The organism is Mucilaginibacter terrigena (assembly GCF_004168255.1).
GTDB classification, from domain to species: Bacteria; Bacteroidota; Bacteroidia; order Sphingobacteriales; family Sphingobacteriaceae; genus Mucilaginibacter; species Mucilaginibacter terrigena.
The window spans coordinates 57672-107549 of record NZ_SEWG01000010.1 but is presented as its reverse complement, the minus strand read 5'-3'; the positions used below and the strand labels follow the sequence as shown (position 1 = coordinate 107549).

Annotated in this window: 51 protein-coding genes (1 of these 51 cut by a window edge); 26 read left to right on the top strand and 25 right to left on the bottom strand. The window is 42.5% G+C overall.

What is annotated here, in order from left to right; all coding sequences use genetic code 11:
* The first annotated feature begins 440 nt into the window (after positions 1 to 440).
* The 5 genes from EWM62_RS18705 (at position 441) to EWM62_RS18685 (ending at position 5828) form a co-directional block, all read left to right on the top strand.
* A complete protein-coding gene (locus tag EWM62_RS18705; RefSeq protein WP_162499878.1) occupies positions 441 to 1514 on the top strand; it encodes an AAA family ATPase in 1074 nt (357 codons plus the stop codon).
* Between the two features lie 225 nt (positions 1515 to 1739).
* Positions 1740 to 3095, top strand: coding sequence for an ATP-binding protein (locus EWM62_RS18700; RefSeq protein WP_129878203.1), 1356 nt, complete (start codon positions 1740 to 1742; stop codon positions 3093 to 3095).
* Between the two features lie 5 nt (positions 3096 to 3100).
* Entirely contained in the window at positions 3101 to 4108 is a 1008-nt protein-coding gene (locus EWM62_RS18695) for an O-methyltransferase (RefSeq protein WP_129878202.1), read from the top strand.
* 1 nt (position 4109) lies between these two features.
* Positions 4110 to 5318, top strand: a complete 1209-nt coding sequence (locus EWM62_RS18690) for a DNA cytosine methyltransferase (protein ID WP_129878201.1) — start codon at positions 4110 to 4112, stop codon at positions 5316 to 5318.
* Positions 5319 to 5591: 273 nt separating this feature from the next.
* Entirely contained in the window at positions 5592 to 5828 is a 237-nt protein-coding gene (locus tag EWM62_RS18685) for a hypothetical protein (RefSeq protein WP_129878200.1), read from the top strand.
* A gap of 59 nt (positions 5829 to 5887) precedes the next feature.
* Here EWM62_RS18685 and EWM62_RS18680 read toward each other — a convergent pair whose 3' ends face one another.
* The 4 genes from EWM62_RS18680 to EWM62_RS18665 are packed head-to-tail and all read right to left on the bottom strand — an operon-like array spanning position 5888 to position 12809.
* Positions 5888 to 7465, bottom strand: a complete 1578-nt coding sequence (locus EWM62_RS18680) for a hypothetical protein (RefSeq protein ID WP_129878199.1) — start codon at positions 7463 to 7465, stop codon at positions 5888 to 5890.
* Positions 7465 to 9312 (bottom strand): glycosyltransferase family 2 protein, encoded by a 1848-nt coding sequence (locus tag EWM62_RS18675; RefSeq protein ID WP_129878198.1) that lies wholly within the window; start codon positions 9310 to 9312, stop codon positions 7465 to 7467. Before EWM62_RS18675 ends, EWM62_RS18680 begins: the two co-directional genes overlap by 1 nt.
* Positions 9313 to 9355: 43 nt before the next feature.
* Complete coding sequence (locus EWM62_RS18670; RefSeq protein WP_129878197.1) at positions 9356 to 11449, bottom strand: cellulose biosynthesis cyclic di-GMP-binding regulatory protein BcsB; 2094 nt, start codon at positions 11447 to 11449, stop codon at positions 9356 to 9358.
* Positions 11450 to 11462: 13 nt separating this feature from the next.
* The gene (locus EWM62_RS18665) at positions 11463 to 12809 is read right to left on the bottom strand and encodes a sensor histidine kinase (protein ID WP_129878196.1); all 1347 of its coding nucleotides are present in this window, start codon (positions 12807 to 12809) and stop codon (positions 11463 to 11465) included.
* 130 nt (positions 12810 to 12939) lie between these two features.
* On the opposite strand from EWM62_RS18665, the gene EWM62_RS18660 reads away from it, so the two are divergent.
* Positions 12940 to 14010 (top strand): glycoside hydrolase family 5 protein, encoded by a 1071-nt coding sequence (locus EWM62_RS18660; RefSeq protein WP_162499877.1) that lies wholly within the window; start codon positions 12940 to 12942, stop codon positions 14008 to 14010.
* A gap of 44 nt (positions 14011 to 14054) precedes the next feature.
* Positions 14055 to 15035: an acyl-ACP desaturase gene (locus EWM62_RS18655; protein WP_129878194.1), complete on the top strand. Its 981-nt coding sequence runs from the start codon at positions 14055 to 14057 to the stop codon at positions 15033 to 15035.
* Positions 15036 to 15088: 53 nt separating this feature from the next.
* On the opposite strand, the gene EWM62_RS18650 is transcribed toward EWM62_RS18655, so the two are convergent.
* Together EWM62_RS18650 and EWM62_RS18645 are read right to left on the bottom strand one after the other, a co-directional pair.
* Positions 15089 to 15481, bottom strand: a complete 393-nt coding sequence (locus tag EWM62_RS18650; RefSeq protein ID WP_129878193.1) for a hypothetical protein — start codon at positions 15479 to 15481, stop codon at positions 15089 to 15091.
* Between the two features lie 32 nt (positions 15482 to 15513).
* Complete coding sequence (locus tag EWM62_RS18645) at positions 15514 to 15840, bottom strand: hypothetical protein (protein WP_129878192.1); 327 nt, start codon at positions 15838 to 15840, stop codon at positions 15514 to 15516.
* Positions 15841 to 15955: 115 nt separating this feature from the next.
* Here EWM62_RS18645 and EWM62_RS18640 point away from each other — a divergent pair, with 115 nt between their 5' ends.
* From EWM62_RS18640 to pyrH, 9 genes are all read left to right on the top strand, one after another.
* Complete coding sequence (locus tag EWM62_RS18640; protein WP_129878191.1) at positions 15956 to 16975, top strand: aldo/keto reductase; 1020 nt, start codon at positions 15956 to 15958, stop codon at positions 16973 to 16975.
* Positions 16976 to 17018: 43 nt separating this feature from the next.
* Positions 17019 to 17279 carry a hypothetical protein gene (locus tag EWM62_RS18635; protein WP_129878190.1) on the top strand — a complete coding sequence of 87 codons (261 nt, stop codon included), beginning with the start codon at positions 17019 to 17021 and terminating at the stop codon, positions 17277 to 17279.
* On the top strand, positions 17280 to 17573 hold the full coding sequence (locus EWM62_RS18630) for a type II toxin-antitoxin system RelE/ParE family toxin (RefSeq protein ID WP_129878189.1): 294 nt from the start codon (positions 17280 to 17282) through the stop codon (positions 17571 to 17573).
* Between the two features lie 506 nt (positions 17574 to 18079).
* Positions 18080 to 18517 (top strand): 50S ribosomal protein L13, encoded by a 438-nt coding sequence (rplM, locus tag EWM62_RS18625; protein ID WP_067062091.1) that lies wholly within the window; start codon positions 18080 to 18082, stop codon positions 18515 to 18517.
* A gap of 20 nt (positions 18518 to 18537) precedes the next feature.
* Complete coding sequence (rpsI, locus tag EWM62_RS18620) at positions 18538 to 18924, top strand: 30S ribosomal protein S9 (protein WP_129878188.1); 387 nt, start codon at positions 18538 to 18540, stop codon at positions 18922 to 18924.
* A gap of 19 nt (positions 18925 to 18943) precedes the next feature.
* Positions 18944 to 19807, top strand: a complete 864-nt coding sequence (gene rpsB / locus EWM62_RS18615) for a 30S ribosomal protein S2 (protein WP_129878187.1) — start codon at positions 18944 to 18946, stop codon at positions 19805 to 19807.
* An 86-nt stretch (positions 19808 to 19893) separates the two neighbouring features.
* Positions 19894 to 20745, top strand: a complete 852-nt coding sequence (tsf, locus tag EWM62_RS18610; RefSeq protein WP_129878186.1) for a translation elongation factor Ts — start codon at positions 19894 to 19896, stop codon at positions 20743 to 20745.
* A gap of 182 nt (positions 20746 to 20927) precedes the next feature.
* The gene (nagA, locus tag EWM62_RS18605; RefSeq protein ID WP_129878185.1) at positions 20928 to 22049 is read left to right on the top strand and encodes an N-acetylglucosamine-6-phosphate deacetylase; all 1122 of its coding nucleotides are present in this window, start codon (positions 20928 to 20930) and stop codon (positions 22047 to 22049) included.
* A gap of 50 nt (positions 22050 to 22099) precedes the next feature.
* Entirely contained in the window at positions 22100 to 22804 is a 705-nt protein-coding gene (gene pyrH / locus EWM62_RS18600; RefSeq protein WP_129878184.1) for a UMP kinase, read from the top strand.
* Between the two features lie 68 nt (positions 22805 to 22872).
* Here the strand turns inward: pyrH and EWM62_RS18595 are convergent, their stop codons facing one another.
* The 5 genes from EWM62_RS18595 to EWM62_RS18575 form a co-directional block, all read right to left on the bottom strand.
* Positions 22873 to 24627 carry an ABC transporter ATP-binding protein gene (locus EWM62_RS18595; protein WP_129878183.1) on the bottom strand — a complete coding sequence of 585 codons (1755 nt, stop codon included), beginning with the start codon at positions 24625 to 24627 and terminating at the stop codon, positions 22873 to 22875.
* A gap of 111 nt (positions 24628 to 24738) precedes the next feature.
* Positions 24739 to 25116 carry a hypothetical protein gene (locus tag EWM62_RS18590; RefSeq protein ID WP_129878182.1) on the bottom strand — a complete coding sequence of 126 codons (378 nt, stop codon included), beginning with the start codon at positions 25114 to 25116 and terminating at the stop codon, positions 24739 to 24741.
* Between the two features lie 106 nt (positions 25117 to 25222).
* Positions 25223 to 25786, bottom strand: a complete 564-nt coding sequence (gene frr, locus EWM62_RS18585; RefSeq protein WP_129878181.1) for a ribosome recycling factor — start codon at positions 25784 to 25786, stop codon at positions 25223 to 25225.
* 287 nt (positions 25787 to 26073) lie between these two features.
* Positions 26074 to 26463 (bottom strand): RNA recognition motif domain-containing protein, encoded by a 390-nt coding sequence (locus EWM62_RS19720; protein ID WP_129878180.1) that lies wholly within the window; start codon positions 26461 to 26463, stop codon positions 26074 to 26076.
* 147 nt (positions 26464 to 26610) lie between these two features.
* Complete coding sequence (locus EWM62_RS18575; RefSeq protein ID WP_129878179.1) at positions 26611 to 27063, bottom strand: 3-oxoacyl-ACP synthase; 453 nt, start codon at positions 27061 to 27063, stop codon at positions 26611 to 26613.
* A gap of 298 nt (positions 27064 to 27361) precedes the next feature.
* Here EWM62_RS18575 and EWM62_RS18570 point away from each other — a divergent pair, with 298 nt between their 5' ends.
* Positions 27362 to 27547 carry a hypothetical protein gene (locus EWM62_RS18570; protein WP_129878178.1) on the top strand — a complete coding sequence of 62 codons (186 nt, stop codon included), beginning with the start codon at positions 27362 to 27364 and terminating at the stop codon, positions 27545 to 27547.
* Here EWM62_RS18570 and EWM62_RS18565 read toward each other — a convergent pair.
* Positions 27544 to 28662, bottom strand: coding sequence for a CapA family protein (locus EWM62_RS18565; protein ID WP_162499876.1), 1119 nt, complete (start codon positions 28660 to 28662; stop codon positions 27544 to 27546). The genes EWM62_RS18570 and EWM62_RS18565 overlap by 4 nt on opposite strands.
* 65 nt (positions 28663 to 28727) lie before the next feature.
* Positions 28728 to 29303: a C40 family peptidase gene (locus tag EWM62_RS18560; protein ID WP_129878176.1), complete on the bottom strand. Its 576-nt coding sequence runs from the start codon at positions 29301 to 29303 to the stop codon at positions 28728 to 28730.
* 581 nt (positions 29304 to 29884) lie between these two features.
* Between EWM62_RS18560 and pdhA the strand changes: the two genes are divergently transcribed.
* The gene (gene pdhA, locus EWM62_RS18555; protein WP_129878175.1) at positions 29885 to 30880 is read left to right on the top strand and encodes a pyruvate dehydrogenase (acetyl-transferring) E1 component subunit alpha; all 996 of its coding nucleotides are present in this window, start codon (positions 29885 to 29887) and stop codon (positions 30878 to 30880) included.
* A 41-nt stretch (positions 30881 to 30921) separates the two neighbouring features.
* Complete coding sequence (locus tag EWM62_RS18550; RefSeq protein WP_129878174.1) at positions 30922 to 32649, top strand: pyruvate dehydrogenase complex dihydrolipoamide acetyltransferase; 1728 nt, start codon at positions 30922 to 30924, stop codon at positions 32647 to 32649.
* A 149-nt stretch (positions 32650 to 32798) separates the two neighbouring features.
* On the opposite strand, the gene EWM62_RS18545 is transcribed toward EWM62_RS18550, so the two are convergent.
* Positions 32799 to 33440 carry a hypothetical protein gene (locus EWM62_RS18545; RefSeq protein WP_129878173.1) on the bottom strand — a complete coding sequence of 214 codons (642 nt, stop codon included), beginning with the start codon at positions 33438 to 33440 and terminating at the stop codon, positions 32799 to 32801.
* A 30-nt stretch (positions 33441 to 33470) separates the two neighbouring features.
* Between EWM62_RS18545 and EWM62_RS18540 the strand changes: the two genes are divergently transcribed.
* A complete protein-coding gene (locus tag EWM62_RS18540; protein ID WP_129878172.1) occupies positions 33471 to 34256 on the top strand; it encodes a M90 family metallopeptidase in 786 nt (261 codons plus the stop codon).
* A 5-nt stretch (positions 34257 to 34261) separates the two neighbouring features.
* Complete coding sequence (locus EWM62_RS18535; protein ID WP_129878171.1) at positions 34262 to 34954, top strand: uracil-DNA glycosylase family protein; 693 nt, start codon at positions 34262 to 34264, stop codon at positions 34952 to 34954.
* A 135-nt stretch (positions 34955 to 35089) separates the two neighbouring features.
* Here the strand turns inward: EWM62_RS18535 and EWM62_RS18530 are convergent, their stop codons facing one another.
* Positions 35090 to 37054 carry a vWA domain-containing protein gene (locus EWM62_RS18530; protein ID WP_129878170.1) on the bottom strand — a complete coding sequence of 655 codons (1965 nt, stop codon included), beginning with the start codon at positions 37052 to 37054 and terminating at the stop codon, positions 35090 to 35092.
* An 83-nt stretch (positions 37055 to 37137) separates the two neighbouring features.
* Here EWM62_RS18530 and EWM62_RS18525 point away from each other — a divergent pair, with 83 nt between their 5' ends.
* Positions 37138 to 37710, top strand: a complete 573-nt coding sequence (locus EWM62_RS18525; RefSeq protein ID WP_129878208.1) for an RNA polymerase sigma factor — start codon at positions 37138 to 37140, stop codon at positions 37708 to 37710.
* Entirely contained in the window at positions 37688 to 39010 is a 1323-nt protein-coding gene (locus tag EWM62_RS18520; protein WP_129878169.1) for an energy transducer TonB family protein, read from the top strand. The genes EWM62_RS18525 and EWM62_RS18520 overlap by 23 nt, the downstream gene beginning before the upstream one ends.
* A 53-nt stretch (positions 39011 to 39063) precedes the next feature.
* Here the strand turns inward: EWM62_RS18520 and EWM62_RS18515 are convergent, their stop codons facing one another.
* The 9 genes from EWM62_RS18515 to EWM62_RS18475 all read right to left on the bottom strand — a co-directional run bounded on the left by EWM62_RS18515 (position 39064) and on the right by EWM62_RS18475 (position 46082).
* Positions 39064 to 39786 carry a DUF4197 domain-containing protein gene (locus EWM62_RS18515; RefSeq protein ID WP_129878168.1) on the bottom strand — a complete coding sequence of 241 codons (723 nt, stop codon included), beginning with the start codon at positions 39784 to 39786 and terminating at the stop codon, positions 39064 to 39066.
* Positions 39787 to 39824: 38 nt separating this feature from the next.
* The gene (locus EWM62_RS18510; RefSeq protein ID WP_129878167.1) at positions 39825 to 40832 is read right to left on the bottom strand and encodes an inorganic phosphate transporter; all 1008 of its coding nucleotides are present in this window, start codon (positions 40830 to 40832) and stop codon (positions 39825 to 39827) included.
* A 21-nt stretch (positions 40833 to 40853) separates the two neighbouring features.
* Positions 40854 to 41504: a DUF47 domain-containing protein gene (locus tag EWM62_RS18505; RefSeq protein ID WP_129878166.1), complete on the bottom strand. Its 651-nt coding sequence runs from the start codon at positions 41502 to 41504 to the stop codon at positions 40854 to 40856.
* A gap of 48 nt (positions 41505 to 41552) precedes the next feature.
* Positions 41553 to 42617 (bottom strand): sensor histidine kinase, encoded by a 1065-nt coding sequence (locus EWM62_RS18500; protein ID WP_129878165.1) that lies wholly within the window; start codon positions 42615 to 42617, stop codon positions 41553 to 41555.
* Between the two features lie 96 nt (positions 42618 to 42713).
* Entirely contained in the window at positions 42714 to 43247 is a 534-nt protein-coding gene (locus EWM62_RS18495) for a YceI family protein (protein WP_129878164.1), read from the bottom strand.
* Between the two features lie 81 nt (positions 43248 to 43328).
* Positions 43329 to 43979 carry an HD domain-containing protein gene (locus EWM62_RS18490; protein WP_129878163.1) on the bottom strand — a complete coding sequence of 217 codons (651 nt, stop codon included), beginning with the start codon at positions 43977 to 43979 and terminating at the stop codon, positions 43329 to 43331.
* Between the two features lie 61 nt (positions 43980 to 44040).
* Positions 44041 to 44271, bottom strand: coding sequence for a helix-turn-helix domain-containing protein (locus EWM62_RS18485; protein ID WP_238989391.1), 231 nt, complete (start codon positions 44269 to 44271; stop codon positions 44041 to 44043).
* Between the two features lie 147 nt (positions 44272 to 44418).
* Entirely contained in the window at positions 44419 to 44910 is a 492-nt protein-coding gene (locus tag EWM62_RS18480) for a hypothetical protein (protein ID WP_129878161.1), read from the bottom strand.
* On the bottom strand, positions 44907 to 46082 hold the full coding sequence (locus EWM62_RS18475) for a THUMP domain-containing class I SAM-dependent RNA methyltransferase (RefSeq protein WP_129878160.1): 1176 nt from the start codon (positions 46080 to 46082) through the stop codon (positions 44907 to 44909). The genes EWM62_RS18480 and EWM62_RS18475 overlap by 4 nt, the downstream gene beginning before the upstream one ends.
* A gap of 84 nt (positions 46083 to 46166) precedes the next feature.
* Here EWM62_RS18475 and EWM62_RS18470 point away from each other — a divergent pair, with 84 nt between their 5' ends.
* The gene (locus EWM62_RS18470) at positions 46167 to 46529 is read left to right on the top strand and encodes a DUF3127 domain-containing protein (protein ID WP_129878159.1); all 363 of its coding nucleotides are present in this window, start codon (positions 46167 to 46169) and stop codon (positions 46527 to 46529) included.
* A gap of 128 nt (positions 46530 to 46657) precedes the next feature.
* Here the strand turns inward: EWM62_RS18470 and EWM62_RS18465 are convergent, their stop codons facing one another.
* On the bottom strand, positions 46658 to 47548 hold the full coding sequence (locus EWM62_RS18465; protein WP_129878158.1) for a T9SS type A sorting domain-containing protein: 891 nt from the start codon (positions 47546 to 47548) through the stop codon (positions 46658 to 46660).
* A 135-nt stretch (positions 47549 to 47683) separates the two neighbouring features.
* Between EWM62_RS18465 and EWM62_RS18460 the strand changes: the two genes are divergently transcribed.
* Both EWM62_RS18460 and EWM62_RS18455 read left to right on the top strand, forming a co-directional pair.
* Positions 47684 to 49510, top strand: coding sequence for a sensor histidine kinase (locus tag EWM62_RS18460; RefSeq protein ID WP_129878157.1), 1827 nt, complete (start codon positions 47684 to 47686; stop codon positions 49508 to 49510).
* 98 nt (positions 49511 to 49608) lie between these two features.
* Positions 49609 to 49878, top strand: partial view of a response regulator transcription factor gene (locus tag EWM62_RS18455; RefSeq protein ID WP_129878156.1) — the 5' end (the start) only. The gene runs 423 nt beyond the window's last position; 270 of the gene's 693 nt are visible here — the first part of the coding sequence; the start codon lies at positions 49609 to 49611; the stop codon falls past the right edge of the window.

Below are 49878 nucleotides of genomic sequence, written 5' to 3'. Positions count from 1 at the left end.
TGGCCAACGGATGGGAGAGTAGGTCGGTGCCCAATCTTAATCCGTTAGTTAACGGAGTAAACAAGAACCCTTCAACCAAAAGCCCGGGGGTTTCTTTGTTTATAATACTTTCTGTCCGTCATGCCGCTCCCCGCTCCCCGCCACTACCTCCCCTCCAACATAACAGGTCCTTCGCTCACTCCGGACAACAAACGATGCCAAATGTTCACGTTCACGTTTGCACAACCAGCATGCTTTTTTGTAAACGGCTCAAAATCAACACTTCTAATATAAAATTGGTGACACGGTTCTGTCACCATGAACATGATATTTAGTGCTTATATTTGGGGGTAAGGTACGTTCTGTACCTTTTAAGCGTTGTGCCGCGGGCTTTCGGGATGGTAGATACATACGTCTCCCGGTATCGCTTACGGCTTTTTACCACTCTCAATCATCCTGTAATGACCGACCACCCAACTGCCGAACGCCCGGCGATCATCGAACAACTGCGTGCCGAAATCAAGGGCATACCTTACCGCCCGGCCAAAAAAAGGAAACCCCAACCCGTGCCGCCCGACCCTGAAGAAAGCCGTTACCTGTTTCATGTGGCCACCGGTAACCGCTGGATGGAACTTGGCGAACGCGAGCCCGTGCCCAAAATGCTTTTTGGCGAGCTTTGGCACCAGGGCGAACTTTGCATACTATTTGCCGATACCAACGTTGGCAAAAGCATACTGGCCGTGCAAATTGGTAACAGCATTGCCGAAGGCAAGCGCATTGCGCACTTTGCCATGCATGCCAAACCCGCTACCGTGCTTTATATTGATTTTGAGCTTGGCGTAACGCAGTTTTATACGCGTTACACCCATGCGCGCAGCAGTTACAACTTTACCGATAAGTTTATACGCGCCCAGTTTACGCCCAACACCGGCCTGCCCGGCGGCGACAGCAATAACGACGACCACCTGATTGCCGCCATCGAGTACAGGATACAGCAATTAAAAGCCACGGTATTAATTATTGACAACATTAGCTGCCTGCGCGGCGGTACCGAAAACGCCCAGGTGGCGCTTAGCCTCATGAAAAACCTTAAGGCGCTTAAAAACGAGTATAAGCTGTCTGTCCTGGTGCTGGCCCATACACCCAAACGGCGCAATTTAGGCCTGCCGCTCTCGGCCGATAACCTGCATGGCAGCAAGCTGCTGATAAACTTTGCCGACAGCGCCTTTGCCCTGGGCACAAGCGCTACCGACCCGCAACTGCGTTACCTGAAACAAATAAAGCAGCGCAACACCGCGCAGATCTATGGCGAAGATAATGTATGCCTTTGCCGCATTACAAAGCCCGAAAACTTTTTAAAAATGCAGTTTGAAGGCCAAAGCCACGAATACCTGCACCTGCGCACCCGCCAAACCAACCAGCTGGTATTAGCCCCCAAAATAGCCCAACTGGCTGCCGCCGGTTACACCCAACGCCAAATAAGCACCGAATTGGGTATCGCTGTTGGGTTGGTGAATAGGTTGATTAAGAAGTGAGATAGTGGTGCGGTGATAACACCGACCACAGGCTGAACGCCAAATAAGCAGCGAATTAGGTATCGCTGTAGGTTTAGTGAATAAGTTGATGCGGAAGTGAGCGCTGGCCCTATATATAATGAATAAGAAAGTTATAATTATTCAGCATCGATCTTACATCATTATATAGTTTATACAACTTGTTAAATTTTTACTACATTGGTAGTAACAACCTTATAATAGCAAATGTCACAATTAGAATTAGACCTGACAAAGGTTAAAGCAGACCCTTCAAAGGATTTTTTTATCTCAATGTTGGTGAAGGATATTACTTTGCGAGATGCGATTGGTGATTTGGTGGATAACGCAGTAGACGCGATAAAGTTAAAATCACCAAACCCAGAAAACCTAAGTAATTCCAAAATTACAATTACATTAAATAATCAAAGTTTTTCAATAAAGGATAATGGCTTTGGAATGGAAGCAGAAGTTGCGAGAAAATACGCGTTTAACTTTGGTAAATCATCGGCACGCGTACTTTCAAAGAAATCCATTGGACAATTTGGAATTGGCATGAAAAGAGCTTTTTTTAAGCTTGGGGCTGATATTCATATAAAATCAATTGCACCAACCTCTCAATTTGAATTAACTATTGATGTAAATAAATGGCAGTTGGACACCGGTAATGAGTGGCACTTCGAATTTGATAAAGGTAAATTATCAGAAAATACTTCAAATGCTGAAAGCAAAACAGGCCTTGAAGTTGTAATTAAAAATTTAAGCGGCGACTCAAAAACCAGTTTTAACGATGAAACATTTATAGATAAATTACAAAAAGAGATTGCTTTAGAACATATGTTAAACATAAACAAAGGTTTAACTATAATAATTAATGGCTATGAGTTAACCGCAAATCAAATATCGTTAGTAAATGACGAAAATATTAGACCTTCATATTGGGAGAAAATTTCATCCGATCAAGCTATTAAAATTATTGCTGGCATTTCTGAAAAAAATGCAGAAGATGGAGGATGGTATATTTTTTGTAATGACAGGTTGATTGTAGCTAAAGATCAAACTGCACAAACTGTGTGGACTGGTACTAAAGGTGGTGACGGAGTTCCAAAATATCACGCACAGTATCACAGGTTTAGAGGATATGTCTTTTTCGAGGCTAATGATTCCGGTCAATTACCTTGGAACACAACAAAAACTGGCATGGACATGGATTCACCGGTTTATAAAAATGTGCGAAGTAAAATGATTACGATGACAAGACAGGTCATGGAACTATTGGATAAGCTTAAAGAAGAAAAGGAAAAAGGTAATCCCACTGATAGTCAAACATTAAATAAAGCCATAGAGAAAAGCTTAAATTCACCTAAACCTGTTATTGAAGTTTTAAATACCCAAGTTGTTCTTGATAATAAGTTCCATTATCCCGTTGCATTATTTAATCCGGTAAGTAAAAGTAAATCGGTTAGGATAAGTTATCAAGTATCACCGGAACGATTTGAAGCAGTAAAACAGAGTTTAGACGCTGATAATGTTGAAGAAGTGGGATTAAAAACATTTGATTACTATTATAACAATGAGATATAAATAGTATGTCAAGTAGTTTCGAAAAAATAAACTATACACTTAGACCGAATAAGAGTATAGAACGAAAAATGATGTGTGAGGCCTTTAATCGGCTTTCGTTTTTAGATCAGTTAAATAATTTTAGATATGTAGGAATGGGTTCTCCCTACTTTGCAGACTTTATATTATTTCATAAAAACTTGGGGATAACTGATTTAATAAGTATTGAAAAAGAAGAAGCAAAGAGAAATCGATTTGAATTTAATAAACCCTATTCTTGCATAGATATAAAATATGGCAACTCTTCTACTATAATACCTAATCTTGAACTTGATCGAAAGAAAACAATTATGTGGTTAGATTACGATGATAAAGTTTCAGATTTCATGTTCGCAGATATTGATACGTTTTTTGCAAACGCACTTCCCGGTAGTGTATTTACTTTATCTATTAATGTTGAAGAAGACTTTTTGCCCAATATGCAGGATAGCGACAGGCAACAATTTTCTCTTAAAGAACATCGGCTTAATCAATTAATAAAGAGGATAGGTAAAGATAGATTACCAAATAAATTTATGAATGAAAACTTTAATACAAAAAATAGCATTAAAGTTTGCCTCGAAATGTTTAATAGGCAAATTAACACGACGCTAATTGCCCGTAATTTGCAATTACCAATCAAAATTAAATATAAACAAATATTTAATTTCGTATACAAGGACAATGCTACAATACTTACCATTGGCGGTATAATTTATGATCGTACCCAAAAAAGCAAAATAGATAAAATGTGTTTGTCTGAATTAGATTTCTTAAGATCCGATGAGGAAAGCTATAAAATAAGTGCTCCCAATTTGACATTTAGAGAAATCAAAGCATTAGATAAAGCGCTTCCTGACAAACATAATAGCGAAACAGAAAAAGGTAAATTTAAAAATAAGATATTACAAGCTATTCCAGTTATACCAACCGATATCAAAAGCTATGCAAAAATTTACCGATACTATCCTAACTTTGCCGAAGCATTAGTTTAAAATGAATAAAAAAGTAATTCGTGTAATGGATTTGTTTGCAGGTGCGGGTGGATTTGGTTTGGGATTTGGCTTGGCAAGCGAAAAGTATATTTTGACCTGTTCATTAGAAGTTGATAAATGGGCCGTTGAAACATTAAAGGCAAATAATTATAACGAACATTTAATAATTCAAAATGACATCAGAACCTTTGACACGGATAAAAAAATAAAAGAAGCGTGCTCTGATAAACCAGACATAATTATAGGAGGACCACCTTGTCAAGGGTTCAGCTTAGCTGGCCCGGCTAAAGATCCAACAGACCCGAGAAACTCGCTATTTAAAAATTACGCCCAATGGGTAAAAGTGCATAAGCCGAAAATATTTGTCATGGAAAATGTAAGAGGCATTTTAACTGGTAAAAATGAAAAAGGTGAAAAAGTAATAGATATCATCAAGCGTACTTTTGAAAGTATTGGTTATACGGTAAATATTTGGGAACTAAATGCTGCGAATTTCGGCGTGCCACAAAGTAGGGAGCGAGTATTTATAGTAGGGAGTAAAAAGGGAATGAAAATACCGCCGCCACAAATAACCCATTATCTCCCGTCTGAAAAGATAAAATTAAACGGTTCAGCAAAGCACTTAACCCAAGCCATAACAGTTATAGAAGCAATAGGAGATTTGCCTTTCTTAAGGGCCGGAGAAGGACATGAAGTTGCTGATTATGCTGAAATTGCAAGTACCCAATTTCAAATTTCATCACGAAAAAATGCTGATAAAATCTACAATCATGTTACTATGTCCCATACTAAAAGGATTGTAAAAAGATACGAGGAAATTTTAAATGGGGTTACTATCGATAAGGTTTCTGAAGATTTAAAAGTGCGAAAACGGAACGGCAATGGGGTTGTTTCGGAGACGGAATATAATTCAAATTACAGGCACCTAAAGCCAGATATGATTTCTTATACTATTCCCGCATCATTTTATTCAAATTTTGTACATCCTAATCAACCGAGGAATATTACATCGCGAGAAGCAGCTCGTTTACAGTCTTTCCCAGATAATTACGTGTTTAAAGGGAAGCGTACCCAAATTTCGTCCAAATTGCTTAAACAATTAGGTAAAGATGATGAAAATCATTTATCTCAATATAATCAAATCGGTAACGCAGTTCCCCCATTATTGTCTAAAGCAATAGCTCAACATTTGTTGGAATATCTAAAATAGCTAACCCTCTCCCCCCTCGCTGGCGCACGCGTGCCGCGTGTGCTTAATAGTTTTCTGTGATAGGTCAACCGATTTGAAAAAGCGAACAGCCCCCCCCTTCTAAACCCGATAGCAGCGATACCTGCCCTCGCGCCTAAGGCCTGCAGGCGTATGAGCGAATAACGGGGCTACCGCAACCGAAGCATCACTACAGTACCTTTTCAAAAACGGTCATTTTTAAATAAAACAGAACTAAACCGCGGCGGGTGTGTTGTTTTAAAAAAAAAGACAGTTATGAAAAATCCATTTAAAAAACACGATAGCAGCGGTAAATTATTGGCAGGCCTTGCCCTTGGGGCGGCTTTTGCAGGGGCCATTGTTTACCTGTATATAAAACGTAAAGCGGATATTGATGCTGCCGCCGCCGAACTGAAGGAACACGCGCAGGATTACCTGAAAGAGAAACGCAAAACCGCCAAAAAGATTAAAACGGATGTGAACGAACTGGCGGATGTTATCCACCATTCGTAACGTTACATAATAACACCGGCGTGCGCTTAGGCGCGCGCCGTTACTGTTTATAGCTTATACTATAAGGTGTTGCCGCTGCCGTTGGTAATAACGCGGTAAACCGTCCAGTCGTTGGTTTCAAACACCTTACGGAAGTTTACATCGGGTATGGTTTGGCGGATGCTGAGGATATACTTGTTATTTAGCTGCGTATAGCCCGAAACCACATTTTTGGCCGTGGCCACCACCACATAATCTACATACTTATCGGGCGATTCGAGCGCGCTGAGGAAGTTACCTTCGTAAGGCATTATAATGGGCTTAATATCGTTTGTAAACGCAATAATGCCATACGCTATGGCATCGTCAACCAGCACATGCGATTGTGTGGGCAGGCTGTTTAAATAGTTTGCCACTTCCATATTATCCTGCTGTTTATCGTCGGGTTCGCGGTTAAACAAAACCTTTACAAAGTTCTGCTCTTCGGCTATGGATGAGGTGCGTAAATAGTACCAGCCAAAATACAGCTGAAAAATGATGGTGATAAGCAGCAGCAACTTAAAGCTGCGGTGGTTTTTTACCGTATGGGCTTTAAATATTACACACAGGTAGGCCAGTATCAAAAATATCATGTAGTACTGGTAGGCCAAAAAAACCTTATCGTACTTAATGTGCAAAAACTCGATAAAAGCGAAGGGGATAAGGATGGTTAGCACCTGGTAGGTACTCTCCCTGAACAGGTACATGGCTATTAATATCATGGGGCAAAACAGCACCACGCGGGCCGATAGCAGGATAGATATTTCGGGGATCTTATAGTTGGTGTTGGTGGTTAGCTGGTCGAAGCTTAGCTTATCTATCAGCACGTTCCAGGTAGCATAGGGGCTTTCGGCAAAATAATTCAGATCGCTTGCGTGGGTAAGGTTCAGCAGCTTGTAGCACAGCACGGCCGCCATGGGCAGGCTGAACAGTATGATATACAGGGCGAAGGTTTTGTTGATAAGCTTGCGCCTTAACGATGGGCTGTTGAAGCTTAAAAACAACCTGAAGATGGATTCCTGCTCGCCCAGGTTTAAGCTGTGTATGGTGATGGATAGCACCAGCGGTAAAAAGAACAGCGTTAGCCAGATAAATTTGTAATCGCAGAATATTAATATAACCAGGCAGATGCTGGCGATAGATACGTGGAACGTAGTGTTGGACCGGTAGAACTTAAACAGGTTTAAGAAGAACAGGAAGAAGAATATCAATATAAGATAGATGCTTTTACCCGATGCCGCCGTGTAAATAATGCCGGGATGGAACAGGAACAGGATGAGCAGCAGCCATATGTACCCTTCATCGTTTAGGCGTTTGGCTATGGTGCTTGCTATGATATAAAACAATACCGCCGTACCAGTAGCCGATGCAATTACCGGTGCAAGGGTTTTAAAGAACAGGAACGGGAAGTTAGCGTAAAAAGGGATCATGGGTGCGGTTAAGCCCATTACCTTAAGGCGGTTGCCAAGCCCCTCGAAAACTATCTTCGATTTTTCGATATAAAAAAGCGACTCGTGGTTGTAATAGCCCAGCTTATTTAAATAGATACCGCATACCAGGTAGTAAATTACCAGTATCAGGGTAAGTATGATCAAATATAGGGTGCCGGTTACTTTCATTATTTTACAACGTTTGTAGGGCTATTAACTTTACTTAAGCCGTGGTTGGTTTTTTCCCAGTAAAAAGGTTTGGTTACCAGCTGGTACAGGCCCTTGTAAGCCGCTATGGAGTGCATCAGCCAATAAATGGGGTTGGCTATGGCAAACAGTATCAGCTCGTAATAGCGGCGTTTAAATACGGCTATCATGTTTACGTATATCATCAGGATGTTGCCCACCATCAGGTTAAATATCGACATAAATAAAACCCAATCGGGAAACAGCGTGCGGATGCTCGAAAGATCGAACACTACGTAACATATAAAAAACGTAAGCATCAGTGGGTACACCAAAAAGGTTACCGGCGTGGCGCCTATAAAAAAGTTAAAGCCCATAAAGCCCCTCCAGCCAATTTCTTTCCAAAGCTCAATAGGGTGGCGCATGTGTACCAGGTAGGTTTGCATGTAGCCCTTTATCCAGCGGCTGCGCTGGCGGATCCAGTTAAAAGGTTCGTTGTTGGCCTCTTCGTAGGTGGTGGAGTTGATGATGGCTATCTTATAACCTTTGGCATAAGCTCGTACGCCAAGGTCGGCATCTTCGGTTACGTTAAAGGGGTCCCAGGCGCCAAGCTCAATCAGTTCGTTAAGCTTAAAGTGGTTGCTGGTACCACCTAAGGGGATAGGGATATCCAGGGTATCAAGCCCCGGCAGCATGTAATCAAACCAGTACGAGTATTCGAGGGTGAACATCCGGGTGAGGAAGTTCTCGTTACGGTTAAAGTAGTTTAAAGCGCTTTGTACACAAATATAATCGGGCGGCAGTTTGGCAAACAGCGATACCACCTTTTTTAACTGGTCGGTATCGGGGATATCCTCGGCATCGTAAATGGTAAGGTATTTACCGCGGGCAAAGTGCAGCCCGTAATTACATGCCTTTGGCTTTGTTTTAGGCATATGAAACGGAACCACTATCACCTCGAATATGGCGGGGAAATCGAGGTTTTTTACCGCGTTAAAGGTTTTATCGTCGTCCTCCTCTATCAGCAGTTTAATGTCCAGCTTATGGCGGGGGTAATCAATAGACTGCAGGTTCCAGATCAGTTTTTTTATCAGCTTATCTTCTTTGTAAACCGGCAGTAATATGGTGTATATAGGCAGGGTATCGTCGTTACCCTGCTTCAGGTCGTCCTTGGTTACGGCCTGGTGCAGCTCGAACCTTGAACCAACCAGCGCCAGGAAAAGCTTAAACATAATGGCCACCAAAAAAAACGAGCTGATGATAACGTTTATAATGATGGATGTATTTTTGAAGCTTAGCACCAGCCCTATGGTAACCATGCCTATAATTACGAATATAACAATGAGCTGAGCAGTTGAAAACGTTACAATGGCAGAGTTATCTGGGTCGCGCTTCATCAGCTCGAACACCGCCGACTTGATATATTTATCGCCCAAAAGCTTATTGCTGAGCCAGGTGATATCCAGGTCCGAAGCGACGATCACCTCGGCCTCCATGTCGTAGGTAAAGCGTATAAAATCTAAGAACAGGCCGTCATCGGGCGATGCCATAAGGCATACCACCTTATTGTTTTGTATCCGCAGGGGCATAGCCAGCCTGTCGTGCGCAAAATTAAGGTCTATCTTGCTTAGTACATCAACGTCGTAGGCTTCGCCGCGCGGGTTTTCAATAATGGCATAGCCAGCGTTAAGCAGCGATCTGTCGTAGTTTTTGCGCGATATGTATCCCGAAGTAAGCGCTATCTTGATGAAGGACAAGCCCGATTCAATTGAGTGTTTTTCAATCGCCTCGCGGTCGCCTGCAGTGATAAAGCCATCATTAGTCAACAATTCGGGAATTGAGATACTCATCAACAATTAGTATATAATTAAAATTCTGCGCTTCGTGGTAACCTTAGTCGTTAAACAGGTCCTGCGATTTTTGCACCCTTGAACGTATATAAAGGAATGACAACAGGATAAGCACCAGTATACCTAATAAGATGTACAGGTTATAGCTATCCCAGAAGCGGGTAAGCGCGCTCTTGGTGTCGATATACTCCAGGTTTTCGCTCGATTTATTTATATTAAATAAGTACTTGTTATTATTAACATCAGAGATACAAACGTTACTGCTCAGGGTTGAAAGCTGCTCGGTAATTGATTTTGATGCAGCCAAAAACGCTTCGGCAAGGTGCTTGCCTGTGGCGGTAAGCACCAGTGTAGCATTATTGCTTCGCCCGTAAAATATCTGGGCCAGCCCGTTGGATGTAGTATCCGACAGAGAGTACACTATCGTATTATTATCGGTGTTATAAAGCCTGAAGTTTCGGTCGAACTTAATGGGGGCATCCGGGAATTCATTTTTAGTGAACAAGGGATCATCTTTGGCCAAAAGGGCTATAATGTTGTTCTTTTTCAGTTCTGACGGGTTGTTGATCAAATCCTCTGAGTACATAAACTCGGGGAAGTTATTAGCGTTGATGTTATTGTTTAGCTCGTAAATAATTTCGCCCATGGCGCCGGCAGCATACTTGGCAAATTTCTTTGAAACTACTATACGCGTTGTGCCGCTGTTAAATGCTTCGGGATACTGGTAAAAGCTCAGATCGCTTGTTATGAACGGGTTTTTTGATTCGAGGTACGATTTGTCAACATCAATTTCGGCAAAGAAGTTGGTAAAGCTGTTTTTACAGTTACCGTTATTAGGGTAAAACCTAAACTCGGCTTCCAGCGTGTTATATTTATGGTGCTGGTACCTGTTAATGGTAACCGATGTATTTAGCTTGCCCGATGCATCCAGCTTTTCGCTGCTTAGCAGTAAACCGTTAAGGTAAATGTTAAAGAAACCGCGGTCGCCGGGGTTAAGGCTGCTGTAGTTTGCCACTATGCGTATCTCAACCTCTTTTGGGGTAAAGCTAAAATCGCTGTTCTTAAAATTGAAAGCGCTTTTTAACGAACCAATGCCCGATAAAAAATCGCTGACACCGCCAATTTGCTTAAGCGATAATTTAGAGCGGTTTTCGTCGATGGTTTTAAAGAAGGTGTTTTGCGCTTTGTTAACCAGCAGGTAATCGCCAAAGGTGGAGTTTAGCACGTTCATGTTACCTAATGCGGTAATGGTTTTTTCGTAACCGGCATCATCGCCGCCGGTAACAAATAAAATTTCGGTAGGTACAGCTTCCTGCGATACCGATTTAACTTCCATAAACCTGCCGCCTACATCAACCATGCGGGTAACGGTATCTGTTACATTAGCAACAGATTTATGAAGATATAACAAACCCTGGTTTGCTTGTGGCGTAACTTTTACCAGCGAACGCTTTGCATCACCAAGTGAAGGCATTGTGCCCACCATAATATAATTGCGCACGCTATCGGGCAGTTTGCTTATCTCAAATACACTAATGTTTTTTGTTTGTGTTTTCTTTAACCTCGAGTAAGCCCACGCTACTGCTTTAAGATCGTGCAGGGTGGGGTTGCTGTTATATACAATGGCGGTTTTTGAATCGAAGCAATTGCTGATGTTTATATTGTTAAAAAAGTTTTTGTTGTTTTTTATTAACGACAGGTATGAGTAGTTTTTAACTTTTAACCACATAGCGGGGTTATCCAGGTCGCGGCATTGGTCGTCGGTAACGGTTAAAAGTGTTTTTACCGTTATTTTAAGGTACCTGTCGGCAGATACATCGGCCTTGGTAAGGTTCAATGTTATTTTTTGGATCGAGTCTTTAGTTAAACGGCCGCTATAAACCGGTTTCGAACCTAAAAAAAGGTTAATGTATGACCGGTCGCGTATCAGCGCCTGCGATGGTTCGTAATAAATAACCAGTTTACTACCCACTATATCGTATTGCGGCGTTATTTTAAAATAAAAAGAGGTAGCCCCGCTCATCCCGAAGATGGGTTCGTCATCATTATGGCCTAAAGCTTTAAACGACAGGATGCTTTGGCCAAACGATGCCGTACTAAGTAATATAAAAGCCAGGAAGGTTAAAAATCTATTCATCAGATTATAAGCGTTAGTTTATTACGTAAAATTCTACTCTAAAATAATTTCCGTTATCGTCACTGCGGTATATCAGTTCGCCGCCAAGTTCTTTGGTCATTAGTTTGGCAATTGATAGCCCAAGGCCAAGCCGGCTCTCGATATTGCCCGATGCATCGTTAAGTGTTTTTAATTTATTAAACATCATATCCAGTTCCTGCTGCCCTATTGCAACACCTTCGTCTATGATCTCGAAGACAAATTTTTGGCGCTGAAGGCTGGTAACAACTTTGATATTGTTATTGGTTTGCGAGAACTTAATAGCATTTGACAGCAGGTTTTGAAACACCTGGCCAACAAAAACTTTATCAAGTTTTACGTTAAGGGGCAGTTTTAAAATATTATCAGTAAGATGTATGTTCTTCATCTGCGCGGTTTCCTGCAAACCCTTAAATACATGGGTAACTTCGGCGTTAACGTCAAATATCTCCATGTTGAATTTCATCTCGGGCGATTCGATCTCCTTAACGTCCATCAGCTTATTAAGCATGTATTGCATTTTTTCGGCCGATTCTGTAATGTAGCCGGTGTATTCCTTTTGGTCGGCGCTTAGGCGGTAGTCTTCCTCCTTAAGCATATTATTGCTCATGATGATGGAGCCTATAAGGTTTTTAAGATCGTGGCCTGCAATATTTATAAAGCTATTTTTTTGATCGTCAAGCTTGCGCAACTGCTCGTATTGCCTGTCAATGATATTGTTCTTTTCGTTGATATCGCGGTTTTGCTCTTTCAGCTGTTCGTTTGATTTTTCGATCAGTATTTGCGATCGCACATCCCGGGCAATTATCTTATACCGCGCGTTAGGTATTAAACACGATACAAATGCAACTATAAAAAAGAACTGGCCACCATTATTAATAACCAGGTCTAAGGTGTAATCGCTTAAGATATTATAAAACAGGGCCAGTAACAGCAGCGATAGTAATGTTTGAATAATGGAATTGATAGGTTCCCAAAAAACCTGCAGGTTAAAAAACAGTAATATAGCTGCATACATTAAAAAGTATATGTTTAATTGCTGTATATTAACTATGTTACACAATACGGCAGATGTGGCCGAAAGCAAAAAGAAACTTATATGGAGTAATGTGCGGTAATTATAATTTTTACTTTGGAAAAAGGCATTTAAACCATAAATGATCATTACGGTTATAATACGGATAATAAAAAATTGCAGCCAGATCTGCTCGGCCGATATATAATCAACAATGCTGAATACCGGATATAAGAATATAATTGTCCAGATTATATTATTTGTTTGATACCAGGCTTTTTTGGATATCTCTTTTTTATATTCCTCTTTTGAAATTTGAACAAACATTTTGTATCCTTAAATTATAATATAAGTAATATCAGCCTTAAATAACGTTAAGATATTGAAAAACATAGCGCTTACAAACATGTTCCCAAAGCTGCTAATAAATCTGCTTAATATAATACTAATTATAATTATGCAGTGTATTAACGCAAAAAGCAATCCAACACCTTTAACCCCAAGGCAAATAGCCTTTATGCGGGCCAAAAGCCTTGATAACGGATTCAGTATATCATGGTTGGAGCAAACCTGGAACAAGGATGTTTTAACTATAAAGCCCATTAAAAATAGCGACTTTGAGTTGATTAAAAAACTTGGCTTTAAAAGCATCAGGCTGCCGGTTGCTTTTGCATACTTCCAAACCAATAAAGTACCGGTTGAGAAAGTATTTGCTCATATTGATGAAGTTTTGAAACAATGTAACAAGTATGGTTTTAAATTAATTATTGATTACCACTACGGATACCTTGATGATAATAACTACTTAACCGAAACGCCAAAAATTATTGATCAATGGCTTGTTTTAACAAAAAGGTATATACGGGAAAGCCCCGAAAAGGTTTTTTTTGAATTGTATAACGAGCCGCCCCATATGAGCCCCAAAGTGTGGAAGGATGCCGCGTATAATATTGTAACCGCCATCCGCAAAATAGACAGGAAACGCACTTTAATTATAGGCGCATCAAACTTTAACAGTATTTATGAGTTAAGCCGTATGGAGCGGCTGGCCGATGAGAACATTATTTACACCTTCCATTTTTACGAGCCGTTCTTTTTTACACACCAGGGCGCCGATTGGGTAGGCGACCAGGTAGCAACAACGGGGGTGCCGTTCCCTTATAATGTTAAAACGTACCCCTCGATAAACCCCAAGGCGATAGGCACCTGGGGCGAGAATAATTATTATCAGTATAAAAACGATGGCAACGAGCAATCGGTACATGATAAATTGCAGATCGTTAAAAACTGGTCGGTTAAATATGATGTTCCTGTACTGTGCGGCGAGTATGGTGTTTATAATAAATACACCGATGCCGACAGCCGCTGCCGGTATATAAAAGCGGTACGCAAAAATTTAAAGGCAATGGGCATACCCGGCATACTATGGGATTACAATACCAATTTTTCTATATTTAATGGTATGCCATCGTTGCAAAATTTGCCCGATTGTATGAAACAGGCCATTGATTATACAGGCGCTAAATAATATATTAACATTTAATCGTTAACTTTGCTCACTAATAAGGTACTATGAAATTTTTCGAAGAAAAACGCAAAGAGGTAATGGGTCACATTGAAAAGTTCATGCTCGAAAAGATGAACGAATATTTGAAACCCATTGATACAATATGGCAGCCATCAGATTTTTTACCGGATGCTTCGAGGGATACGTTTTTCAGCGAAATTAAAGAAATGCAGGAAAGCGCACGGGGTTTATCATACGACCTTGTAGCCGTACTGATAGGCGATACCATTACCGAAGAGGCCCTGCCTACCTACGAATCGTGGTTAACCATGGTTGAAGGCGTATCTGATAACGAAGAAGGCGGCTGGATGAAATGGACCCGCCACTGGACAGCCGAAGAAAACCGTCACGGTGATCTGTTGAACAAATATCTTTACCTGAGCGGCCGTGTTAACATGCGCATGATGGAGGTATCTACCCAGTACCTTATTGCCGATGGTTTTGACATTGGAACCGGGCACGACCCATACCGTAACTTTATTTACACATCCTTCCAGGAACTGGCAACAAACGTATCTCACCGCCGTGTAGCTTCGCAGGCTAAAAAGGATGGTGATACACTGCTGTCAAAAATGTGCGGCGTTATAGCCGGTGACGAAGCCCGCCACGCTAAGGCTTACAAATACTTTATCGAAAAAATATTTGAGGTTGACCCTAACGAGGCCATGCTGGCTTTTGAGGATATGATGCGTAAAAAGATTGTGATGCCTGCTCACTTCCTGCGCGAAGTTGGTTTGAAGATAGGCCAAACATTCGGTCACTTTACCGATGCTGCGGAGCGCCTGGGTATCTACACCGCTATCGACTATGTTGACATATTAAAAGAACTGATAGAAGACTGGCATATTGAAAGTGTTACCGACCTGAAAGAAGACGGCGAAAAGGCCCGTGATTACATCATGAACCTGCCAAACCGCTTATTGCGCGTTGCCGAACGTATGAAAAACCCAATGCTGGAATACAAGTTCAGCTGGATCTACGGATAGGAAATATTGGATATTAATTTGAAACCCTCTTGCTTGCAAGGAGGGTTTTTTGTTTATTCGAATTTTCTATTTCCCTTTATTAGCCGAAATTCAAAAGTGCCCTTTTCTTTTATGGCTATATCGCCTGCTACAATTGTGTCGTAATCAGTATAATTAAGATATCCTAAGTTATAATCAATTCCTTTAATTGTAATTGTAGGAATCTGTTTAGGCTTTTCATAAACAGCTTTTTGTATTATGCCATTAAAGCTTTCGTTTTTTGATCTGTTTAAACAGTATGCAGCCCATGATGCCATCAGAATACCGCCACATACAATAAATAAGAGAAGATTTGGGGCTTGGCTATATTTGTCGTTTAGCTGTCCTCTTTTTTTAGTAATAAAAAGTACAATAGTTATTACTAAGAAAATTATCAACCATGCGATAAACGGGAATAGACCTGACATTCAGTTACATTTGATATACTAAGATAACTAATTTAACCCTCCTGCACCAGATCCGTTCCCTTTCCATTGGACAGATCATCAAACAGGCTGTTTAGTATCGATTCAACCGTGATGGAGTTAATATCGTCCACATAATGTTCGTTGCGGGTTATCCAAAGCTCATCGTCCTGTACGGTAATGGTGAACAAAATGCCTTCATAAAGGTCGGGTTGCGAGATCTCGATACCGGCAGGTGTATTGGTGATAGTAAAGCTAATGTCGCTTTGCTTTTGCTTATGGAAGATGGGGTTAAGCCGCTCGTTGATATGGTTATAAAGCTCGTTGATGTTAACAGGTTTATGCAGGGTGATGATCTTCATGGCTTTGAGTTTGATATATTTACAATTGGCTTACCCTTATTGTTTACGCGCGCTTTTATTTAAGCTTTTAAAACATCAGTTTTGCTTACAGCGTTTACATTACAAATACCACACTATGAAATATAAATTACTGGGCCGCTCGGGCCTGAAAGTATCCGAACTTTGTTTAGGTGCCATGGGTCTTGGCACCGAAGGCGGCTGGGGCGCCGATACTGCCACCAGTTTCGAGATCATGGATGCCTACGCCAATGCCGGCGGCAACTTCCTGGATACAGCCAATATATACAAACTGGGCACCAGCGAAAAGATCATAGGCGATTACCTGGCTAACCAGGACCGCGACTACTTTGTGCTCGCTACAAAATATACCTTAAAGGATAATACCACCAACCCCAACGCAAGCGGCAACAGCCGCAAAAATATGATGCGCAGCGTGGAAGATAGTCTTAAACGTTTAAAGACAGATTTTATAGATGTACTTTACCTGCATATATGGGACGATATCACCCCGATAGATGAGGTACTGCGCGGACTGGATGACCTGATCAAACAAGGCAAGGTGACTTATGCCGCTATTAGCGATACCCCTGCGTGGGTTGTAGCCAAAGGCAACACCCTTGCCGAGCTGATGGGCTGGAGCCAGTTTATAGCCCTGCAGGTTGAATATAGCCTGCTTGCCCGCACCGCCGAGCGCGAACTGATCCCGATGGCTAAACACTTCGGGATGACGGTTACCCTATGGGCACCCCTTGCAGGCGGCGCACTTACCGGTAAATATTTAAAAGGCGATAAAGGTCGCATAAAACCCGATAGCAAGCGCCTGAATAGCCGTGCAGAAAGCATTACCAAAGTAGTGATGGAAATTGCACAGGAACTCGGCGTATCCGAAAGCCACGTAGCCCTGCAATGGACCATGAGCAAAGGTTTTAGCTGCATTCCTATTGTAGGCGCTACTAAGGTTGATCAGCTAAAAGATAACCTTAAAACCGTTGATGTGGTACTAAGCCCTGCCCATATCCAAAAACTGGATGATGCCAGTAAGATCGAGTTAGGTTTCCCCGGTGATTTTTTTGCGGAAGAGGCTGTGAAGGTAAATAGCTTTGGTGGGTTTTATGATAGGGTGGAGAAGCGTTGATAAGATGCCGATAATTAATTAAATTTGTTAAAAGAGGAAAGCTATGACAACAGCAGCTATAAGGGAAAAGCTACACGATTATATTAATATAGCGGACGACGAGAAGGTAAAAGCTATTTATACTTTGGTAGAAGGGCAAATTGTGCCGGGCCACCATTGGGCCAGCGAAGAAGAATTTGAGGCTGATATGGATGAGCGTTACAGGCGATATCAAGAGGGGATAGACCAAAGCCACACTTTAGATGAAGTAAAAGCTTTTATGGAGGAAAGGAAGCAGCGTTTCAAAAAAGAACAAGGTGTATAAATGGACTATATAATTGAGTTTGCTGACAAAGCACAATTTGAGTTGTTCGATGGATGGTCTTGGTATGAGATGCAGCAAACTGGTTTAGGTAACAGGTTTGAAGATGAGGTTTACAAAAAGATTGAGCAAGTAAGAAAGAACCCCTTGTTTTATATGGTAGTTGGGAAACACCGACAGGCTAACACTGAAGTTTTTCCATATGTAATTGTTTTTCGCATTGAAAAGAAGCGCAACGTGATCTGGATAGCATCGATCTTCCACACCAGCAGGCATCCTAAAAGGAAAAATCGTTAAAAGATTTCTAATGAAGATTTTGTAGAGGCGCGATACTTCGCGTCTCTTTGCATTTATAAAAGTGCGTTAGGGATTGCAGCGGATACCGGCCTTGTGACTAAGGCCTGCAGGCGTATGAGCGTAAAGCCCGGGCCGCAGGCAACGCCACGATTTATATACGCTAAAAGCGAAATTATCTAATCAATTTTTATACTGGTCAAATACTCACCCAATCATTTAGCCAATCCTAAGCAAGTAACTAACCAACTAATCAACAACTAATTCACTTGTATATCATTCAACTACCAACTCAAACCACTTAACCAATTAAATCAAATAAGTTAACAAGCCCAATCAATTAAGCCAATCCAACCAATTTCTACTTCCCTAACCCATCCAATCCACTACACATCAAATCCACCCAATAATTCCGCAAAAACCATTTGTTAATTAAACAAATAGGCGTATCTTTGCAGTCCCGTAATTACGGGGTATAGAATACGTTTAATAAATTTAATTAAAAGCAAGTGAATACGTTAAGTTACAAAACTGTCTCAGCCAACAAGAAAACCGTTAATAAAGAATGGGTTGTTGTTGATGCAAACAATGAGATTTTGGGGCGCTTGTGTACTAAGATCGCGATGATGATCAGAGGTAAACACAAGCCAGGGTTCACCCCACACGTAGACTGCGGAGATAATGTTATCGTTATCAATGCAGACAAGGTTAAACTGACCGGAAACAAATTCAGCGAAAAGCAGTATGTTTCTTACACCGGTTACCCGGGTGGTCAGCGTTTCATTTCTCCAAAAGAGTTAATGGCAAAGCATCCTGAGCGTGTGATTGAAAAAGCCGTACGTGGTATGTTACCTAAAAACCGTTTAGGCCGTGCTATTTATGGTAACCTGCATGTTTACGCAGGTGCAGAGCATCCTCATGCAGCTCAAAATCCAACAACCATTTAATTTAAAAGGAGAAAAGAAAAATGCCAACAACTAACACTTCAGGCAGAAGAAAAACAGCAGTTGCCCGCATCTATTTAAATGATGGCACAGGCACTATTACCGTTAACGGTAAAGATTACAAAGAGTACTTCCCTACCTTACCATTACAGTACATCGTTATGCAATCAACAGAAGTTTCTGGCTCGGCCGGTAAATTTGATGTTAAAGTAAACGTTGCAGGTGGTGGTGTTAAAGGCCAGGCCGAAGCCGTACGTTTAGCCATCGCGAAAGCTATTGTTGAACTGGATCCGGAGAAAAAACCATCGTTACGCGCTAAAGGTTTAATGACACGTGATGACCGTATGGTTGAGCGTAAAAAACCAGGACGCAAGAAAGCACGTAAGAAATTCCAATTCAGTAAACGATAATTTAAGGAGGACACAAACAATGGCAAGAACAACATATCAGGATTTACTGGATGCAGGTGTACACTTTGGTCACCTTACCCGCAAATGGGATCCGAAAATGTCACAGTACATTTTCATGGAGCGTAACGGTATCCACATTATAGATTTAAACAAAACCTTATCAAAGGTTGAAGAAGCTGCTGCAGCTATAAAACAAATTGTAAAATCAGGTCGTAAAGTATTATTCGTAGCTACAAAGAAACAAGCGAAAGATATCGTAGCTGAATATGCAAAAGGCGTAAACATGCCTTACATCACCGAGCGTTGGTTGGGTGGTATGTTAACCAACTTTGCTACCGTACGTAAGTCGATCAAAAAGATGTCGAACATCGATAAATTGACTAAAGACGGTACTTATAGCAACCTTTCTAAGAAAGAGCGTTTGATGATACAGCGCGAGCGTATCAAATTAGAAACATTGTTAGGCGGTATTGCGGACCTTAACCGTTTACCTGCTGCTTTGTTCCTGATCGACGTGAAGAAAGAGCACATCGCGGTATCTGAGGCATTGAAATTAAACATCCCGACTTTCGCGATGGTTGATACAAACTCTGACCCTTCGAACATCGATTTTCCTATCCCGGCGAATGACGATGCTACCAAATCAATTTCATTGATCACCGGTATTATCATCAAAGCTATCGAAGAAGGTTTAGATGAGCGCAAACGCGAAAAAGAAGACGAAACTGAAAAAGAAGCAGCTGCTGCTAAAGCAAAAGCTGATGCGCCTGAAGTAGCAGACCGCGCTGAAGGTGGCAAACGTAAGAGGACTGCAGAAACTGCCGAAGTAACAGCTGAGGCAACTGAAACTGAAGCCCCTGCTGCTGATTCAACAGAGGAATAATTTTTGATGTTGAAAGGTTGCAAAGTTGAAATGTTTTAACGTTCAACTTTGCAACCTTTCAACTTTACAACATTAAAACAAATACAATGTCTACAGTACAAATATCTGCATCAGATGTAAACAAACTGCGCCAGCAAACTGGTGCGGGCATGATGGATTGCAAAAAGGCTTTAACAGAAACCAATGGTGATTTTGAAGCTGCTATTGATTTTTTAAGGAAAAAAGGTGCTAAGGTTGCCGCAAGCCGCCAGGACCGCGAATCGAACGAAGGTGTTGTTATAGCACGTACTTCTGAAGATTTTAAACGTGGTGTGGTTATCGAACTTAACTGCGAAACTGATTTCGTGGCTAAAAACGCTGAGTTTGTTGCTTTCGGTAACGAAATTGCAAACGCTGCTGTTCAAAACAAACCGGCTTCTATCGAAGAACTTTACAACCTTGAAATTGACGTTGAAAACTCACGTATTAAAATCGGTGATGCTATTATCGACAAAACAGGTAAGATCGGCGAGAAGATCGGTGTATCTAAATACGAAGTTATTGAAGGCGATAAAGTTGTTGCTTACATACACGGTAACTACCGTTTAGGTGTATTGGTTGGTTTAAGCAAAGCTGTTGCCGGCGCTGATGAAGCAGGTAAAGATGTTGCTATGCAAATTGCTGCCATGAACCCTGTTGCTATTGACAAAGACGGCGTTGACGCTACTACTATTGAGCGCGAAACCGAAATTGCAAAAGAGCAGATCCGTGCAGAAGGCAAGCCTGAGGCAATGGTTGAAAAAATTGCTGCCGGTAAGCTTAACAAATTCTACAAAGATTCTACCTTATTAAACCAGGAGTTTGTTAAAGACTCTTCTAAAACTGTAGCCCAGTTCTTAGATACGGTTGATAAAGGCCTAACCGTTACCGCTTTCAAGCGGGTAGCTTTAGGAGCTTAATTATATTATCCCCCTCGTTATTAACGAGGGGGATTTTTTTTGCGATATTGTTTTTTTGAGACGCGACACTTCGCGTCTCTGTTTGCGAAAAGACGCGAAGTGTCGTGTCTCTACATTGGAAAGAACATTAAAATCAAAAAGTCTCTCCGCTTACCAGCGGAGGAGATTTAGAGGGGGCTAATATGATAACAGCACTTCATAACCTTAAACTCATTTCGGGCGGTAACATCGCCAAGGGCAAAGCCGTTTTAATTGAAGGCAGCAAAATTAAAGCTGTAATTGACGAAACCGACATCCCGGCAGATGCAGAAAGGAAGGACCTTAACGGCGCTTACCTTGCCCCGGGTTTTATCGACCTGCAGATCTACGGCAGCGGCGGTAAACTATTTGCCGGCAAACCCGAAATAGCTGCCTTAAAACGCATGGAAGACGACCTGCTAAACCAGGGCACCACCGGCTTTTTTGCTACCATCGGCACCAATACAAACGATATTGTTGAAACAGGTATCGCGGCAGCAAAAGAATACCGTAAGGTAGCAAGGGGCAACTTTTGGGGCGTACACCTGGAAGGGCCATATCTTAACCCTATAAAAAAAGGCGCGCACCCCGACAGCCTGATCAAAAAAGCAACGCTTGCCGAACTGAAAGGCTGGGTAGAACAGGCCGATGGCGTTATTACCATGATGACCATAGCACCCGAATTACAGGACCAGGAAGTGATAGATTACCTGCATGCGCAGGGCATCATCATATCATCGGGACATAGCAACGCCAGTTATGAGCAGGGGAAGGCATTTTTAAATAAGCCCATCCCGGCAGTTACGCACCTGTTTAACGCCATGCCGCAAATGCACCACCGCGAACCGGGTTACATTCCGGCTATATTTGAAGAGAAACCCTACGCCAGCATTGTTGCCGATGGCAACCATGTGGATTGGCCGATGATCCGCCTGGCTAAGCGCGAACTGGGCGATAAATTGTTCCTGATCACCGATGCGGTAACCTCGGCAACCGAAGGTACATACCAGCACAGGTTGGAAGGGGATAAATATGTGATGCCCGATGGCACGCTATCAGGTTCCAGCCTTACCATGCTAAAAGCGGTACAAAACTGCGTGAACAGGGTAGGCATTGAACTGGCCGAGGCCGTAAATATGGCATCGCTTTATCCGGCAAAACTGGCGTCTAAACCAACAAAAGGCAAAATTGAAGCCGGTTTTGATGCCGACCTGGTTATATTTAACAAGCAGTACCAAACCCTGGCAACCATATTGCAGGGTAATTATTTAACACCTGCTACATAAAATTTTAACAATACCATTTATTATCTATTTTTGATAAATCTTCCTCATACATGAAATACAAAAGAGTCCTACTAAAGCTTAGCGGCGAATCCCTGATGGGCGAGCGCCAGTATGGTATTGATAACAACCAGGTGCTGCAATACGCGCACGATATAAAGGCCGTTAAAGACCAGGGCATAGAAATAGCCATCGTGGTTGGCGGCGGCAATATCTTTAGAGGACTTAGTGCCGAAAAAAGCGGTATGGAGCGCGCCCAGGCCGATTATATGGGTATGCTGGCCACCGTTATAAACTGTATGGCCCTGCAAAACGCCCTGGAAAGCATTGGTGTGGAAACCCGCTTGCAGTCGGCCATCAAAATGGAGCAGATCTGCGAGCCTTACATCCGCCGCCGTGCCATGCACCATTTAGAGATAGGTAAGATTGTGATATTCGGCGCCGGCACCGGTAACCCATACTTTACAACAGACACCGCTGCATCATTGCGCGCCATAGAGATCAAGGCAGACGTTGTACTGAAAGGTACCCGTGTTGACGGCATCTATACCGCCGACCCGGAGAAAGATCCTACAGCCACCCGCTACGACGAGATCAGCTTCCAGGAAGTTTACGATAAAGGCCTTAACGTTATGGACATGACCGCCATTACCCTTTGCCAGGAAAACAAGCTGCCTATCATCGTATTTGATATGAACAAAGAAGGCAACTTCATGAAAATAGCCAAAGGCGAACAAATTGGTACGCTGGTGAAGTAAGAAAATATACAAGTACAAGAAAGCCCCGCTGATTTCAGCGGGGCTTTCTTGTTATAAACATATAAGGGTTACGCATCCACCGTATGCTTCTCGCCGATCTGTTGCCTCCACATGGCGTAGTAAAGGCCTTTTTGGTCTATCAGGTCAAAGTGCTTGCCCGATTCGATGATGTTACCTTTCTCTAACACATAAATACAATCGGCATGCATAATGGTGGACAGCCGGTGCGCTATCAGGATAGTGATATGATCGTTCAGTACCGATACATCGCGTATGGTATCGGTTATCTCTTCTTCGGTGATGGAATCTAAAGAGGATGTCGCTTCATCAAATACCAGCAGGTCGGGTTTGCGTAACAGGGCGCGGGCAATGGATAAACGTTGTTTTTCGCCACCCGATACTTTTACACCGCCTTCGCCAATTACAGTATCTAAGCCCTTATCGGCACGGGCAAGCAAGGTTTGGCAGGCCGCGCGCTGCAATACGTTCATACATTCTTCATCTGTAGCGTTTGGGTTAACAAACTTTAAATTTTCGCGGATGGTACCCGAGAACAATTGCGTATCCTGCGTAACAAAGCCTATCTTTTCGCGCAGCTGATCAAGGTCAATCTCCTTGCTCAGGGTATTGTTATACAGGATATCACCTTCTAACGGCTGGTACAAACCAACCAGTAATTTCACCAATGTTGTTTTCCCTGAGCCTGATGGGCCAACAAAAGCGATGGTTTCGCCGGTGTGGGTGGTAAAGCTGATGTTATTAAGCGCGTTGCGGTTAGCGGTTAAGTGTTTAAAGCTTACGTTATCAAACGCAAGGGTTTTTACCTTCTCTAATAATACGGGCTTCTCGGGCTTTTTATCAATTGGGGTGTTTAAAATATTTTTGAAGTTACCTAACGATACCTCCGCCTCGCGCCAGCTTAAAATAACGTTACCAAGCTCTTGCAAAGGGTTAAACAGGAAGAACGAGTAAAACAAAAAGCTGAAATACTGCCCCGGCGAGATAGTTTCTTTAAATATCAGCAGTAACAATATCACCACCATTACGCTGCGCACAAAGTTTACGGTAGTGCCCTGTACAAAGCTCATGCTGCGCACGTATTTAACCTTCTTCAGCTCCAGGTCCAGGATCTTGTAGGTGGTGGCGTTTAGTCGCTTTATTTCCTGTTTTGCCAGGCCAAGGCTCTTTATCAGTTCGATGTTCCTTAACGATTCGGTAGTGGAACCCGCCAGCGCGGTAGTTTCTGATACAATGTTTTTTTGAATGCGCTTTATTTTGCGGCTCATCGCCATGCTCACAAAGGTGATAACAGGTATGGCTGCAAAATAAACCAGCGTTACCTGGTAGCTTACCGTAGCCGAGTAAACTATTACGAACACCATACCTATTAAACTCACAAATAAGATGCTGATAAACGAGGTGATGAATTTTTCGCAATCTAAGCGCACCTTTTGCAATATGCCCAGGGTTTCGCCGCTGCGCTGGTCTTCAAACACCTGGTAAGGTAACTCAAGCGAGTGCTTTAACCCGTCGGCATACATGGCGGCGCCAACCTTTTGGGTAATGATATTGGTAAAATAATCCTGGAAGTTTTTTGCTATACGCGATACCATGGCCACGCCAATAGCCATGCCCACAAGCTTTAACACGCCAAACAAGTATTCGTCGTGGCTGAGCACTTTATATTTTTCGATAAAGTTATCTACTATACGGCCGGTGATGTATGGATCGAGCAGGGAAAAGCCAATGTTCATGGCAGCCAGGAAAAGCGCCAGCACCACTACCCAGCGGTGTTTTGATAAATAAGATAATAGTATATTCATGGTTATGGCACAAAAATAAAAAAAGGGAATGGCTAAGCGGTTCATTCCCTTTAATTTGACAATGAGGTTAATAAGTAGGACCCGACACGGCTGCGCACGGAAAGTTTGCAATTACTTATTAACTAAATTGGCACTAATGATTTTATAGTTAATCAATTTTTGATCTTCATTACTATCAATACCTGAATTATAGATATCTAGCCAGATTGTTTCTTGTGGGGCAACAGTGTGTTTCACTATTTTTTCTGATAGTGCTTGATTATCAGCTTTCAGATAAGCTTTGCAAATAAAATTTATGGTATCTTTTGTAGACTTATTGGTAAGATAATACCGCCGGATTTCACCTAATGGTCGGACTACATTATTACTCGTATCAAGCCCCGGGATCGAATCTACCTCAATTGATATTACCCCGTAATCTTTAAAATCAGGTGCCGATTTGCAGGATATAACAATGGCGATCAAAATGCATAGATAAAATCTTCTCATTTATGATATGATTAAGTCTAAATCTACTGAAAAATTTGAAATATGTACCCAACAAAAAAGGGATGAACCTTGCGGTCATCCCTTCTACTATTCAGCAGGTTTTAAATTAAACCGTCATGATATCTTTTTCTTTTGCTTCAGATAACTGGTCAACTTTAACAATATAAGAGTCGGTCAGTTTTTGAACGTCGGCTTCGCCAACTTTTATCTCATCTTCAGAAACGCCTTCGGTTTTTAATTTTTTAATTTTCTCGTTGGCATCCTTACGAATGTTACGAATAGCAATTTTACCGGTCTCGGCTTCCCCTTTGGCTTTTTTAACCAAATCGCGGCGGCGCTCCTCTGTCAACGGTGGTACGTTAATGCGGATGATAACACCGTCATTCTGCGGGTTAACACCCAGGTTGGCTTCTTTAATAGCTTTCTCTATAGCCGGTAGTAATGATTTTTCCCAGGGCTGTACTATAATAGTACGTGCATCGGGCGTGTTTACACTGCCTACCTGGCTTAGCGGGGTAGGTGTGCCGTAGTAATCAACGCTAATATCATCTAACATAGATGGGTTTGCCTTACCTGCACGGATCTTATTTAATTCGTTATCTGCATGCTCTATAGCTTTATCCATTAAAGCTTTTGCATCAGTTACTTGTTTCTTAATGAGTTCGCTCATTGGTTATGATTTTTGACAAAAATAATAAAAAGTATCAAAGCTCCTTAAATTCCCGGCTATACAAACAAAGAATTTATTGGCCTATTAACAAAAAATTATGCAAGTAGTTTTAACTGGCCATGCCCGGGCAGTATAGCAGCAGCTATGCGTTATAAATAACACGCCATTTACGTTAAAAAAAGGCAATAAAAAGCACGCTAACAAATTTTGAGAGCGTGTTTCAAAAATAATTTAAAGCAAAACACCGTTTAATTAACCGTGTTTTGCCCTTAATGATCTTTTACAGATTACCAACGGCTACCGCCGCCGCCACCTCTGCTATCTTTAGAGTAGCCGCCACCGCCGCCACCTCTGTTATTGTCTCTTGAGTAGCCACCGCCACCGCCGCCACGGTTGCCGCCACCAAAACCACCACCGCCTCTGCGGTCACCTGGCTTTTTGTCTTCTGCCTGGCTTACAGCGATAGAACGACCGCTAACTTCAGAACCGTTTAAGCCTGAAATTGCTTTTTGAGCTGCTTCGTCATCAGACATTTCAACAAATCCAAAACCTTTGCTTCTGCCGGATTCTCTGTCAATAATAATTTTAACGGTGGTTACTTCACCATAAGCTTCGAAAAGCTCTTGTAAATCTGCTTCCTCTAATGAGTACGGAAGGCTTCCTACGAATATGTTCATCAAAAAATTAGTTTAGTAATGATCAGTTTGTTAACCGTTCATTTATTTGTTTACACCAAATATAGAATAGAAATCAATCAATTGTACAATAATTTGTTAAACTATATTTTTTATTTTCTATTTCGGCACAAAACAGAGGCCGGATAATTAAAGGATTGACTGTATTTGATAAGTTTTTTCATTTAAAATAAATTCATCACCGGGCCTTTTATCCTTCAGTTTAAAACCAATTGGCGATGCCGGCGATACCGCGAAGTAGTTTTTACCATCTAAAGTGAGCGTGCCTGCGCTAATGGCCAGGTAAAAGTTGCCGTTGTTGGTCAGTATCACACTACCCGTTTCGGCTTTTGATGATGTGCCGTTAAACGAGACCTGGTTTAGAGCCACCATCAGTTTATTGGCCTCGTTCAGTTGGGTAAGGTTGCGGTTGGTTTCCTGCTGCGCCATTTCGCGGCCGGTCTCGTACTTATCGCCCGCGCTGCTTTTGGTATCGTCGTTTTGGGCCTGCCGGGCTTCGGCTATGGCTTGCTCTGCGGCATGCATGCGGGTTTTTACGTACGTAACGCACAGCGCATGCAGCTTTGCTTTTATATCACTCATTATATTATGTTAAAAAAACGAAGATGGACAAAATGGATGGGATTGCTAAAAGCTGTAAAAAATAAAAGCCCCAGGCACTCGCTGCCCGGGGACTTTCAACCTAAACCTTATCACAATGTAAATGCGAGGCACTTACAGATGTATAAACGTAATTTTTTAGAAAAGTGATACGTTTACTTCGGCGAATTTACAGTTTTATGATATAACTCGTCTTTTTTTTTGCGTTAGGTGCCCTGCAAACAAACAAGGGTTAATGTGGTTAATGATTAGTTGTTAATCACTTAACTAATAATAAAACATGAACTTAAAACGTACTTTCGGCGCTGTACTTACCGTACTGGGAATTGTAGGGCTAATTTATACCGGTGTGCAAATTATACAGCATACAGGCGCGCCCACTACATTAATTGTTGTGGGGCTTATTTCTGTCATATTCTTTTTTACGGGGATCAGCCTGGTGCGCAACACCAAGGACGAAGCTTAGTTTGTAATTGATGGTGTTATAGCACCAGAAGCAGAAATACTTAAACCAGGCCGAATAAAATCGGCTTGGGTTAAGGCTTTTATGCGTAATGCGGCACGGTTGAGCGTATCGGGCTGTAAGCCTGTTTGGTGGTTTTGCCTGTAAGATACTATCCGCCCGTTTAAAAATTCACCTTTTTTATTGATGCAAATTTTAAGCAGCGGCGCCAAACCGCAAACGCCGCTTACGCTAACCCCTTTGTAAGTTACAAAATTACCCAGGCTATAAGCTATCAGCCGGTTTTTATACAATTCCATCCCGCGGGCAACATGCGGGCCATTGCCCAGTATAACATCGGCCCCGGCATCAATTGCGGCATGGGTAAACAGCCGAAGATCCCCGCGGTCCTCCCCTTTAAATATCTCTGCAGAATCGGGCACATGCTCGTAATCGGCGCCCTCGCCGCCCCCATGAAACGATACGATAACAATATCAGTTTTGGATTTCAGATCGGCAATAAGGTTTTTTGCCATTGCGATATGCAGTAAGGATACCGTTTGCCCGTTTGGCGAAAACGCGCAAAAGCCGTATTTAACGCCATTTAATGTAAATACTTTTGAAGGATGGGTTTTAAAGCCAGCGGCGTGTACGCCAAGGCTATCCAGTATTTTAATAGTGCTTTTACGCCCCGCGCGGTCAAAATCGTTCGAGTGATTGTTACCTACGCTCAGCACATCAAACCCTGCATCTTTTAAAATACTCCCATATTTGGTGGGCATCTTAAACAAATACCCTTTGTGTTTAAAACGCAGCTTATAACCAACCGGCGCACCGGTATCAAGCAGTACGCCTTCCAGGTTGCCAAATGCCAGGTCTGCTTCCCGCAGGTCTTTCAACGCATGTTTAAAGCTGTTTTTGGCGCTATCCGGAGGTAAAAAGGTACTGTCGGGATAGGATGATCCCAGCATAATATCGCCTACTGCCGCTATATTAATAACATCCAACGGCGGATTGATGACCTTTTTATCTGCTGCTTTTGCAACCTGTTTTTGGATAACAGCACGCTTTGCCGGCGGCTGGTTACAGGCCACCATCAGTATTGCAACAAAAAAAAGGAGGGTTAACCGGGTTTTCATCAGGGGCAAAAAAAAAAATCCTCCCATGGTTAGTGAAAGGATCTGGGATATTAATTTAGGTTTATTTAGTTAGCGGGTTCATCGTCAGCCTGTGCCGATGATAGTTCGTTTTTAAATGATTCTAATAAACGGCCGCCTTTGTAAAAATAACGGCTGTAGTAAGCATCGTCTAAACTGCTTATGGCAACACCTTTTGATGATGCGTGCGCAAACCTGTTATTACCCAGGTAAATGCCAACGTGTGATATGCTTCGGCTGTGAATTTTAAAGAAAACCAGGTCGCCTTCCTTCAGGTCGTCTTTACCAACAGGGTTTACCATGCTGAAAATATCGCGCGAGCTGCGGCGGATAGTTAAGTTAAATACATCACTGTATAATTGCTTGGTGAATGCAGAGCAGTCGATCCCTTTTCTTGAGCTACCGCCAAAACGGTAAGGGGTGCCTATCCAGTCGTATACAAAATGAAAAAGTTTCATGTTTGAGGTTGCCGATACCGCAACACCCATTATTTGTGACAGATAATCTTTTGCTAAGCTTTCTTGTTCTGCAGATTCTGCAGCCTGACTTGGAACAGTTTTTGTTTGGGCTTGTGCAGCTAAAACGCTCAGGAATAATGCAATAGCAATTGTAATTTTCTTCATTTAATCTCTTTAATTGTTGCAATTAGGACAACAAACGTATATTAAACTGGACGTATTTCTATTGAGTGAGTACAAAACTATCCAATAATTTTAAATTACCAAATTAAAAGCGATAAATTTTTTCATAAAAATTTAAGCAATTTTTTTAACCATTGTTAATAATTGTATCGCTAAAATAAAAACGGATAGTAAAAATTTCTGTGGGTGAAATTATATTTCAGAATTATGTTGCAAATGAGTGTGGCCCGGCTCATAAAATTTGAGCCTTAGGTAATTAAATTAGTTTGGCGGTTAAGCGCGAGGGCTATACACAAATTAGGGCAAAAAAAGCGCTGAGCTACCGGGCTTGTAAAAGAATTTTTGCGAAAAGAATATTACGGTAAAGCGGCAATTTGCCGCTTTATAAAGCGTACTTTTTACACCATATCCAAATGTTATTTTGCATATTTAAAAAATACTATGCGTGCATTATAAAGGTACCACAAAAATTTAACCGATTGATGCTAACAAATTGATTGCAGTTTCGGTTATTTGCAGGATATAATTAGATTTGCACTTCTCAAAGAAACTTTATTTAATAAATGAGTTCAATCGAAATAACTAAAGACACCTACCTGATGTGGTACGAGTCTATGCTCCTGATGCGTAAGTTTGAAGAAAAGACCGGTCAGTTATACGGTCAGCAAAAAATACGCGGATTTTGTCACCTGTACATTGGGCAGGAAGCTGTTTTAGCAGGCGCCATGTCTGTTATCCGCCACGAGGACAGTTTGATAACCGCTTACCGCGACCACGCGCATGCTTTGGCAAAAGGTACCCACCCAAATGCTATTATGGCCGAAATGTACGGTAAAGCAACCGGCTGTTCAAAAGGTAAAGGCGGATCGATGCACATGTTCGATAAAGAAAACCATTTTTATGGCGGGCATGGTATTGTAGGCGGTCAGATCCCGATGGGTGCAGGTATAGCATTTGCAGAACAGTATAAAGGTACCGATAACGTAAACATTGCCTACATGGGCGATGGCGCCGTGCGCCAGGGTGCTTTAACCGAAACCTTTAACATGGCCGCGTTATGGAAACTGCCTGTAATTTTTGTTTGCGAAAACAATGGTTACGCCATGGGTACATCTGTAGAGCGTACCACCATACAAACAGATATTTACAAATTAGGCTTGCCATACGGTATACCATCCTCACCTGTTGATGGTATGGACCCGGTTGCAGTACATAATGCAATGGACGAGGCTGTACAACGCGCGCGCCGCGGCGAAGGCCCAACTTTCTTAGAAATGCGTACCTATCGCTACAAAGGCCACTCCATGAGCGACCCGCAGAAGTACCGCACCAAGAAAGAATTGGAAAGCTACAAATCAAAAGACCCAATTGAAACAGTAAAACTTGCTATCCAAAAAGAAGGTTATGCTGATGATAAATGGTTTGAAGAAATAGACGCGAAAATTAAGGCACAGGTAGAAGAAGCAGTTAAATTTGCTGAAGAGTCGCCGTGGCCGGAAGCATCAGAACTTTACACTGATGTATATGTTCAGCAGGACTATCCTTACATACGCGACTAATACTATATATTTAACATTAACAATATTCATCACATTTATATATGGCTGAAGTAGTTAAAATGCCTAAAATGAGCGATACCATGACCGAAGGGGTATTGGCTAAATGGCATAAGAAAGTTGGCGACAAGGTAAAATCGGGCGATGTATTGGCCGAGATAGAAACCGATAAAGCCACCATGGATTTTGAATCGTACCAGGACGGCACCTTGCTTTATATAGGTGTTGAAGAGGGCAGCGCGGTTCCGGTTGATGCGGTTATTGCCGTTTTGGGCAAAGAGGGCGAAGATTACAAAGCGCTTTTAGATGGTGCCGGCAGTGCCGAAGCCGCTCCTGCAAAAATAGAAGAGAAAAAAGAAGACAAACCTGCTGCCGAAGAAAAACCGGCGGTAACCGAAGATAAAAAACCCGCTGCTGCAACTGCTGAGAAGCCTGCCGCAGCTGCAAAACCAAAGGCTGACCTGTCAAGCATACCGGCCGCGGTTATCCGTATGCCGTTGCTTAGCGATACCATGACCGAGGGTACCATCGAAAAATGGTACTTTAAGGTTGGCGATAAAGTGAAAGCAGATGATTCGCTTGCTGATGTGGCTACCGATAAGGCACCCATGGAAGTTGTGGGTTACGAAGAAGGAACGCTATTGTATATTGGCGTTAAAGAAGGCGAAGCAGCACAAGTTAACGGCATTATAGCTATTGTTGGTAAAGAAGGTACAGATATCCAACCTTTATTAGATGCTGACAATGGTGGTGGGGAAGAAGTAGCAGCAGAGAGTGGCGGTAGCAGTGATGCTAAAGAAGAGACTGCAACTGCAACGGCTCCTGCAACTCAGGAATCAACAGGTTCTACCGAGGACGACAGCCGCGTTAAGGCATCGCCGTTAGCACGTAAGATAGCAAAAGATAAAGGTATTAACCTTAATGATGTAAAAGGCAGCGCCGATGGCGGCCGTATCATCAAAAAGGATATAGAAAGCTTTACACCTGCTGCAAAACCTGCAGAAACCGCCAAACCACAGGAAGCCGCTGCACCGGCCGCCGGCGCCCCTGCTGCAAAAGCACCGGTTGTATTGCCAACTTATACAGGCGAAGAGAAATTCAGCGAAAGAAACGTTACGCAAATGCGTAAAGCCATTAGCCGCAGGTTGTCTGAAAGCTTGTTTACTGCGCCGCACTTCTATGTTACCATGTCGATAGATATGGACCAGGCTATTGCTGCCCGTAACAAAATGAACGAGGTTGCGCCGGTTAAGATCTCGTTTAACGATTTTGTAGTTAAAGCTGTTGCTGTTTCGTTGAAACAACATCCGGCCATTAACTCATCATTCCTGGGCGATACCATCCGTACTAATGAACATGTGCACATTGGCGTAGCCGTAGCGGTTGACGAAGGTTTACTGGTACCGGTTATTAAATTTGCCGACGGTAAATCGTTAAGCCATATCTCGCAGGAGGTAAAAGAGTTTGCCGGTAAAGCCAAATCAAAAAAATTACAACCTGCCGAAATGGAAGGCTCAACTTTTACCATATCAAACCTGGGTATGTTTGGTGTAGACGAGTTTACCGCTATCATTAATACGCCAAATGCCTGTATCCTTGCCGTTAGCGGTATCCAGCAGATCCCGGTTGTTAAAAATGGCGCGGTAGTACCCGGCAATGTAATGAAGGTTACGCTAAGCTCAGATCACCGCGTGGTGGATGGTGCAACAGCCTCAGCATTCCTGCAAACACTAAAATCACTACTGGAAGAACCGGTAAGGATGATGATATAATCGATTTCGATCCCGATAGTTATCGGGATACGATTTTCGATTTCGGATTTGAAAAGCGATGGGTTTACTCATCGCTTTTTTGTTTATATGCTGCGGCGGGTTTTCAGCTTGTGCCCAAAACAAATCAGTTTCGGCTGACGCAAGCTGTGTTAGACCTTAATAAGTTTAAGCAGCTCAAAATCGTCCTTTAATTCATCCCTGTTATAAAAGAACTTTTTATCTGCAATATGAAAGCCATAGCAATTCATAATAATATAAGCAGGCAAATAAGTATCGTTGATTTTTAAAAGCAACCCTTTATCTATTAAATTACCGTATTGGCTGTCAACCGAGTTTGTTTCGAGTGAATCGGGGCTGCAACATATTTCTTCATGCCCGCCAGTAGTTCTCGAAAGTATCTTTTTAAGCGGGTCTTGTTTAAAAAAGAACATCCTTTGAATGAAATAAAGCAATCGGCTTAAAGTGCGTTTAGCGGTGGTGTACTTTACGTGAGTTGTAAAATAAAGGAATGACCGTACTATGTAAGCTTCCGTTATCTTTGGATTTTCACAAACCAAATCCATATACTCAGAGGGCTCAAATTGGCCTTCTGTTAGTACAATTGTTGCAATAATGGCCTCATCAAATTTATTTTGGCTTGCTGCTTCTCGCGATTCGCAATAGATGCCTATATAGTTAGCATTATATTCAAATATATACGATACAAAATCGTTCCAAACTCGTAACGGCGGGTTCTTAACAATGTGCTTTATTAAATCTATTTCCTTATTGTTGTATGTGTAATCTTTCATTTGTACTTGCAATATAGTTATTAAACCACCATGATATACTTCGCCATCATTATCGTCATCGTTATTTCTTTCACACTGTTTCAAAGAAGAAAGAAGAACCTTTCCCTTACCCAAAACATTCTGACCGATGCCCAAAAGCAACTGCTTAGCCAGCATATCGAATATTACAATAAACTCTCCGACACCGATAAACTTTACTTCGAGGACAGGATAGAGCAATTTTTAGATGCTGTAAATATAGAGGGAGTTGGCCTTGAACTTACCGATACCGACCGCATGATGGTGGCATCCAGTGCGGTGATACCCATCTTTGGCTTTAAGGACTGGACCTATCGCAACGTTACCAACGTGCTTTTATATCCGGATACCTTTGATAAGGAATTTCAGTTTGAGGGGAACGAGGGCGAAGGACGTAACATTATGGGTATGGTGGGCAGCGGTTACATGAACGGGCAAATGATATTATCGCGCAACGCGCTGATAAAGGGTTTCTCAAAAAACAACGGAAGAGAAAATACCGGCATCCACGAGTTTGTTCACCTGCTGGATAAAGCCGATGGCGCTACAGATGGCATCCCCGAAGGTTTTTTACCGCATGAATATGTAGAGCCCTGGGTACGGATGATGCACCAGGAGATCAACAAAATAGAAACCGGGAGGTCGGACATCGATATGTATGCCACCACTAACGAAGCCGAATTTTTCGCGGTGGTATCTGAATATTTCTTTGAGAAACCCGAGCAGTTCCAGGCCAGGCATTCCCAACTTTATGATATATTAAGTAAAACTTTTGGACAAAACCCTGCAAAAGAATAACATATATGACCTTCGCCGATAAAGTTATTGCGTTTAACCAGCAACTGGAATATACAGGCCCGCCCTTGCCAAATGGTATCCGTATTATGAACCCGTACCGCGAGGAAGAGGACGCTATGATCATCTCATCGCAGTTTTACCGCAAATACTACAACGATAATAACCAACGCTACATCATATTAGGGATCAATCCCGGCAGGTTTGGCGGCGGTGTAACGGGAATCCCCTTTACCGACCCTAAACGCTTAATAACAGAATGCGGCATTGCATACGATGGTAAACTATTACACGAGCCATCATCGGTTTATGTTTACGAAATGATAAACGCCTATGGAGGAGTAGAGGCGTTTTACAGCAAGCTTTACATCAATTCGCTTTGCCCGTTGGGGTTTACAACCATGGATAATAAGGGGAAAGAAAAAAATTATAATTATTACGATAGCAAGGAACTTTGCAGTACGGTAACACCCTTCATCACAGATAACATTAAAACCCAGATAGGCCTGGGGGTTGCTACCGATGTGTGTTTTTGCTTCGGTACCGGCCAAAACGAAAAATTCATCCGGAAGTTAAACGACGAACATGGGTTTTTTAATAAGATAGTTGCGTTGGAACACCCCAGGTTTATTATGCAATACAAGAGCAAAAGCAAGCAGGCTTATATCGATAAATATTTGGAAGCGTTTAGTGAGATTTAAACCGAATTTGGTCGTTTAAGAAATATGTCATTGCGAGGAGCGATAGCGACGCGGCAATCTCGTAGCTAATGCATGATTGCTTATCATACTACGAGATTGCCGCTAACGCTCGCAATTGACATATCGTTTTACTATCTACTCCTCATCATCAACCTTTGCCAGTTCTGTAGATCTGGTTAATAACTTAGCACTTTCGGCCAGGCGGATAAATTCTGAGCGGTAGCCTTCACTGTCGTCCCCTTTACCCGCTCGGGCGGTGGCAATGGCATGCGTAAAGCTGGCCTTTTGTTTGAATTTAGAATCGCGCAGCAACATACCAACTTCGGCCACGGCGGATGCAAATTTAAAATCGGTACTGGTAGCATTAAACTCAACCGGTTTATCGTAAACAACGGCCTGGCTCATTTTGCTTACCGACGATACCGGCTCTTTATAACGGAACTTAATGGTCATAATTTCAGAGGAACCGGAGGTAGCTACCGGCTTACTTTCATTCTTTTGATATTTCAGCGGATCAACGCTTACCGAATAATCATCTTTTATACCGGCAGGTACTATCTCGTAAAAAGCGGTAACGGTATGGCCGCTGCCCATATCGCCGGCATCCTTTTTATCGTCGTTAAAATCTTCCTTGTTCAAAATCCGGTTTTCGTAACCCAGCAGGCGGTAGGCTTGTACTTTGGCCGGGTTAAATTCTATCTGCAGTTTTACGTCTTTTGCAACAGTAAACAGGGTGCCGCCAAATTCGCTCACCAGTGTTTTGCGGGCTTCGGTAATATTATCAATGTAGGCATAGTTCCCGTTGCCCTTATCGGCAAGGGTTTCCATTTTGCTGTCCTTGTAATTACCCATGCCATAACCTAAAACCGAAAGGAAGATGCCGCTCTCGCGTTTCTTTTCAATCAGCTTTTCCATATCATCGTCGCTGGATGCGCCTACGTTAAAATCGCCATCGGTAGCCAAAATAATGCGGTTATTGCCTTTAGGCATCAGGTTTTCGGTAGCAATTTTATAGGCCAGCTTTATACCTTCGCCGCCGGCGGTCGACCCACCTGCGCTTAGGTTATCAATAGCGTTTTTAATGGTCTCTTTCTTGTCGCCGGTGGTTGATGGCAGCACTACCCCTGCAGCGCCTGCGTAAACCACCAGGGCAACTTTATCCTGCGGGCGCAGTTGGTCTACCAGCATTTTAAGGGACGATTGCACAAGCGGCAATTTATTGGACGCATCCATCGATCCCGATACATCTATCAGGAAAACTAAATTCGAAGCGGGCAAATTTTGTGTAGGGATGGTTTTTGCCTTAAGCCCTATCCGCAGCAGGCGGTGTTTGGTGTTCCACGGGGCCGATGAGAGTTCGGTGTGTATAGCAACCGGGCCGCCATCTGCAGGGCCGGCAAGGTTGTAGTTAAAGTAGTTGATCATTTCCTCTACACGCACCGCATCTGCCGGGGGTAGCTGGCCATTGTTAATGAAACGCCTTACATTACTGTATGACGCTGCATCCACATCAACAGAAAAAGTGGAAAGCGGTGCAGATGCCGCGCTGGTAAAAGCGTTTTCGGTAATGCCCTTGTAGCTTTCGTCGTTTTCGATCGGGGCAGGGGCGCTGTAATCGAAGTAACCTTTATTCGCTGTGGTTACTTGTAAGCCAAGAACTTTACCTTTCAAAGCCTTTGCAACATTATTTGTACGGCCGTATACAATGGGCTGGCTTTTGTACCGCGTAGTTTTATAACCTTGACTTGATTGCTTAACATGAAGCCAGGACGCGGTTACAACAACCTCGCTCAATTGAGCTTTCGAACCTTTTAATGCTACGTTTATTTCATTTTTCCCGCCAATGTTGATCTCAACATGCTGATAACCTATAAAAGTGAATATCAATGTTGTTGTACCATCTGGGACATTTAACGAATATTTGCCCGCGGCGTTGGTTTGCGTGCCGATATTTGTGCCTTTTACCGTTATACTTACTCCCGGTAGAGGAAGTTTATCATCTGCTGAGGTAACTGTTCCGGTGATGATTCGGTTGGCCGCGTCGCCTTTAAACCCGGTAAAGGCGGCAAGCAGCATCATAAGTAATAATAGCTTTTTCATAATCCGTTTGGTTTTTATTACAGGATGCAGCGCAGATAAGATTTCCATAAGCGGTTTAAAAAAATTATTTTGCAACCCTCTTGATGAAGTTTTTTACCAAACCAGTTAAACCGGAAGATAACGCAGACGAGCAGCTATTAAACAGCTACCGGGCAACCCGCGACCTGAAAGTTTTGGGCAAGCTTTATGAAAGGTATATGCCGTTGGTTTATGGGGTAGGCTTAAAATATTTAAAGGACGAAGAACTGGCGCAGGATGCCGTAATGACCATATTTGAAGAACTGACACAAAAGGTTCATCAGCACGAGATAAAACAGTTCAGGCCATGGTTATATGTGCTGAGCCGTAACCATTGCCTGATGCAATTACGCACCGGTAAAAAATTAGAAACCGTAACTTTAGATGAGTTTGTGGAATTTAGCCCGGTTTTGCATCCTGATACTAACGACCGCGAAGAGGCCATGCAGGCTTTGGAACGTTGTTTGGATAAATTAACACCGGCACAAAAACAAAGCGTGAAATTATTTTACCTTGATGAGAAGTGCTATAAAGAAGTAGCCGACGCAACAGGCTTTACCATGAACGAGGTGAAAAGCCATATACAAAACGGAAAGCGCAACCTTAAAATTTGCCTTGAAAAGAACAGTGAAAGATAAACGGGCCGATATACAGCAAATACAGAAGTACCTTAACGGGGAGCTTAATGCCCGCGCCATGCATAAACTGGAACGCGAGGCACAGGGCGATCCGTTTTTGATGGACGCGCTGGAGGGGTATGGCCGGGCAGGTAACCAACAGGATAACCTGGCATCGCTTCAGGAGCGCCTGCAGGCCCGAACAACCGCCAAAACGCGCAGAATAATACCGTGGACGGTAATATCCATTGCGGCCAGCGTTATAGGCTTTGCCATAGTTGTGGGAGTGCTGTATAAAGGGGGTGAGACGGGCTCATTACAAAAAGTTGCCACTACTACAGCGCCAAAAAAATTGCAGCCCGCAGATACTACGCCGGTTGTGGTAGATAAAGAAGGTGATGCCCTTATTGCCGGGCCCCAAAAAAAAGCATTTGCGTATAACAAAAAGCCCACAGCTAAAGCAAAAGCAGATATCGTTACTGATAAAAGCGCGGATAATACTATCGCGATGATGCGCGAAATTAGTCCAAAACAGGATGATGTTTTAAAAAGCGTGCCCGAAGTTACCCCTTTAGAAGATATGGTAGCTACGGATTACATGGCAAGTAAAAAGCTGGACACTGTCTTAGGCGGCGAACGCGTAGCCATAACCAAAAAACCATCGGAATTAACCGTATTGAAAAGCAAAGCCGACGGTGCCGATATGACGGTTAGGCCGGGCAAGCAGAACGATAATAACCCATCTGTTTTGATGGCCGCGGGTTTACCGTCAAACCTGGTATCAGGAGTGGTATTGAACCGTAATAATGGCTCGCCATTAGCTGGGGTATCGGTAAAGGTTGTGGGCAAAACTACGGCTACGCAAACAGATGCTAACGTTAAATTTACCTTACCCAATGTTAAAAAAGACGAAACCCTGGCGTTTGGCTCTGTTGGCTATAACAGCAAAACTTTGGATGTTAAAGGCAAGGATAGCCTAAAGGTCGAGCTGGACGAAAACTCTAATTCGTTAAGCGAGGTGGTTGTAGCCAGGGCATCCCAAAAAGTTAAAGCAGCTAAGGCCCGCCCATATACAGGCTGGGATGTTTTCAACAAATACTTAAAAGATAATGCTAACACTCCTGATGGTAAAGAGGGCACGGTTGGGCTAACCTTTACAGTTAATGCTAATGGCAGCATAGCGAATATTAAAATAGTCAAAAGCTTAAGTATAGCCGCCGACAATAAAGCCATCAGCCTGATCAAAGATGGCCCGGCTTGGAGTGGCAATATAAATGGCAAAGCGGAAGAAGTGAAGGTTATGGTGGAGTTTGGTAAATAGCGAAAAAAAGCGGCAGATGAAAATCTGTCGCTTTTAAATAACTTTCTATAATATTACTTCTTATTCTTATCGTAGTAACCAAATACTTTTTGTAGTAATGGCGTTGTACGCGCGCCCAGGTTTTGGCGAATGTTAAGCTCTTCTTTAGCTATCTGTACAAACAAACCGTCAATTGCTTTCTGGGTAACGTAATCGCTGATATCGGGGTTTATTTTGCTTGCAAATGGCACTTTATTATAAGCGTTTGCGGCATCGGTATAATATTTTGTGGCGCCTACCTTATTTAAGCTGGTTTGTATCACAGGCTTAAATTTTGATGACAACTGCAATGTGGTGGTCCGTTTAAAATATTGTGTAGCAGCATCCTGCTTGCCCAATAAAATATTGGTCACGTCTGTTAAGGTCATTTGTTTAATGGCGTTAACAAAAATAGGTTTTGCCTGTACTGCGGCATCTTCGGCAGCGCGGTTAAGCGAGAGTATCACATCGTCGGCTAATTTGCCCAGGCCTATGCTGCGTAAGGCTTTCTCAGCCTTTTGTGCTTCGGGCGGGAATAATATTTTAATAGCGGCATTGCCGAAAAAGCCGTTAAGCGCCGATAGCTGGTCGGAGCTTTTGCCGGTGCCAATTTCAAGCGCCTGTTTAAGGCCGTTGTTTATTTCGAGTGTGGTTGGGTTGCCATACTGTTGTATAGTGGTTTGCGCTACCTGGTTAAGGGTATCGCAGCTGGATAATAAAACAAAAAGGAACGGGAAAAGTAAAAGGGTTTTTTTCATGCAATAAGGTAAGCAAATTTACTGCCAGTAATGCGTAATTACCAGTGCCTTACCAGCATAAACACCAACCCTGCAATAATAGCCGAAATAGGTATGGTAATTATCCATGCCCAAACCAGGTTTATAGTAACCCCCCAGCGTACGGCTGATACACGTTTTGTTAAACCAACCCCTATGATAGAACCGGTGATGGTGTGCGTTGTTGAAACCGGGATAGCAAAGTGCTCGGTAATAAACAAAGTTACAGCACCTGCGGTTTCGGCGGCAACACCTTCCAGCGGGGTGATCTTTGTTATTTTTGAACCCATGGTTTTTACGATCTTCCATCCGCCAGACATGGTACCCAATGCTATTGCGCTGTAACACGCCAGCGGGATCCACTCGGGCATTGGCGCGCCGCTGGTAACCACCTTGGCGGCTACCAAACTAACGTATAAAATACCCATTACCTTTTGCGCATCGTTGGTGCCGTGTGCAAAGCTTAACGCAGCAGCCGATACCAGTTGCAGCCTTTTAAACCAACGTTCGGCAACCGCGGGTTTGGCCCGCTTACAAATATGCAAAATGAGGATGGTTATAAAATAGGCGATAAATAAGCCTATGAACGGGGCCAAAACAATATAAGCAATGATCTTAAAAATGTATGCCGAGTTAATGGCTGCCATAGCATGGTTACCCATAGATAAAGCATTGGTAATACCTGCGCCAGCAAAGCCGCCGATAAGCGTATGCGACGAGCTGGAAGGGATACCAAACCACCAGGTGGTTAAGTTCCAGGTAATAGCAGCAATAAGGCCTGCCAGTACTACGTGCAGGGTAATAAATTCTTCGTGGACCGTTTTGGCAACGGTGTTGGCTACTTTATGGTCCTTAATAAAAAAGTAAGCGGCAAAATTAAATACAGCAGCCAGCAATACCGCCTGAAAAGGCGTAAGTACTTTGGTTGAAACTATGGTAGCTATAGAGTTGGCCGCATCATGAAAGCCGTTGGTATAATCAAATATGAGCGCCAGGGCAACTACAGCAACAAGTAGGGTGGTAACCATTTAAATAATATAAAATTATGCTTAGGCGTTTTTAATTAGAATCGACTCCATTACGTTGGCAGCATCTTCGCACATATCTGTAGCGGTTTCAAGTGCAGCCAATATCTCTTTATATTTTATCAGGCGTATGGCGTCTGTTTCGTAAAGGAACAGATCGGCAACGGCACGGTCAAAAACATAATCGGCCTGGTTTTCTACGCTGTTAATGCGGATACAAGAGTCGGCAATGGCACGTACGTTGCGCAGGTCTTTCAACTCGCGTACAGCTTTTTCAAGATCGGTACCGGCCTGTAGTATTAGTTCGGCCAATTTGCGGATGTGCTCGTTAAAGTCATCTATTTTGTATAGCAGCATGCGGTTTGCAGCGCCATGTATATAATCGGCAATATCATCAATAGCGGTAGCTAAGGCGTGGATATCTTCACGATCAAATGGGGTTATGAAATTTTTGCCCAGTTCCAGGTAAATCTGGTGGGTAAGTTCGTCGCCTTTGTTTTCAAGCTTGTCAATCTGCCTGAATAGTTCTTCGCGGGTAGCGGGGTTAACAGAGTTAACGGCCTCAACCAAAATTGTAGACATACTTACAACATTGCTTGCAGCTTGCTCAAACAATGGGAAAAAGGTCTTCTTATCTTTCGGAACAAAATACTGGAATATACTGTTAAGTGACATTTTGCATTTAAATTTCCGTAAAGGTAAGGTTGCAATGTTAAGTTAATGTTAACTTTTTAATACAGGGATATTGGGGAATGGAAGCGATTGACGGGCTATTTGCAGCGTAAAGCCAAATGTTGAGCCCATACTTTCGGTGCTGCGCACATTAATAGTTTGCTGATGTGCTTCTATAATATGCTTAACAATGGCCAGCCCAAGCCCCGAGCCGCCGATTTGCCTTGAACGGCTGGTATCGGTGCGGAAAAAGCGCTCAAATAACCTTGGAAGAAATTTTTCTTCGATCCCAATGCCATCATCTGTAACTTCAATAAGCACCTGTTCGTGCAGGGTAAAGGTACTTACCGATGTTGTACCCTCTTCTTTACCATATTTAAAAGAATTGTCTATCAGGTTTACCAGCACCTGGCGTATCTTTTCGCGATCGGCGTTCACAAAAATTCCATCGTCGTATTTTTGCTTAAACATTAACTTAATATTGTGCTGCTTGCTTTTCAGCTCAAGCGATTCAAAAACTTCCCTTATCAGGTCATTTATTTTGAATTTGGTATAGTTAATAGGCATCTCGCCCGATTCCAGTTTCGAGATCTCGTCCAGGTCATTGATCAGGTAGCTCAGCCTGTCTACGTTTTTTGATGCTTTTTCAAGAAATTGCACGGCCAGTTCCCGGTCTTCCAGTCCATCATCCTGCAAAGCTTCAATGTAGCCTTGTATGGCAAATAGTGGCGTTTTAAACTCGTGCGATATATTTGATAAAAAATCCCTGCGAAACCTTTCCTGTTTTTTCAGTTCGTCTATCTCGCTTTTTTTTTGTCGTGCCCATTCCTGCACCTCCTGTTCCACATCATTGATAGGGTCGGCGCTTACGTGTTCGCCAAGCGCATCCCTAAGGTCGCGGCCAAGTTTAAGATTATGTATAAGCTTATAAATGAGCTTTATTTTTGAGTAGACGTATTTTTCGATCAGGTAGTAAAAAACAAGGTAGCTGGTGATGAAAGTAACCAGAAAGGTTATCATCATATCGTACCACTTATGCTGAAAATAGTAGTTTACTGCCGATAGCGTTATGGCAACCGCGGCAGCGTTTATCAGGATCAATACGCGCAATTTCATAGTATAAAGTTACTATTTGTAAATGGTTATAATTAACAAGATGGCAGGCTTTTATGTTAATTAATTATTATCATTTGGCGCGCAACGGGCGGGTATTTATTTTGCAGCCTGCGCCTCTATCGATATAGTAACCTCGTCGCTCATGGTCATGCTGTTGCCGCCCACGCCAAAATCTTTACGGTTAATTTTAAAGTCGCCTTTAAAAACCCCCGCATTACCCTGTTCAGTGTAGGTAAAGGGTACATCTACAACTTTGGTTTTGCCTTTTATGGTAAGGTTAAACTGCCCTATATAATTACCAGCATTCTTTTTTTTGAATGATACCGACGACAGGCTTAATTTTGGATACGCATCCACATGAAAATAATCCTCCTTTTTCAGGTGATCATCGCGCATGCTGTTATCTGTGTTTATTGTATTGGCATCGGCAGTAGCTTCTATTTTACTGGCCGCCAGGTTGGCCGGGTCAAATGCAATGTTGCCTTGTACGCCACCAATGGTGCCTCCTGTTTTAATACCCAGGTTTTTTAACTCGAAAGCTATTTTAGCGTTTGAGATATTGTTTTTGGTTTGGGCCGACAAACCGGTGCTTATGATCAAAAAGGTTATTGCTGCGAAAATATTCTTCATATTTAATTATGACGTTTTTTACTGCGCCGGGTTTAATTGGTTTTTAATGTATGTGATAACTGAACTTGATTTATGTTACACTTATTGTGGCGTAACCTCTGAATAAAATTGTTGCAGGTAGGTTTGCATAAAGGTGTGCCGCTGCATGGCGAGCTGCCTGCCTGTTGCGGTGTTCATTTTATCTTTAAGTAACAGCAGCTTTTCGTAAAAATGGTTGATGGTAGGGGCAGTTGAGTTTTTGTATTCCTCCTTGCTCATATTAATGTTTGGCTGAATGTGGGGGTTATAGATCTCCCTGGCTTTAAAGCCGCCATAATTAAAAGCACGGGCAATACCAATGGCGCCAATGGCATCCAGCCTGTCGGCATCCTGTACAACAGCTAATTCGTTCGAATGAAAGCCGGCCTTATCAAAGCTGGCTTTAAAAGACATGTGCCTGATGATCTGTTGCACATGAAGTATTACATCTGCAGGGGTAGCAATACTTGCAAGGAAGTTACCGGCCGTAGCAGGGCCTATTTCTTCATCGCCATTATGAAATTTACTATCAGCAATATCGTGTAGTAATGCGGCAAGTTCTACCGTAAGCAAATCGCACTTCTCGGTTTTTGCGATGTGTTTGGCGTTTGTCCAAACACGGTGTATATGCCACCAATCGTGCCCGCCTTCGGCGCCCTTTAAAGTTTCCTGTACAAAATCTACGGTTTTACTTATTGTATCGGCGTTGTTCATATTTGCAGTTTGTATGCAAATATAACAGTTGCTGTTTTTAACGCGCAGGCTTTTTTGCCAGTCAGGCGGCTTCGGCCTTTTCGCTGTTTATCAGCTCAGTCAGGTTGGTCTCTAAAACATCAGCTATCTGAAAAAGGCGTTCAACGGTTATTTTGGTGTAACCCAACTCTATTTTACTGTAGGCATTTTGAGATATATTAAGCTTAGCGGCAAGATATTCCTGCGTGTAATTTAATTGTTCGCGTTTGCTGCGTATGTTAGTCGCAACTGCTTTTACCTTGTAGTTCAACATATTACTCATTCTTTATTCGTGCATTGGTAATAACATATAAACGAGATTGCTCGCCACGCGGATTTTAAAAAAAATTTTAAATAATGTTGACTATAAACAAAGAAAGCGGCTTAGGCCGCTTTCTTTGTTTATAGTTTATACTATCTCTTATTGTATATCATATTTTACCACCACTGTTGGCAGCAAAGTAGCCGCGTTTAGTGGTATTTGGTCGCGGGCTACAATTGGGCGGCGGCTTTTATAAAATTCGTAAGCGGTTTTTTGCATATCGGTAGTACCGGATGCCGGGTTATTAAAATTGATAGAGAAAGGGATAATAAAATCGTGGAATTTTTCCTTGTTGGGTATTATCCATTTTTTGGTTGATTTTTTCAACGCTTCAATAGCCGGAATAGTTAACACGTAATCGTCGGCGTAGTAAATAACCAGCTTTGATATATTGCCATTTATATCGGCTGTGAATTTTATTACAGCCACGCCGGCAGCCTTTTTATTAATAATATCGGGGCTAACAACCAAGCTATCCTTAAAAAATCTATCCATAATTGGCGCTCCGCCCTGAAACGGGAACGCCAGTTCCTCCTGTGCCTGTGCGCAAAACGATGTTAATAATAGTGCAAATATGATCAGTTTTTTCATTCTTCTTCTTTTAGTTGGCGTTTGCTGCCTTCATACAATTCATACTCAAACAAGCGGCAGTCCAGCTTGCCATTATAAAACTCGATACGGCGGGCCGCCTTTAAACCTATTTTTTTGGCCAGGTCGGGATTGCCGGTAAAAACGTACCCGCGGTAGCCAAGGCATTTCTTTTTCAAATAATCGCCAATGCGTTTGTAGGTTATCTCCAGTTTGGTGTGTACGCCTAAACGTTCGCCATACTCGGGGTTAAACATTACAATACCCGCATCTGCAGGAACTTCGGTACCTTCAAAATCACAAACGTAAAATTCTATTAAATGTTCTACACCTGCGGTATTTGCGTTTTTGCGGGCAATATCTACGGCATCTTCAGATATATCCGTAGCTATGATCTTAAAGTCGACCGCCTTTTTGGCTTTATCCTTTAGTTTACGGCGCTCAACAAAAAACTCCTGCTCGTCGTACCCCATAATATGCATAAAGCCATAGTTCATACGGAAAAGGCCAGGATGTTTATCGGTAGCCAGCAGCGCTGCCTCAATAGCCAGCGTACCCGAACCGCACATGGGGTTAATGAACGTGCTGTTCCTGTCCCAATTGGTAGCCATAATGGTTGATGTGGCCAAAGCCTCAAGCATTGGGGCCTTGCCCGGTATTTTACGGTAGCTGTGTTTGGCCAGGGTTTCGCCCGATGTATCCAGATAGATATCAGCCTTATCATCCTGCCAGTAAAGGCTTACAACGGTTTTGTTAGCATCGGCGCCCGAGTTTGGGCGGATGCCTTTTTTATCTTTTATCCTGTCTACAATGGCGTCTTTTACTTTAACGTTGGCAAACAGCGGGGTAAGTATGTGCTCGTTATTAACGTTTGAGGTTACCGAGAAGTATCCCGAAAAATCGATCAGTTCTTCCCATTCTATCTGTACCAGTTCGTCGTACAATTCTTTTGGGTCGGCAGCTGTAAAGCTTTTTAGCAGGTATAAAACCTGGCTTGCACAGCGCAGGTTAAGGTTTAGCGCTATGGTATCGGTAACGTTGCCAACCAGCTCTACGCCGGTTTGCCAAACGCGTGTGGGTTTAAAGCCTAATGCTTCAACCTCTTGCTGCAAATATGGCGACAGCCTTTTGTTGCAGGTGATAATGATCTTACTCTCGGTGTGGAAAACTTGCATAATTATTTTGCGAATTTATGAATTAAATACGCCGCTATTTAATTTCATACTATTAACTTTACATTTTAAACATTTTCTGCAATTATGGAAGTTAAAGGTAAAGTATATGAAGTATCGGCAACCCAACAGGTTACCGAGTCGTTAAAGAAGAGAGAACTGATACTTGAATACATCGAGAACCCACAATATCCCGAGTATTTAAAGTTTGAAGCTATACAAGATAGAACCAACCTGATGGATAATGTTAAGGTTGGTGATGATGTAGAGGTGTTTTTTAATTTGAAAGGCCGTAAATGGACCGACAAAACAGGTAAGGTAGTTTATTTTAACACCCTGCAATTGTGGAAAATAAACCAATTGGGTAATGCCGGCGCAGCTTCGGCCGCTGAATACGCAGCCCCTGCTGATATCAGCTCGGCCCCTGATGACGACGATCTGCCGTTTTAATCGGTTTGCAGTTGTCAGTGGGCAGTTTGCACATAAATAAAAAACGCCCTTCTAATTTTTAGAAGGGCGTTTTTTATGGAAATCAATTTTTTATGAAGTGTACAAACCGCAAACTATCAACTGCAAACTTACTCCTTAACTATCTTCTTCACTGCAACATTAGCACCTTGTTTAACCTGCAGGTAGTAAACACCATTTAATGGCAAGCTTATTTTTTTGCTGAAAGTGCCTGATGCGGCCTTGTCTGTCCATAAAACCCGGCCTTCGGTGTCGGTAAATTTTACATCGGCAGCAATTTTAGCCGGCAGGTTAAATGATAATGTAGTTTTGCCGGTCGAAAACTCGGGGGTAAGGTTAATATCATCTAACATTAATGCAGCCTTATCGGTGCCGGCAACCCGTTTTATTTTTTCCTTCGATGGATCGGATACGCGGAAGCTGATATGGGTATTGATGCCATCGTTATCGGTATTTGAATAAGTAAAAGTTTGGGTATTGCGGCTGTTAAATTCAAAGCCCTGTTTAAGCCTTGGCATATTAAAACTAAAGGTTTTCATATCCATTGCAGGCAACTCGTTATCAAAACGGTAGGTAAAGGCCTGTACGCTATCGGTACCCTTTAACTTTTTTAAACGTACCCTTACATCTTTACGGGCGCTGTCTGTACCATCAAAATCGGCTATTATGGGGCCGTCACTGTCGGTGCTTCTTTCAATAACAATATCCTGTTTACCATCGCCTATGCTTTTTCTTTTAATAAATATCCTGTTATTCCCTTTGCTGCCATCATTGTTAAGCATGGGGGTTTGGGGCAGGTTAGCCATTTCGGCAAGGGCATCCTTACGCTCCTGGGCCGATAGCTTTTTAATATTCTTACCATTAATGGTGGTATCGCCGTTAACTATTTGTATCTCGATGCTTTTTTGAGTTTGCGCCAGTACCAGGGGCGGCAGGCCAAGTATAGCTATCAAAGCAACCGAGAATATAAACTCAAAATTTGGTTTTATAAACTTCTTCATTTTTGTATGGATTTAAGTTTGGTTAACAAAATTAAAAACTCTTATTAATCAATATGTTAAAAGGCTAAAGGTAAATTGTTAAAAATTGTTAAAAGCGATTTTGTTGTGGTTATTTAAAATATTTTTGTTGTTGGCATGAAAAGAAGAAGCATAGGGCTTATCATTGGTTTAATGGGGTTTGCACTTTTAGGGGTGATTGTTATGCAATTGTATTTTTTGCGGCAATCGTACCAGATGCAGTCCGAGCTTTTTAACCGCTCGGTTAACGAGGCATTAAGCAATGTAGTAGCCAAAGTTACCAAGCAGGATGCACTTAATTTTCTGAACACCAAAACACAGCAAACGCATAAGTACACTTTCAGGCGTACCGAAACCCTTGATAAAACAAGCGAAATAAGCATCAACGGCAGCAAAAGTATCATAGGCGATTCGCTTGTGCTTAAGAAAAAGCAAACCAAGCGCGAACGCAAGCTGGCCATGCTGCGCGATAGCCTGAAACGAATGATATTGCATAAAAAAATGGATGATGACCTTACCGGGCTAATGCAGCAGGACCTGGTAAACCTGCGCATCCGCATTGGGCAGTATACAGATGAGTTTGGCGAAGTACACTTTAGGTTTGTACCCGAGATCGTAAAATCGGCACCGAGGCCGCCAAGGCAAAAGCCGCACAAGTACGATACGCTAAGGTACACCTACATCGACCCGCAATTTGGCCCGCAGGTAATATCTGTTCCAAAGCTTAACCCCGATTGGATAAGGCAGCAGGAGCGTATTCAAAAGGAAAGGCAGTTTCAGCAGGTGAAAAAAATGCTGGAAACCGACTCCTTGGAGAACGCCCCGCATAATACAAAACAACCTAACGTAATTGAAAACCTTGCCGAGGAGTACCGAAAATCAAACGAGCCGCTTGATAAGCGCTTAAATAGTTTCTGGATAGATTCGCTGCTTAGGTTCGAGCTGCATAACCGCGGTATATTCCTGCCGTTTAGCTACGAGGTAAGCACCGCCAACAGCGATTCGCTTATTTTTGCCAGCGCTATGGATACCAAAGGCGCAAAGCCCGAATTTATCCCTGCCTACACCTATCAAAAGGCCATATTTAGTAACGAACTGATCAACGACCCGGGTAAGATCAAGATCTCGTTCCCTCAAAAAAACTCCTTCATATTAGGTAACATGACCGCGACCATAGGTACCACAGGAGGTTTGCTTTTTGTATTGATATTTTGCTTTGGTTACACCATCTTTTCTATCCTTAGGCAAAAGAAGATCTCGGAAATGAAGATCGATTTCATCAACAACATGACCCACGAGTTTAAAACGCCGGTATCAACCATTATGATAGCCAGCGAGGCATTAAAGGACGACGAGATATCGCAGGATAAAACCCGTGTTGCCCGCCTTGCAAATGTTATTTATGAAGAGAACGTTCGGTTGGGCAGCCACATAGAAAGAGTATTGAACATTGCCCGTATTGAGCGCAATGATTTTAAGCTTGATAAAAAGCCGCTTGATGTAAACGAGATGATAACCATTGTGCTGGATAGTATGGCGCTTAAGATGCAAAAGTGCAATGCCGTTACCACCCTTAATTTGGATGCGGAGCGCCCCGTTATTATTGCCGACGAACTGCATTTTAGCAACATAATGTTCAACCTGATAGATAACGCCATAAAATACAGTACGGCTGCACCCGAAATTACTATTAGTACGTTAAACAGGAACGGGCATGTGATAATACGGGTTGCTGATAAAGGTATAGGCATGAACCGCGACCAGCAAGCTAAAATATTTGAACAGTTTTACCGCATACCTACCGGCAACCTGCACGATGTTAAGGGCTTTGGGCTGGGGCTTAGTTATGTAAATACCATTGTTAAGCGGTTGGATGGCGTTATAAGCGTTAAGTCGGAAAAAGAAAAAGGGTCGGAGTTTGAATTAAAGTTCCCTGTTGCGTAACAAGTCCGAAGGTCCGGTAGTCGGATAGGTAGGAACGAAAAATAAAATTTACAGTATCTCGCAGGCTTTCGGTTTTGCCGGCATCCTTACAAAATAGCATGAAAAAAATATTACTCGTTGAAGATGATCCGAACCTTGGCTTGCTGTTGCAGGATTACCTGCAGTTGAAAGGGAAGTTTGATGTAGTATTATGTAAAGATGGTGATGAAGGGCTGCGTGCCTTTACCAAACAACAGTTCGACCTGCTGATACTGGATGTAATGATGCCCAAAAAGGATGGCTTTACCTTAGGGAAAGAAATCCGGAAAATTAACGCTCATGTGCCAATTATATTTGCCACTGCAAAGGCCATGATAGAGGATAAAACA

Coding starts and splice junctions, on each gene's coding strand:
- EWM62_RS18485 (WP_238989391.1), bottom strand. CDS start 44,271: ATGTTGAACTACAAGGTAAAAGCAGTTGCGACTAACATACGCAGCAAA.
- EWM62_RS18565 (WP_162499876.1), bottom strand. CDS start 28,662: ATGAAAACCCGGTTAACCCTCCTTTTTTTTGTTGCAATACTGATGGTG.
- EWM62_RS18550 (WP_129878174.1), top strand. CDS start 30,922: ATGGCTGAAGTAGTTAAAATGCCTAAAATGAGCGATACCATGACCGAA.
- pyrH (WP_129878184.1), top strand. CDS start 22,100: ATGAAATACAAAAGAGTCCTACTAAAGCTTAGCGGCGAATCCCTGATG.
- EWM62_RS18705 (WP_162499878.1), top strand. CDS start 441: ATGACCGACCACCCAACTGCCGAACGCCCGGCGATCATCGAACAACTG.
- EWM62_RS18575 (WP_129878179.1), bottom strand. CDS start 27,063: ATGAGTGATATAAAAGCAAAGCTGCATGCGCTGTGCGTTACGTACGTA.
- EWM62_RS18635 (WP_129878190.1), top strand. CDS start 17,019: ATGACAACAGCAGCTATAAGGGAAAAGCTACACGATTATATTAATATA.
- EWM62_RS19720 (WP_129878180.1), bottom strand. CDS start 26,463: ATGAACATATTCGTAGGAAGCCTTCCGTACTCATTAGAGGAAGCAGAT.
- rpsI (WP_129878188.1), top strand. CDS start 18,538: ATGCCAACAACTAACACTTCAGGCAGAAGAAAAACAGCAGTTGCCCGC.
- EWM62_RS18525 (WP_129878208.1), top strand. CDS start 37,138: ATGAAGTTTTTTACCAAACCAGTTAAACCGGAAGATAACGCAGACGAG.
- EWM62_RS18470 (WP_129878159.1), top strand. CDS start 46,167: ATGGAAGTTAAAGGTAAAGTATATGAAGTATCGGCAACCCAACAGGTT.
- EWM62_RS18685 (WP_129878200.1), top strand. CDS start 5,592: ATGAAAAATCCATTTAAAAAACACGATAGCAGCGGTAAATTATTGGCA.
- EWM62_RS18465 (WP_129878158.1), bottom strand. CDS start 47,548: ATGAAGAAGTTTATAAAACCAAATTTTGAGTTTATATTCTCGGTTGCT.
- EWM62_RS18535 (WP_129878171.1), top strand. CDS start 34,262: ATGACCTTCGCCGATAAAGTTATTGCGTTTAACCAGCAACTGGAATAT.
- pdhA (WP_129878175.1), top strand. CDS start 29,885: ATGAGTTCAATCGAAATAACTAAAGACACCTACCTGATGTGGTACGAG.
- EWM62_RS18490 (WP_129878163.1), bottom strand. CDS start 43,979: ATGAACAACGCCGATACAATAAGTAAAACCGTAGATTTTGTACAGGAA.
- EWM62_RS18560 (WP_129878176.1), bottom strand. CDS start 29,303: ATGAAGAAAATTACAATTGCTATTGCATTATTCCTGAGCGTTTTAGCT.
- EWM62_RS18675 (WP_129878198.1), bottom strand. CDS start 9,312: ATGAGTATCTCAATTCCCGAATTGTTGACTAATGATGGCTTTATCACT.
- EWM62_RS18650 (WP_129878193.1), bottom strand. CDS start 15,481: ATGTCAGGTCTATTCCCGTTTATCGCATGGTTGATAATTTTCTTAGTA.
- EWM62_RS18540 (WP_129878172.1), top strand. CDS start 33,471: ATGATATACTTCGCCATCATTATCGTCATCGTTATTTCTTTCACACTG.
- EWM62_RS18690 (WP_129878201.1), top strand. CDS start 4,110: ATGAATAAAAAAGTAATTCGTGTAATGGATTTGTTTGCAGGTGCGGGT.
- EWM62_RS18515 (WP_129878168.1), bottom strand. CDS start 39,786: ATGAAAAAAACCCTTTTACTTTTCCCGTTCCTTTTTGTTTTATTATCC.
- EWM62_RS18460 (WP_129878157.1), top strand. CDS start 47,684: ATGAAAAGAAGAAGCATAGGGCTTATCATTGGTTTAATGGGGTTTGCA.
- EWM62_RS18480 (WP_129878161.1), bottom strand. CDS start 44,910: ATGAAAAAACTGATCATATTTGCACTATTATTAACATCGTTTTGCGCA.
- EWM62_RS18645 (WP_129878192.1), bottom strand. CDS start 15,840: ATGAAGATCATCACCCTGCATAAACCTGTTAACATCAACGAGCTTTAT.
- tsf (WP_129878186.1), top strand. CDS start 19,894: ATGTCTACAGTACAAATATCTGCATCAGATGTAAACAAACTGCGCCAG.
- EWM62_RS18630 (WP_129878189.1), top strand. CDS start 17,280: ATGGACTATATAATTGAGTTTGCTGACAAAGCACAATTTGAGTTGTTC.
- EWM62_RS18510 (WP_129878167.1), bottom strand. CDS start 40,832: ATGGTTACCACCCTACTTGTTGCTGTAGTTGCCCTGGCGCTCATATTT.
- EWM62_RS18545 (WP_129878173.1), bottom strand. CDS start 33,440: ATGAAAGATTACACATACAACAATAAGGAAATAGATTTAATAAAGCAC.
- EWM62_RS18500 (WP_129878165.1), bottom strand. CDS start 42,617: ATGAAATTGCGCGTATTGATCCTGATAAACGCTGCCGCGGTTGCCATA.
- EWM62_RS18670 (WP_129878197.1), bottom strand. CDS start 11,449: ATGAATAGATTTTTAACCTTCCTGGCTTTTATATTACTTAGTACGGCA.
- EWM62_RS18595 (WP_129878183.1), bottom strand. CDS start 24,627: ATGAATATACTATTATCTTATTTATCAAAACACCGCTGGGTAGTGGTG.
- EWM62_RS18590 (WP_129878182.1), bottom strand. CDS start 25,116: ATGAGAAGATTTTATCTATGCATTTTGATCGCCATTGTTATATCCTGC.
- EWM62_RS18655 (WP_129878194.1), top strand. CDS start 14,055: ATGAAATTTTTCGAAGAAAAACGCAAAGAGGTAATGGGTCACATTGAA.
- EWM62_RS18530 (WP_129878170.1), bottom strand. CDS start 37,054: ATGAAAAAGCTATTATTACTTATGATGCTGCTTGCCGCCTTTACCGGG.
- frr (WP_129878181.1), bottom strand. CDS start 25,786: ATGAGCGAACTCATTAAGAAACAAGTAACTGATGCAAAAGCTTTAATG.
- EWM62_RS18640 (WP_129878191.1), top strand. CDS start 15,956: ATGAAATATAAATTACTGGGCCGCTCGGGCCTGAAAGTATCCGAACTT.
- EWM62_RS18475 (WP_129878160.1), bottom strand. CDS start 46,082: ATGCAAGTTTTCCACACCGAGAGTAAGATCATTATCACCTGCAACAAA.
- EWM62_RS18495 (WP_129878164.1), bottom strand. CDS start 43,247: ATGAAGAATATTTTCGCAGCAATAACCTTTTTGATCATAAGCACCGGT.
- EWM62_RS18570 (WP_129878178.1), top strand. CDS start 27,362: ATGAACTTAAAACGTACTTTCGGCGCTGTACTTACCGTACTGGGAATT.
- EWM62_RS18665 (WP_129878196.1), bottom strand. CDS start 12,809: ATGTTTGTTCAAATTTCAAAAGAGGAATATAAAAAAGAGATATCCAAA.
- EWM62_RS18680 (WP_129878199.1), bottom strand. CDS start 7,465: ATGAAAGTAACCGGCACCCTATATTTGATCATACTTACCCTGATACTG.
- nagA (WP_129878185.1), top strand. CDS start 20,928: ATGATAACAGCACTTCATAACCTTAAACTCATTTCGGGCGGTAACATC.
- rpsB (WP_129878187.1), top strand. CDS start 18,944: ATGGCAAGAACAACATATCAGGATTTACTGGATGCAGGTGTACACTTT.
- EWM62_RS18700 (WP_129878203.1), top strand. CDS start 1,740: ATGTCACAATTAGAATTAGACCTGACAAAGGTTAAAGCAGACCCTTCA.
- EWM62_RS18505 (WP_129878166.1), bottom strand. CDS start 41,504: ATGTCACTTAACAGTATATTCCAGTATTTTGTTCCGAAAGATAAGAAG.
- EWM62_RS18660 (WP_162499877.1), top strand. CDS start 12,940: ATGCAGTGTATTAACGCAAAAAGCAATCCAACACCTTTAACCCCAAGG.
- EWM62_RS18695 (WP_129878202.1), top strand. CDS start 3,101: ATGTCAAGTAGTTTCGAAAAAATAAACTATACACTTAGACCGAATAAG.